The 56,305-nt window shown below is 64.5% G+C and carries 58 protein-coding genes and 2 riboswitches (2 of these 60 only partly in view); of the genes, 18 read left to right on the plus strand and 40 right to left on the minus strand.

The features are described 5' to 3' along the window. A protein-coding gene (gene serC / locus AC1DJB_RS05580) for a phosphoserine transaminase (RefSeq protein WP_284989620.1) crosses the window boundary here: on the plus strand, positions 1-244 show its final stretch. Its footprint begins 887 nt before the window's first position; the window shows 244 of its 1,131 coding nt (coding positions 888-1,131); its start codon lies beyond the left edge, outside the window; its stop codon occupies positions 242-244. A gap of 21 nt (positions 245-265) precedes the next feature. On the opposite strand, the gene AC1DJB_RS05585 is transcribed toward serC, so the two are convergent. Genes AC1DJB_RS05585 through AC1DJB_RS05595 form a run of 3 tightly spaced genes read right to left on the minus strand, consistent with a single transcriptional unit; the run spans position 266 to position 2,530 of the window. Then, positions 266-1,606 (minus strand): MFS transporter, encoded by a 1,341-nt coding sequence (locus AC1DJB_RS05585; RefSeq protein ID WP_441432760.1) that lies wholly within the window; start codon positions 1,604-1,606, stop codon positions 266-268. Between the two features lie 44 nt (positions 1,607-1,650). Beyond that, on the minus strand, positions 1,651-2,139 hold the full coding sequence (locus AC1DJB_RS05590; protein WP_441432759.1) for a DUF3027 domain-containing protein: 489 nt from the start codon (positions 2,137-2,139) through the stop codon (positions 1,651-1,653). Positions 2,140-2,146: 7 nt separating this feature from the next. Continuing rightward, on the minus strand, positions 2,147-2,530 hold the full coding sequence (locus AC1DJB_RS05595) for a cold-shock protein (RefSeq protein ID WP_059388199.1): 384 nt from the start codon (positions 2,528-2,530) through the stop codon (positions 2,147-2,149). Positions 2,531-2,774: 244 nt separating this feature from the next. Here AC1DJB_RS05595 and AC1DJB_RS05600 point away from each other — a divergent pair, with 244 nt between their 5' ends. Genes AC1DJB_RS05600 through AC1DJB_RS05610 form a run of 3 tightly spaced genes read left to right on the plus strand, consistent with a single transcriptional unit; the run spans position 2,775 to position 7,156 of the window. Further along, positions 2,775-2,990: a hypothetical protein gene (locus AC1DJB_RS05600; RefSeq protein WP_059388200.1), complete on the plus strand. Its 216-nt coding sequence runs from the start codon at positions 2,775-2,777 to the stop codon at positions 2,988-2,990. Between the two features lie 49 nt (positions 2,991-3,039). Continuing rightward, a complete protein-coding gene (locus AC1DJB_RS05605) occupies positions 3,040-5,502 on the plus strand; it encodes a helicase-associated domain-containing protein (RefSeq protein ID WP_284989618.1) in 2,463 nt (820 codons plus the stop codon). A gap of 10 nt (positions 5,503-5,512) precedes the next feature. Further along, the gene (locus AC1DJB_RS05610; RefSeq protein WP_059388201.1) at positions 5,513-7,156 is read left to right on the plus strand and encodes a DNA repair helicase XPB; all 1,644 of its coding nucleotides are present in this window, start codon (positions 5,513-5,515) and stop codon (positions 7,154-7,156) included. A gap of 19 nt (positions 7,157-7,175) precedes the next feature. On the opposite strand, the gene AC1DJB_RS05615 is transcribed toward AC1DJB_RS05610, so the two are convergent. Both AC1DJB_RS05615 and AC1DJB_RS05620 read right to left on the minus strand, forming a co-directional pair. Then, positions 7,176-7,403 carry a hypothetical protein gene (locus AC1DJB_RS05615; protein ID WP_059388202.1) on the minus strand — a complete coding sequence of 76 codons (228 nt, stop codon included), beginning with the start codon at positions 7,401-7,403 and terminating at the stop codon, positions 7,176-7,178. A 92-nt stretch (positions 7,404-7,495) separates the two neighbouring features. Continuing rightward, entirely contained in the window at positions 7,496-8,404 is a 909-nt protein-coding gene (locus tag AC1DJB_RS05620) for a LysR family transcriptional regulator ArgP (protein WP_284989617.1), read from the minus strand. 69 nt (positions 8,405-8,473) lie between these two features. Between AC1DJB_RS05620 and AC1DJB_RS05625 the strand changes: the two genes are divergently transcribed. The 4 genes from AC1DJB_RS05625 to AC1DJB_RS05640 all read left to right on the plus strand — a co-directional run bounded on the left by AC1DJB_RS05625 (position 8,474) and on the right by AC1DJB_RS05640 (position 11,828). Then, positions 8,474-9,109 carry a LysE/ArgO family amino acid transporter gene (locus AC1DJB_RS05625; RefSeq protein WP_284989616.1) on the plus strand — a complete coding sequence of 212 codons (636 nt, stop codon included), beginning with the start codon at positions 8,474-8,476 and terminating at the stop codon, positions 9,107-9,109. 84 nt (positions 9,110-9,193) lie between these two features. Continuing rightward, entirely contained in the window at positions 9,194-9,904 is a 711-nt protein-coding gene (locus AC1DJB_RS05630; protein ID WP_059388206.1) for a response regulator transcription factor, read from the plus strand. A 2-nt stretch (positions 9,905-9,906) separates the two neighbouring features. Next, positions 9,907-11,388, plus strand: coding sequence for a sensor histidine kinase (locus AC1DJB_RS05635; protein ID WP_307052762.1), 1,482 nt, complete (start codon positions 9,907-9,909; stop codon positions 11,386-11,388). 149 nt (positions 11,389-11,537) lie between these two features. Further along, positions 11,538-11,828: a WXG100 family type VII secretion target gene (locus tag AC1DJB_RS05640; protein ID WP_059388207.1), complete on the plus strand. Its 291-nt coding sequence runs from the start codon at positions 11,538-11,540 to the stop codon at positions 11,826-11,828. 88 nt (positions 11,829-11,916) lie between these two features. On the opposite strand, the gene AC1DJB_RS05645 is transcribed toward AC1DJB_RS05640, so the two are convergent. The 6 genes from AC1DJB_RS05645 to AC1DJB_RS05670 form a co-directional block, all read right to left on the minus strand. Next, entirely contained in the window at positions 11,917-13,020 is a 1,104-nt protein-coding gene (locus tag AC1DJB_RS05645; RefSeq protein WP_441437418.1) for an RNase H family protein, read from the minus strand. Positions 13,021-13,249: 229 nt separating this feature from the next. Continuing rightward, on the minus strand, positions 13,250-14,878 hold the full coding sequence (gene groL, locus AC1DJB_RS05650) for a chaperonin GroEL (RefSeq protein WP_059388204.1): 1,629 nt from the start codon (positions 14,876-14,878) through the stop codon (positions 13,250-13,252). A 295-nt stretch (positions 14,879-15,173) separates the two neighbouring features. Continuing rightward, complete coding sequence (locus AC1DJB_RS05655) at positions 15,174-16,430, minus strand: ABC transporter substrate-binding protein (RefSeq protein WP_476910019.1); 1,257 nt, start codon at positions 16,428-16,430, stop codon at positions 15,174-15,176. Between the two features lie 95 nt (positions 16,431-16,525). Further along, the gene (locus tag AC1DJB_RS05660; RefSeq protein WP_059388209.1) at positions 16,526-16,729 is read right to left on the minus strand and encodes a cold-shock protein; all 204 of its coding nucleotides are present in this window, start codon (positions 16,727-16,729) and stop codon (positions 16,526-16,528) included. Between the two features lie 139 nt (positions 16,730-16,868). Then, the gene (locus AC1DJB_RS05665) at positions 16,869-17,492 is read right to left on the minus strand and encodes a LytR C-terminal domain-containing protein (RefSeq protein WP_059388210.1); all 624 of its coding nucleotides are present in this window, start codon (positions 17,490-17,492) and stop codon (positions 16,869-16,871) included. Between the two features lie 49 nt (positions 17,493-17,541). Further along, positions 17,542-17,877, minus strand: a complete 336-nt coding sequence (locus tag AC1DJB_RS05670) for a DUF3263 domain-containing protein (RefSeq protein WP_476910020.1) — start codon at positions 17,875-17,877, stop codon at positions 17,542-17,544. A 136-nt stretch (positions 17,878-18,013) separates the two neighbouring features. Here AC1DJB_RS05670 and AC1DJB_RS05675 point away from each other — a divergent pair, with 136 nt between their 5' ends. Both AC1DJB_RS05675 and AC1DJB_RS05680 read left to right on the plus strand, forming a co-directional pair. Then, positions 18,014-18,781, plus strand: a complete 768-nt coding sequence (locus AC1DJB_RS05675; protein WP_284989612.1) for a uracil-DNA glycosylase — start codon at positions 18,014-18,016, stop codon at positions 18,779-18,781. A gap of 15 nt (positions 18,782-18,796) precedes the next feature. Then, positions 18,797-19,636 (plus strand): siderophore-interacting protein, encoded by an 840-nt coding sequence (locus AC1DJB_RS05680; RefSeq protein ID WP_476910021.1) that lies wholly within the window; start codon positions 18,797-18,799, stop codon positions 19,634-19,636. 34 nt (positions 19,637-19,670) lie between these two features. Here the strand turns inward: AC1DJB_RS05680 and AC1DJB_RS05685 are convergent, their stop codons facing one another. From AC1DJB_RS05685 to AC1DJB_RS05720, 8 genes are all read right to left on the minus strand, one after another. Next, on the minus strand, positions 19,671-21,149 hold the full coding sequence (locus AC1DJB_RS05685) for a threonine/serine exporter family protein (RefSeq protein ID WP_476910022.1): 1,479 nt from the start codon (positions 21,147-21,149) through the stop codon (positions 19,671-19,673). Positions 21,150-21,245: 96 nt separating this feature from the next. Then, positions 21,246-22,319 carry a lipid II:glycine glycyltransferase FemX gene (locus AC1DJB_RS05690; RefSeq protein ID WP_284989609.1) on the minus strand — a complete coding sequence of 358 codons (1,074 nt, stop codon included), beginning with the start codon at positions 22,317-22,319 and terminating at the stop codon, positions 21,246-21,248. A gap of 376 nt (positions 22,320-22,695) precedes the next feature. Further along, positions 22,696-24,126 carry an L-serine ammonia-lyase gene (locus AC1DJB_RS05695; RefSeq protein WP_476910023.1) on the minus strand — a complete coding sequence of 477 codons (1,431 nt, stop codon included), beginning with the start codon at positions 24,124-24,126 and terminating at the stop codon, positions 22,696-22,698. A gap of 302 nt (positions 24,127-24,428) precedes the next feature. After that, the gene (gene glyA / locus AC1DJB_RS05700; RefSeq protein ID WP_476910024.1) at positions 24,429-25,766 is read right to left on the minus strand and encodes a serine hydroxymethyltransferase; all 1,338 of its coding nucleotides are present in this window, start codon (positions 25,764-25,766) and stop codon (positions 24,429-24,431) included. Continuing rightward, positions 25,763-26,146, minus strand: a complete 384-nt coding sequence (gcvH, locus tag AC1DJB_RS05705; protein ID WP_059388212.1) for a glycine cleavage system protein GcvH — start codon at positions 26,144-26,146, stop codon at positions 25,763-25,765. Before gcvH ends, glyA begins: the two co-directional genes overlap by 4 nt. Before the next feature lie 531 nt (positions 26,147-26,677). Continuing rightward, positions 26,678-27,811 carry a glycine cleavage system aminomethyltransferase GcvT gene (gcvT, locus tag AC1DJB_RS05710; RefSeq protein WP_332601727.1) on the minus strand — a complete coding sequence of 378 codons (1,134 nt, stop codon included), beginning with the start codon at positions 27,809-27,811 and terminating at the stop codon, positions 26,678-26,680. Between the two features lie 13 nt (positions 27,812-27,824). Then, positions 27,825-30,710: an aminomethyl-transferring glycine dehydrogenase gene (gene gcvP, locus AC1DJB_RS05715; protein ID WP_332601728.1), complete on the minus strand. Its 2,886-nt coding sequence runs from the start codon at positions 30,708-30,710 to the stop codon at positions 27,825-27,827. A 51-nt stretch (positions 30,711-30,761) separates the two neighbouring features. Then, positions 30,762-30,869, minus strand: a riboswitch (glycine riboswitch). A gap of 1 nt (position 30,870) precedes the next feature. Beyond that, a riboswitch (glycine riboswitch) is annotated at positions 30,871-30,968 on the minus strand. Positions 30,969-31,158: 190 nt separating this feature from the next. Next, positions 31,159-31,707: a TetR/AcrR family transcriptional regulator gene (locus AC1DJB_RS05720; protein ID WP_441432750.1), complete on the minus strand. Its 549-nt coding sequence runs from the start codon at positions 31,705-31,707 to the stop codon at positions 31,159-31,161. A gap of 82 nt (positions 31,708-31,789) precedes the next feature. Between AC1DJB_RS05720 and AC1DJB_RS05725 the strand changes: the two genes are divergently transcribed. Continuing rightward, positions 31,790-33,331 (plus strand): MFS transporter, encoded by a 1,542-nt coding sequence (locus tag AC1DJB_RS05725; RefSeq protein ID WP_441432749.1) that lies wholly within the window; start codon positions 31,790-31,792, stop codon positions 33,329-33,331. Between the two features lie 7 nt (positions 33,332-33,338). Here the strand turns inward: AC1DJB_RS05725 and AC1DJB_RS05730 are convergent, their stop codons facing one another. Beyond that, entirely contained in the window at positions 33,339-34,172 is an 834-nt protein-coding gene (locus tag AC1DJB_RS05730; RefSeq protein WP_284989602.1) for a sigma-70 family RNA polymerase sigma factor, read from the minus strand. Positions 34,173-34,348: 176 nt separating this feature from the next. On the opposite strand from AC1DJB_RS05730, the gene AC1DJB_RS05735 reads away from it, so the two are divergent. After that, positions 34,349-34,948, plus strand: coding sequence for a hypothetical protein (locus AC1DJB_RS05735; RefSeq protein WP_441432748.1), 600 nt, complete (start codon positions 34,349-34,351; stop codon positions 34,946-34,948). Positions 34,949-34,955: 7 nt separating this feature from the next. Here AC1DJB_RS05735 and AC1DJB_RS05740 read toward each other — a convergent pair whose 3' ends face one another. Genes AC1DJB_RS05740 through AC1DJB_RS05785 form a run of 10 tightly spaced genes read right to left on the minus strand, consistent with a single transcriptional unit; the run spans position 34,956 to position 43,359 of the window. After that, entirely contained in the window at positions 34,956-35,204 is a 249-nt protein-coding gene (locus AC1DJB_RS05740) for a carbon storage regulator (protein ID WP_284989600.1), read from the minus strand. A gap of 4 nt (positions 35,205-35,208) precedes the next feature. Continuing rightward, positions 35,209-36,210: a hypothetical protein gene (locus tag AC1DJB_RS05745; RefSeq protein WP_441432747.1), complete on the minus strand. Its 1,002-nt coding sequence runs from the start codon at positions 36,208-36,210 to the stop codon at positions 35,209-35,211. After that, positions 36,188-38,233, minus strand: coding sequence for a flagellar biosynthesis protein FlhA (locus AC1DJB_RS05750; protein WP_307052751.1), 2,046 nt, complete (start codon positions 38,231-38,233; stop codon positions 36,188-36,190). The genes AC1DJB_RS05745 and AC1DJB_RS05750 overlap by 23 nt, the downstream gene beginning before the upstream one ends. Then, positions 38,230-39,318 (minus strand): EscU/YscU/HrcU family type III secretion system export apparatus switch protein, encoded by a 1,089-nt coding sequence (locus tag AC1DJB_RS05755; RefSeq protein ID WP_306963032.1) that lies wholly within the window; start codon positions 39,316-39,318, stop codon positions 38,230-38,232. The genes AC1DJB_RS05750 and AC1DJB_RS05755 overlap by 4 nt, the downstream gene beginning before the upstream one ends. Further along, positions 39,318-40,076 carry a flagellar biosynthetic protein FliR gene (locus AC1DJB_RS05760; RefSeq protein WP_307052750.1) on the minus strand — a complete coding sequence of 253 codons (759 nt, stop codon included), beginning with the start codon at positions 40,074-40,076 and terminating at the stop codon, positions 39,318-39,320. Before AC1DJB_RS05760 ends, AC1DJB_RS05755 begins: the two co-directional genes overlap by 1 nt. Before the next feature lies 1 nt (position 40,077). Beyond that, entirely contained in the window at positions 40,078-40,353 is a 276-nt protein-coding gene (gene fliQ, locus AC1DJB_RS05765; protein WP_059388219.1) for a flagellar biosynthesis protein FliQ, read from the minus strand. Further along, the gene (fliP, locus tag AC1DJB_RS05770; protein WP_441432746.1) at positions 40,353-41,171 is read right to left on the minus strand and encodes a flagellar type III secretion system pore protein FliP; all 819 of its coding nucleotides are present in this window, start codon (positions 41,169-41,171) and stop codon (positions 40,353-40,355) included. The genes fliQ and fliP overlap by 1 nt, the downstream gene beginning before the upstream one ends. A gap of 53 nt (positions 41,172-41,224) precedes the next feature. Then, positions 41,225-41,722 (minus strand): flagellar biosynthetic protein FliO, encoded by a 498-nt coding sequence (fliO, locus tag AC1DJB_RS05775; RefSeq protein WP_441432745.1) that lies wholly within the window; start codon positions 41,720-41,722, stop codon positions 41,225-41,227. Next, positions 41,723-42,466, minus strand: a complete 744-nt coding sequence (gene fliN, locus AC1DJB_RS05780) for a flagellar motor switch protein FliN (RefSeq protein WP_332601736.1) — start codon at positions 42,464-42,466, stop codon at positions 41,723-41,725. Further along, positions 42,463-43,359 carry a flagellar motor switch protein FliM gene (locus AC1DJB_RS05785; RefSeq protein WP_284989592.1) on the minus strand — a complete coding sequence of 299 codons (897 nt, stop codon included), beginning with the start codon at positions 43,357-43,359 and terminating at the stop codon, positions 42,463-42,465. The genes fliN and AC1DJB_RS05785 overlap by 4 nt, the downstream gene beginning before the upstream one ends. A 234-nt stretch (positions 43,360-43,593) precedes the next feature. On the opposite strand from AC1DJB_RS05785, the gene AC1DJB_RS05790 reads away from it, so the two are divergent. Next, positions 43,594-43,815, plus strand: coding sequence for a hypothetical protein (locus AC1DJB_RS05790; protein WP_148667462.1), 222 nt, complete (start codon positions 43,594-43,596; stop codon positions 43,813-43,815). Positions 43,816-43,837: 22 nt separating this feature from the next. Here AC1DJB_RS05790 and AC1DJB_RS05795 read toward each other — a convergent pair whose 3' ends face one another. The 10 genes from AC1DJB_RS05795 to AC1DJB_RS05840 all read right to left on the minus strand — a co-directional run bounded on the left by AC1DJB_RS05795 (position 43,838) and on the right by AC1DJB_RS05840 (position 50,442). Then, on the minus strand, positions 43,838-44,551 hold the full coding sequence (locus tag AC1DJB_RS05795) for a GAF and ANTAR domain-containing protein (protein WP_059388224.1): 714 nt from the start codon (positions 44,549-44,551) through the stop codon (positions 43,838-43,840). A gap of 9 nt (positions 44,552-44,560) precedes the next feature. Continuing rightward, positions 44,561-45,235, minus strand: a complete 675-nt coding sequence (locus tag AC1DJB_RS05800; RefSeq protein ID WP_059388225.1) for a GAF and ANTAR domain-containing protein — start codon at positions 45,233-45,235, stop codon at positions 44,561-44,563. Between the two features lie 94 nt (positions 45,236-45,329). Further along, positions 45,330-45,740, minus strand: a complete 411-nt coding sequence (locus tag AC1DJB_RS05805) for a VOC family protein (RefSeq protein WP_059388226.1) — start codon at positions 45,738-45,740, stop codon at positions 45,330-45,332. 66 nt (positions 45,741-45,806) lie between these two features. Continuing rightward, positions 45,807-46,619, minus strand: a complete 813-nt coding sequence (gene modA, locus AC1DJB_RS05810) for a molybdate ABC transporter substrate-binding protein (RefSeq protein WP_307052745.1) — start codon at positions 46,617-46,619, stop codon at positions 45,807-45,809. Further along, on the minus strand, positions 46,616-47,026 hold the full coding sequence (locus tag AC1DJB_RS05815; RefSeq protein ID WP_059388228.1) for a TOBE domain-containing protein: 411 nt from the start codon (positions 47,024-47,026) through the stop codon (positions 46,616-46,618). The genes modA and AC1DJB_RS05815 overlap by 4 nt, the downstream gene beginning before the upstream one ends. Positions 47,027-47,200: 174 nt before the next feature. Then, positions 47,201-47,641, minus strand: coding sequence for a helix-turn-helix transcriptional regulator (locus AC1DJB_RS05820; RefSeq protein ID WP_284989589.1), 441 nt, complete (start codon positions 47,639-47,641; stop codon positions 47,201-47,203). An 82-nt stretch (positions 47,642-47,723) separates the two neighbouring features. Beyond that, positions 47,724-48,521 carry an OmpA/MotB family protein gene (locus AC1DJB_RS05825; RefSeq protein WP_059388229.1) on the minus strand — a complete coding sequence of 266 codons (798 nt, stop codon included), beginning with the start codon at positions 48,519-48,521 and terminating at the stop codon, positions 47,724-47,726. Further along, a complete protein-coding gene (locus tag AC1DJB_RS05830) occupies positions 48,518-49,345 on the minus strand; it encodes a motility protein A (protein WP_307052744.1) in 828 nt (275 codons plus the stop codon). Before AC1DJB_RS05830 ends, AC1DJB_RS05825 begins: the two co-directional genes overlap by 4 nt. Positions 49,346-49,348: 3 nt before the next feature. Next, the gene (locus AC1DJB_RS05835; RefSeq protein ID WP_441432743.1) at positions 49,349-49,603 is read right to left on the minus strand and encodes a flagellar FlbD family protein; all 255 of its coding nucleotides are present in this window, start codon (positions 49,601-49,603) and stop codon (positions 49,349-49,351) included. 89 nt (positions 49,604-49,692) lie between these two features. After that, complete coding sequence (locus AC1DJB_RS05840) at positions 49,693-50,442, minus strand: ABC transporter permease (protein WP_441432742.1); 750 nt, start codon at positions 50,440-50,442, stop codon at positions 49,693-49,695. 217 nt (positions 50,443-50,659) lie between these two features. Here AC1DJB_RS05840 and AC1DJB_RS05845 point away from each other — a divergent pair, with 217 nt between their 5' ends. The 5 genes from AC1DJB_RS05845 to AC1DJB_RS05865 all read left to right on the plus strand — a co-directional run. Further along, entirely contained in the window at positions 50,660-51,718 is a 1,059-nt protein-coding gene (locus AC1DJB_RS05845) for an iron ABC transporter substrate-binding protein (RefSeq protein WP_059388232.1), read from the plus strand. A 4-nt stretch (positions 51,719-51,722) separates the two neighbouring features. Then, positions 51,723-53,333, plus strand: a complete 1,611-nt coding sequence (locus AC1DJB_RS05850; RefSeq protein ID WP_306963052.1) for an ABC transporter permease — start codon at positions 51,723-51,725, stop codon at positions 53,331-53,333. Then, a complete protein-coding gene (locus tag AC1DJB_RS05855) occupies positions 53,330-54,484 on the plus strand; it encodes an ABC transporter ATP-binding protein (RefSeq protein WP_284989585.1) in 1,155 nt (384 codons plus the stop codon). Before AC1DJB_RS05850 ends, AC1DJB_RS05855 begins: the two co-directional genes overlap by 4 nt. A gap of 201 nt (positions 54,485-54,685) precedes the next feature. Then, complete coding sequence (locus AC1DJB_RS05860; RefSeq protein ID WP_441432741.1) at positions 54,686-55,600, plus strand: patatin-like phospholipase family protein; 915 nt, start codon at positions 54,686-54,688, stop codon at positions 55,598-55,600. 378 nt (positions 55,601-55,978) lie between these two features. Beyond that, positions 55,979-56,305: the beginning of a hypothetical protein gene (locus AC1DJB_RS05865; protein WP_441432740.1), read on the plus strand. 555 nt of this gene lie beyond the right edge of the window; only the first 327 of its 882 coding nucleotides appear in the window; its start codon is at positions 55,979-55,981; its stop codon lies beyond the right edge, outside the window.

Genomic DNA, 56,305 nt, shown 5'->3' on the forward strand with positions numbered 1-56,305 from the left:
CACCCCGTTCGTGGCAAAGGCCGAGGACCGCTCCAACGTCATTGCCACGATCGATTTCGATGACTCGATCGACGCCGCGGCCATCGCCAAGGTGCTCCGCGCCAACGGGATCGTGGACACGGAGCCCTACCGCAAGCTGGGCCGCAACCAGCTGCGCATCGCTACCTTCGTTGCCATCGAGCCGGACGACGTCTCCGCATTGCTCGCCAGCATCGACTTCGTGGTGGGCGAACTGAAGAAGTAAGGGCCTGCCGCATTCCCGCGGTCAAGGCTGGTCAGCGTCGTCCGGGTGGGGATCCCGGGCGGCGCTGTCCCTTTTAACGGCGTCCCTATTAGCTGGACCCGCGCTTTGGGACTCAATCCGGAAGAACCGCATCCCGCCGGCGCTGCGGTCGAAGCGGAGCCGCAGCTGGCGCGCGCGGATGATCCACACGATGCCGACGACGGCGGTACTGGCGCCCGCGGCAGCGGCCACTCCCACTGCCCACCGGGGTCCGGCGACGTTGGACACCCAGCCGACGAACGGTGCACCGATGGGCGTTCCACCCATGAAAATGGCCATGTAGAGTGCCATGACCCTGCCGCGCATGACGGGTTCCGTGGTGGACTGCACGTAGCCGTTGGCGCTCGTGATCATGGTCAGGGCAAACAGTCCGCAGGGAATCAATGCCAAGGCGAACATGGTGTAGTTCGGCGCCAGGGCGGCCAGTCCGCTCGCGAGGCCGAACCCGCCCGCCGCCGCGAAGATGAGCCGCATGCGTGGCCTCCCTCGCCGGGCGGAAAGCAATGCTCCTGCGACGGAGCCGATCGCCATGACCGAGTTGAGCAGCCCGAATGCCCCCGCGTCCATGCCGAACTCCGTGCCGACCATGGCCGCGATGAAGAGGACGAAGTTCAGTCCGAACGTGCCCATGATGAAGATCGCGACGAGGACAACCACAATGTCCGGGCGGTTGCGGACGTAGCGAAGCCCTTCACGGATGCGTCCCTTGCCTGCGGCGGCCCGGGGTTGGACGCGCAAGGAGGAAAGCGGAATGGCCCGGATCGCGCCAAGCATCGCGAGGAAGGTCAGGGTATTGATCATGAATACCCAGCCCGGCCCCACGGCCACCGTCAACACGCCGGCCACCGCGGGACCGATCATGCGGGCGACGTTGAAGGATGCGCTGTTCAACGCGACAGCGTTGGAAAGATAGTCGTCCTTGACCAGCTCGGACACGAACGTCTGGCGGACGGGGGCGTCAAGTGCCGAGACGACGCCAAGCAAGAGCGCGAACACGTAGACATGCCACAACTGGGCCGCACCGCTTAGGACCAGGAGTCCCAAGCCCGTGCTCAGGACCGCCATGGCCGATTGCGTCATGACGAGGAGCCTGCGCCGGCTGTAGCGGTCGGCAAGCAGTCCGGCCCACGGCGCCAGGAAAAGCTGTGGACCCAGTTGGAGGGCCAAGGTCACGCCCATCGCACCGGCATCGTGGTTGCTCAGATGGGCGAAGACCAGCCAGTCCTGGGCAGTCCGTTGCATCCACGTGCCGATATTGGAAACGAGCGCACCGATGAACCAAATGCGGTAGTTAAGGACACCGAGCGATTTGAAGGTGGACATCAGTTGCCACCTTCACGAAATTCACTCGCCGGGTCCGCCAAGGGCTAGTCAGCCTCGATGTCGTCGGGGTCGTCGCTCTCTTGTTCGTCACCCGGGGCGGCGACGTCCTCACGGGAAGGGTCGCCGTCGTCGTCCGCGTCAACGGGGACGCCGGCTTCCTCCGCCTCCTCGGCCGCGGTAGCCTCGTCCTCCGGACGGACGCGCTTTGCCCAAGGCACCCATTCAGGAGCGAGGATGGAGTCCTCGGACGGCAGCAAGCCAAGCTCGCTGACGGTGACCACTTTGGAGCGCGAGTTGCGGGTCACGACGGCGTACCACTGCCATCCGCCGTACCCGGCCAGCCGCGATTCGAACAGGTGCGTGACGACGCGTTCGCCTTCCGAGCGCGCGGCAATATGCGGCCCGATTTCTGCCGGCTTGGCAATGGTCTCCACCGCATTGCGGGCGACGTCGACGGCGGCCGCAAGGAAAGCGTCCGGCTTGCCGACGCGCCACACAGGAATGCCGGTGCGGGGTTTCGCCGTTGATGTCATGGCAGGTTTAGGCTTCCAGCTCGTCGGCAACCTTGCGCAGGGCTGCTGCGATGGCTTTGCCCTTGGCGCCTTCAGGGTACTTGCCGGCGGACAACGTGCCGGAGAGGTTGTCCAGTACAGATACGAGATCCTGGACTACCGGAGCGAGCTCGCGGGCGTTCATGCGCTTGGCCTTGGCGATGGAAGGCAACTTGTCCAGGACCCGGAGGCCCAGCGCCTGGGCGCCCCGGCGACCGTCGGCGACGCCGAACTCAACCCGGGTTCCTGCCTTGAGATCCGCTACGCCTTCGGGCAGTGCGGATTTGGGCAGAAACACTTCCTGGCCGTCCTCTGCTGCGAGGAATCCGAAGCCTTTTTCCTTGTCATACCACTTGACCTTGCCGGTGGGCACGTAATCAACCTTCTTCGTTCTTACTTGCGAGACACAGCCGGCACGCCACCGCATCCGCAGGAGACTGCGGGAATAGGGGTGACTGCCTGGACCATGTTGGTCTATTGCTTCAAGGTTATCCTGCCCGGCCACCGATTCGCGCTTTGAGACCCCCGCAGGCAGGTCCCGCCGCCTTTTGCCCGCGGCCAGGCTGCACCCTTGCCTGGAACAGGGGATGCCGCCCGGGACTGTTAGCGTTGCTTCCATGATTCCCCACGACTTCCGCCGCCCGCTCACGATCGTTGCCGCCGTCGTCGCAGTCCTGTCCCTGGCTTCCGTAGCCGCCGTCATGGGGATCGCTTTCGCCAACGGAGTGGCACCGGTGTGGGTCACGTCCACCGCTCTCTACGGGCTGCCGCTCGCCTTTATTTTGATGGCCGCGCTGGTGGTGGACGCTGTGTGGGCGCGGCGTCGGCAATGAGCAGCCGGAAAGCCCGACGGCGGACCCGGCTGGCTGTAACGTTGAATTGATGTCCCTTATTCGCGCGCTCAGCAAGGAACTGGAAGCGCGCAGCGATGATTCGCTGCGGGCCCTGTTTGCCGCGCGGCCGGACCTCATCTCCCCGGTGGTCCCGGACTTCGCTGCGCTCGCGGCGCGGGCAAGCGCCCGCGTCAGCGTGCAGCGCGCCTTGGAACGGCTCAACAAACCGGAGATGCAGGTACTGGAGACACTCCACCTATGCACCAACACGGACACGGGCCACAGCGTGTCGGCGGCGGGACTCAAGAAGTGCATCAATGGCGCCACCCTTGCCGCGCTCGAGCCGATCCTGAACAAGCTCCAGGAACTCGCCCTCATCCACCGGGCCGATCCGCCGGCCACGGTCCACAATCCGGGGCGGCAGCGGTTCTACTTGCCGGTGGGCAGCCTCAAGGACGTCATCGGCATCTATCCGGCCGGTTTGGGCCGCAGCTACACCGAGTTGGTTCGGCTGCAACCGGCCTTCGCCCAGCGCGTGGTGCATCTCGTTGCCGAACTCCACCAGAGCGGCGCCGATATCCTGGCCGCCACGACGCCCATGGATGCTGCGTTGGCGCTGCAACGCTGGACCTCGACGCCGGAGAACCTTCAGCACATCCTGTCCGAGGCACCCGTACGGACGCGTCCCCTTTTGAACAAGTTCGGCAGTTGGGCCATGGGGGCCGTTCCCCAGGCCCAGCGCAAGGCTTCCGTGCTCCATGAAGGCCGCGACGTCGGTCCCGTGGACTGGCTCCTGGCCCGCGGTCTGCTTGTCCCCTTGGACGCCGGCCACGTTGAGCTCCCGCACAGCGTGGGCCTGTCCCTGCGCGGCGGCGCAATCGTGGACCACTTCACCTTGAAGCCTCCCGTTCCTGAACTGGGCCAGACGAGTGCCGCGTTGCGCCGGAACGCCGCCATGGGTGCCATCGCAGAAGCGCTCCGGTTGGTGGGTGAACTCCTCTACGCGGTCCGCGAGCAGCCCGTGGTCACCCTGCGCAGCGGAGGGGTGGGCGTGCGCGAGCTCAAACGCCTTGCCGACAGCCTCCGCCTGGGCTTGTCCGAGACCGCCCTGATCCTCGAGCTCAGTGCCTTGTCAGGATTGCTGCGGCTCGATGTGGACAGTTCCACCTGGGTGCAGCCGCCATCGCTGGAATGGCTCACGCTCCCCCGCCAGGAACAGTGGCTCTGGCTGGTCAACGCCTGGCTCGCGAGCGAGCGCGCACCCTCCCTTGTGGGCCAAACCCTTCCCGGGCCCGCCACCACGGCACCGCGATCCGGCTCTCCGGCAACCCCCATCAATGCCCTGTCCGCAGAGGCCCAACGCCCTGACGCTCCGCTGGTCCGCAAACGGATCCTGGAGATCCTCGAAGAGCTCACCCTCGAGGTGGAAGCACCGGACGGCAAAGCTCCAGTGCTGAACGCCGAGGCCGTCATGGAACGCGCGGAATGGTCCCAGCCCCGGATGTCGCGGCGGTTCAGCTCCCTTGTCCGCGGGATCCTGCACGAAGCCGAACTCCTAGGGCTCATGGGCTCCGGCGCCCTGACCCAGCTTGGTTCGGCGATCGCCACCGAACAGCCCGAGTTGGCCCTCAGCATCCTCGGCGAACATCTGCCCGCCGCCGTCAACCACGTCCTGCTCCAAGCGGACCTGACCGCCGTCGCGCCGGGGTACCTGGCACCTGAACTGAGCGAAAAACTGCTCTTGATCGCCGACGCCGAAGGCCAGGGCCCGGCCACGATCTTCCGCTTCTCCGGAGATTCGATCCGGCGCGCGCTGGACGCCGGCCAGGACGCCGAAACCATCCTCGCGTTCCTGCGCACCCACTCTGCCACTGACGTTCCGCAGCCGCTCCGCTACTTGATCAAGGACATTGCCTCGAGGCACGGCCGGCTGCGGGTCGCGAGCAGCCCCAGTTTCATCCAAAGTGACGACGAGGCCGCCATCGCCGAGCTCGTCCGCGAGCCCGGGGCCGCAAGCCTGGGGCTTGTCCGGATCGCCCCCACGGTACTGACCTCCAGCGCGAGCCCCCGGGAGACCGTGAGGGTGCTGCGCGAGCTGGGACTCTCGCCTGCCGTGCAGGAGGCGGAGACCGCCGTCGTGCGCTATAAGAGGACGGCGTCGGTGGCCGCTGGCGCCCGTCCCGTGTATACGGCGCCCCGCACCGCACCACCGGACGACGACGTCGACGCCCAGCTCGCGGTGTTGAGGCACCATCGGGCGGTCCACGGCGAGGTGACCGGCGAGGCGGCAACGCAACTGGGCCTCGAAACCCTGCAGAGGGCCATCCGGCTGAAGCAAGCGGTCACCATGAACGTGGTTGACGGCTTGGGGAATTCCAACACCGAAACCGTTGTTCCGGTATCGGTGTCCGGAGGGCGCGTCCGGGTGTTCGACGCCGCCAGGGACACCGAAAGGGTCTTGTCCATCCATCGCATCATCGATGTGGAACCTGCGGGCGAGCCGCACAAGTGAGGAAGCAATAGTGAGCGACGGTCCGCTGATCGTACAGAGCGACAAAACCATCCTGCTGGAAGTCGACCACGAGCTCGCCACCGAGGCACGGCATGCGATCGCGGCGTTCGCCGAGCTTGAGCGCGCCCCCGAACACGTCCACAGCTACCGGCTCACCCCTTTGGGCCTGTGGAATGCGCGCGCGGCGGGACTGGACGCCGAAAAAGTCCTCGACACTCTCCTGCGCTATTCCCGTTTCCCGGTGCCGCACTCTTTGCTGATCGACATCGAAGAGACCATGTCCCGCTACGGCCGCTTGCGCCTGGAAAAGGACCCGCAACACGGATTGGTCATGCGGACCACCGACTACCCCGTACTCGAGGAAGTCAGCCGGGCCAAGAAAATCGCGCCGTTGCTGGGGCCCAGGATCGACGGCGAAACCGTCGTGGTGCATTCCTCCCAGCGGGGACAGCTCAAGCAATTGCTGCTCAAGCTCGGATGGCCGGCCGAGGACCTCGCCGGCTACGTGGACGGCACGCCGCATCTGATCGCCTTGAACGAGGACGGTTGGCACCTGCGGCCGTACCAGAAGCTTGCCACGGAGAACTTCTGGGCGGGCGGCAGCGGCGTCGTCGTGCTGCCCTGTGGCGCGGGCAAGACCTTGGTGGGGGCCGCAGCCATGGCTACGAGCTCCACCACCACGCTGATCCTGGTGACCAACACGGTCGCGGCCCGGCAATGGAAGGACGAACTCCTCAAGCGGACGTCGCTGACGGAGGAGGAGATCGGCGAGTATTCGGGCGCGGTCAAGGAAGTCCGGCCCGTCACGATCGCGACCTACCAGGTCCTGACCACCAAGCGCGGAGGCCTTTACCCGCACCTGGAACTCGTGGACGGGCACGATTGGGGACTCATCATCTACGACGAGGTCCATCTCCTCCCGGCTCCGATCTTCCGGATGACCGCGGACCTGCAGGCCCGGCGGCGCCTGGGACTCACGGCGACGCTTGTGCGTGAGGATGGCCGCGAGGGCGAGGTCTTCAGCTTGATCGGTCCCAAACGCTACGACGCACCGTGGAAGGACATCGAAGCCCAGGGCTACATTGCGCCGGCGGACTGCGTGGAGGTCCGGGTAGACCTGCCTAGGGACGAGCGCGTGGCCTACGCGATGGCTGAGGATGCGGACAAGTACCGGCTCTGCGCGACGTCCGAGACCAAGACCCACTTGGTGGAGCAGCTCGTTGCCCTGCACCAAGGCGAGCCGCTGCTGGTGATCGGCCAGTACATCGACCAGTTGGATGAGATCGGCGAGCGTTTGGATGCTCCCGTGATCAAGGGCGATACGACAGTCAAGGTGCGGCAGAAGCTCTTCGACGCCTTCCGGGCCGGTGACATCAAGACCCTCGTGGTATCCAAGGTGGCCAACTTCTCGATCGACCTACCCGAGGCATCCGTGGCGATCCAGGTGTCGGGGTCTTTCGGTTCCCGCCAGGAGGAAGCTCAACGCTTGGGGCGCCTGCTTCGGCCCAAGCAGGACGGCCGCGCGGCACGCTTCTACTCCTTGGTGGCCCGGGACACCCTCGACCAGGATTTTGCGGCCAAACGGCAGCGCTTCCTCGCCGAACAGGGCTACGCCTACCGGATCATGGACGCCAAGGACGTACCCGCCGGGTAAGGCGCGTCATTTTTTCTGGCTAGGCAACCAGCTGTTGTGCGTGTTCCTGGGGCTGCGCTCCTTGCCGCACGACGACGTCGACCACAGCCCAGGACTCCTCGTCCTTGAGCTGCGCATCCGCGAAGCGTTCGGCGGCGCGGCGGTCGCTGAAGTCCTCGTGCTCGATGCGTCCGGAGAGCGTGTCCAGGTAGCTGACATGGAATTCGACGTCTTGAATTTCAACGCGTGATTCTTGTTTGTTTTCCATGGCTCAAGTGTGAATCCGGGGTCCGACAATTTAGGACTGTGCCCGCGGCGTGTTGGCTTTTGGCCGGATTGCCGAGGCCTGCGCAGCACCATTCAGGCCCTGCGCAGCACTTCCGCGGCGGTGCTCCGGACCGCCTCGGTCACAGCGTCCAATATGCGCGACGGTGTCCGCCACCTTTGCCAGTACAGAGGCACGTCCAATGGCCGCTCAGGCGCGAGTTCCGCCAGGGATCCATCGGCTATGTCCCGGCCGCATTGCGGTTCAGGCAGCAATCCCCACCCGAGCCCCAAACGAATGGCCTCGGCAAACTCCTGGCTGGACGGAACAAAGTGGCGCGGGCCTGCAGGCTCCATCCCACGAGCCGCACCGCCCAGGAGTTCCAGGAAGCGGTGCTGGTACTCGTCCTTGCGGTCGAAGTCGACGGCGGGAGCAGCGCAGAGCGAGGCGACATCGACGCCGTCGGGAAGCCACCGTGCCCTGAAGCCCGGAGTGGTGACGGCACGGTATCGCATGCTCCCGAGCGGCTCCACCCGGCATCCCTGCACCGGCTCAGGAGTCGCGGTCACTGCGGCCATGACAGTTCCGGCGCGCAGCATGGACGTGGAATACTGCTCGTCGTCGCGGTGAAGATCGAAGACAGCGTTCAGCTCCGCGGGAACCCTTGTCAGGGCCTTGAGGAACCAGACGGACAAGGAATCCGCGTTGACCACGATCGGAACCGAGACCATCGGGGATTCGCCGGGCAGGCCCAGCTCAAGTTCGGCGTCGGCCTCCAATTGGGCGAGCTGCCGCGCCAATCTGAGCACCACATGTCCCGACTCCGTGGCCTGGACCGGATTGCTGCGCTGCAGCAATACCCTTCCGGACGCTTGTTCAAGCGCCTTGAGACGCTGGGAGACCGCCGACGGCGTGATGTTCAGTGACCGGGCGGCGGCGTCGAGCGTGCCTTCCGTGAGCACGGCGGCGAAGGTGTGCAACTGTTCGGAGGAGAATCTGGCCATAAGATGATCTTACGATGCCTAAGAATAATTAGCTGGACTAATGACGAAGGTGGAACTTAGCCTCGAAGAATGAACTCCCCCGACGTCTTCCACGCCGCCGGCTTGGGCCTCGGCACAGGCCTGGCCCTCATTGTCGCGATTGGCGCCCAAAATGCCTTCGTCCTCCGGCAGGGCATCCGCGGCGAGCATATCGGTGCGGTCGTTGCCGTGTGCGCCATCTCGGACGCCGTGCTCATCGCGGCCGGGGTACTCGGCACAGGCGCCCTGCTCGCCGCGGCGCCTGCCGCCGTCGTCGTTCTYCGCTATGTCGGTGCGGCATTCCTGGTGACATACGGCGTGATGGCGGCACGGCGCATCCTAAGGCCGCAAGCGCTCGTCTCCGCGGAGCCTGGACCGTCGGGGGCCGGCCGAAGCGGACTGGCGTCAGCACTGGCGACTGTCATGGCGCTGACATGGCTCAACCCCCACGTCTACCTGGACACCGTATTGCTCCTGGGATCCGTGGCGAACGCGCAAGGACCCGGGCTGCAGTGGTGGTTCGGCGCCGGAGCCATGCTGGGCAGTATCCTATGGTTCTGTTCCCTCGGCTTCGGCGCGAAACTGCTGCGCGGATTCTTTGCGCGACCGGCGTCCTGGCGAATCCTTGACGGCGGAATTGCTGTCACCATGGTGGGACTCGGCGTCGGGCTGGCTCTCGGCAGTTAGCCCGGGCCCACAACCACGACACCCCGATAATTCTCACAACAAGCGTCCAGTCAACTCCCAGAAACTGGGAGCATCATGAATGGTATGAAAAAGAACGGCCCCGAAGCCAAGCTCCTCGTCGTCGACGACGAACCCAACATCCGTGAGCTGCTCTCCACCTCGCTGCGCTTTGCTGGCTTTGAGGTCGTTGCGGCGTCGAACGGCCGCGAAGCGCTCGCTGCCGCCGATCTTCACGCCCCGGACCTCGCGGTCCTGGATGTCATGCTCCCCGACATGGACGGGTTCACTGTCACCCGCCGCCTTCGCGCCGCCGGTAAGCACTTCCCTGTCCTGTTCCTGACTGCCAAGGACGACACGGAGGACAAGGTCACGGGCCTGACCGTGGGCGGCGACGACTACGTCACCAAGCCTTTCAGCCTGGATGAAGTGGTGGCGCGGATCCGCGCCGTGCTTCGCCGCACGCAGCCGATGGAAGACGACGACGCCGTCATCCGCGTGGATGACCTGGAGCTCGACGACGACGCGCACGAGGTCCGCCGCGGCGGCACCATCATCGAGCTGTCGCCCACCGAGTTCAAGCTGCTCCGCTATCTCATGCTGAACCCCAACCGGGTGCTTTCCAAGGCGCAGATCCTGGACCACGTCTGGGAATACGACTTCAATGGCGACGCCTCGATTGTTGAGTCCTACATTTCCTACCTCCGGCGCAAGGTGGACATTGATCCGGATGCCACTGCCTTGATCCAGACCAAGCGCGGCGTCGGTTACGTATTGCGGACGGCCGAGAAGCGCTGACTTTGTTCAACCGTTGGAAGTCGGCCTCCCTCAGGTCGCAGCTGGTCGCCATCATCATGGGGCTGCTGCTCCTTGCCTTGGCCGCCACTGGCGCCGGGACGCTGACGCTCGTCAAGAGCTACCTCCAAGGGCAAGTGGATGACAAACTCAGGGCTGCCGTCCAGATCGCCCAGCAGCAGCAGTCCTTTGCCAACCTGTCTGAGGCGAGCCCCGCCGTGCCCACGGACTATTCCCTGACGCTCTACGTCCAGGGCCAGCCGCCCTATCCGTTCGGCGGAAGCAAGACGGATCGGCCGAGCATCGCCAACATCACCCCGGGTGAGGCCAAGAACCGCAATTACGCACCCTTCCAGGTGAACGGCACCGCTGGCGGCGATTGGCGTGTGGTGGCGGTCAACGTAGTGGACAACCGGACCGGGCAGAACGCGGTGGTGATCGTAGGCCTGCCGCTGTCCCCCGTGGACCGAGTCATGGAACACGCCACGCTCGTGGTGGTCGGCGTCGGACTCTTGACCCTGGTGCTCGCGTTCTTCATCGCGACATGGACCGTTGCACGTTCCTTCCGCCCCCTCGCCCGCGTTGAGAAGACGGCGGCCGCAATCGCTGCCGGTGATCTCTCGCGTCGCGTGGATATCGAGAATCCGGTCACCGAGGTCGGCCGCCTGGGCGCCTCCCTCAACGCCATGCTCGCGCACATTGAATCGTCCTTTGCGGCGCGTGCCGCCTCCGAGGCAAGGATGCGGCGATTCGCCGCCGACGCCTCCCACGAGCTGCGCACGCCTTTGGTCACCATCCGCGGCTTCTCCGAGCTTTACCGCCACGGCGCCCTTGCCACGCCGGAAGACGTGGGTACCGCCATGGGCAGGATCGAGAGCGAAGCCAAGCGCATGGGATCCATGGTGGAAGACCTGCTGCTGCTGGCCCGCCTGGACGAACAACGGCCTTTGCAGCTCAAGCCGGTGGATCTGCACCTACTGGCGAATGACGCCGTCGTAGACTCACTCGCAACGTCGGGCGAGCGGAAGATTTCGCTCACAGGGCTCGACGGCGGAGCGGCAGCGCCCGCCCCGGTCCAGGGTGACGAGGCCAAGCTTCGTCAGGTCCTGGGGAACCTGGTGGGTAACGCCTTGCGCTACACCCCCGAAGGAACGCCGATTGAGCTCGCCGTCGGGGTCCGGAACACGCCCGCCGGCCCGTTGTCCGTTCTCGAGGTGCGGGACCACGGCAGCGGCATTCCGGCCGAGGAACTGCCCCGGATTTTCGAGCGCTTTTACAGGGCGGACACTTCGCGCACGCGGGAAACGGGCGGCAGCGGGCTCGGTCTCGCGATTGTGGCTGCAATTGTCGGATCCCACCGCGGTACCGTCCGGGTCGAAGAGACCGACGGCGGCGGAGCCACCCTGGTTGTCAGCCTCCCCTTCCAGGACGAGCTGTCCGAGATGCCCGAAGATGCGGGCATCGCCGAGGCGGAGATCTCCGACTAGCAGTTTTCTATGCCTGGCGGCTTGATTGAGCGAGTTGTCCACATAGGGAGATTCGGCACTGTCCGGGCCATGTGACGGCTTCTAGGCTCGTGGTGTGGACCACAAGCCAGCCGCACCTGCGGATCTCTTTGATTGAAAGGCAACGCCCCATGAGCGTCATCTCCGTCGATACCGAACTGCTCCAGCTCAAGTCCGCCAACGTCAAGGCCACCGTGGATCGGATCAGCGCCGACGTCCAAGCGATGAAACGGGGCCTGGACGAGCTCCAAGCTACGTGGAAGGGATCAGCGGCCAACAACTTCCAGGCCCTCGTCTCGGAGTGGACGCTGACCCAGAACAAGGTGGAGGCTTCGCTGGCATCCATCAACCTCGCGCTGTCCTCCGCGGCGGCAAGCTACCTCCAAACCGAGCAGGGCAACACCCAGCGGTTCAGTTACTGACAGCTGGGCCCGGGTTCCCGGCGGTGCAGCCAATCCGCCGTCCCGCCGGGGTCCAGCCGCTTTCCAGGGTCTGGTTGCTTCTGAGCCGCTACTTCTCCGGCGTCGACTGGTGGAAGCGCAACCGCCATCGGCCGTCGTCGAGCAACCAGATCGAGCTCCGCAATGCGGAGCCTGTGCGCCCATAACTTCTATAACTGAGCAGCATGGTGTTACTGGAGAGGCGTTCAGCGGAAATTACTTCTACTTCCGCGCTTTCCCCGGGATCGCCCTCCAACGCCATCATGAGTTCGTCCCGGGACCAGACGCGTCCGGAGCTGCCAATCTCGGTAAAGTCCGGGTGCAGCAGGATCCCTGTGCGCCCGAGGTCTCCCCTCACGTCGGGCCTCAGGAGCTCCCTCTCAAGGAGAATGACCGTTTCCTCGTCCGAGCGTCCGCCGGCCTGGCCAAGGACCCCTTCGTCGTCGCCGGCGAACAAAGTGGGCTCGATGAACGTCTCCTGCTCCGTGAACGCCCCCGCCGCGTTCGGCAAGGACGACCCGGTTGGGAGGTCCTGACCGCCGAACAACGTGAGGTCTTCATCCTCGGCATCCGCGTCGTCGTGGTCGTCGTCGAAAAGCGAGGGCGCCTCCATAGGCGCTGTACGGGCTGACGGCGTGCCGACTGATGGTGTGCCGACTGATGGTGTGCCGACTGACAGCGTGCGGGACAAGGACCGTGCGGCTTCAGCTCCCGGATAGCCCGGCCCGGCAGGCGCGGCTATTCCCTGCTGGAACGCTGTGGCGACCGCACGCGCGCGATCGTCGGCCGCCTCGTTGAGGTCGTGGCCGGCATGGCCTTTGACCCACTCGAACGAGTACTTGCGGCCGACAATAGCCTGGTCGATGTCCTTGAGGAGATCGACGTTCAAGACGGGCTTCCCGTCCGCTTTGCGCCAGCCCTTGCGCTTCCATCCCGGCATCCACTTGGTGATGCAATTGATGACGTACTGGCTGTCGCAGAGAATCTTCAGCTCTTCATCGGGAACATGTGCCGTGGACCGGAAGAGGTCCAGCACCGCCATGAGCTCGCCCTGGTTGTTGGTTCCGTGCGGCCACCCCCCGGCCCTCCAGCAAGAGTCGTTCACGTACCAGGCCCAACCGGCAGGCCCGGGATTGCCGAGGGCAGAACCATCGGCGGCAGCAATAATCGTCATGGTTTCCATCCTGCCAGACCACCCCGACACTCCTTGACCCCAGAACTGAGCGAGCGTCCGCCCAAAACCCGACATACGTGAGCGGGCGTCCGCCCAAAACCCGACATACGTGAGCGAGCGTCCGCCCAAAACCCGACATACGTGAGCGAGCGTCGTTAAACGGCGACGACGGCCCCCACCTGAAGTGGGGACCGCCGTCGTGCGTGTGGCTGGTGGGCTACAGCGGGGGCTAGAAGCCGCCCATGCCGCCCATGTCGTCGCCGCCACCCATAGACGGAGCGTTCTTCTCCGGCTTGTCGGCAACAACGGCCTCGGTGGTCAGGAACAGACCAGCGATGGAGGCAGCGTTCTGGAGAGCCGAGCGGGTGACCTTTACGGGGTCGTTGACGCCGGCAGCCAGCAGGTCCTCGTAAACGCCGGTTGCAGCGTTCAGGCCGTGACCCGACGGCAGGCCGCGGACCTTGTCGATAACAACGCCCGGCTCGAGGCCAGCGTTGTAAGCGATCTGCTTGAGCGGAGCGTCGATGGCAACGCGGACGATGTTGGCGCCCGTTGCTTCGTCGCCTTCGAGCTGCAGGTTGGCGAATGCCTTGGCACCGGCCTGGATGAGAGCAACGCCACCACCGGCGACGATGCCTTCTTCAACGGCAGCCTTCGCGTTGCGGACTGCGTCCTCAATGCGGTGCTTGCGCTCCTTGAGCTCTACCTCGGTTGCGGCACCGGCCTTGATGACTGCAACGCCACCGGCCAGCTTGGCCAGGCGCTCCTGCAGCTTCTCGCGGTCGTAGTCGGAATCGGAGTTCTCGATCTCGGCACGGATCTGCGCCACGCGGCCGGCGATGGCGTCGGCGTCGCCGGCACCTTCGACGATGGTGGTCTCGTCCTTGGTGACAACAACCTTGCGGGCGTTGCCGAGCAGTTCGAGGGTTGCGTTCTCGAGGCTGAGGCCGACCTCCGAGGAGATGACCTGGCCACCGGTGAGGATGGCGATGTCGGCGAGCTGTGCCTTGCGGCGGTCACCGAAGCCCGGAGCCTTGACGGCAACGGACTTGAAGGTGCCACGGATCTTGTTGACGATCAGGGTGGCCAGGGCCTCACCCTCGATGTCTTCGGCGATGATCAGCAGCGGCTTGTTGGACTGCATGACCTTCTCCAGGACCGCAACGAGTTCCTTCACGTTGGAGATCTTGGAGTTGACGATCAGGATATACGGGTCTTCAAGGACCGTTTCCTGGCGCTCTGCGTCGGTGACGAAGTAAGCGGAGATGTAACCCTTGTCGAAGCGCATGCCTTCGGTGAGCTCAAGCTCCAGGCCGAAGGTGTTGGACTCCTCGACCGTGATGACGCCTTCCTTGCCGACCTTGTCCAGGGCTTCAGCAATGAGGTTACCGATTTCGGTGTCGCCGGCAGAGATGGAAGCCGTGGCTGCGATCTCTTCCTTGGTCTCGATCTCCTTGGCGGAGGCGAGCAGCTCGCGGATGACGGCGTCAACAGCCTTCTCGATGCCGCGCTTGAGGGACAGCGGGTCGGCGCCGGCAGCTACGTTGCGCAGGCCTTCCTTGACGAGGGCCTGGGCCAGGACGGTGGCGGTGGTGGTGCCGTCGCCAGCGACGTCGTCCGTCTTCTTGGCAACTTCCTTGACCAGCTCGGCGCCGATCTTCTCGTAAGGATCGTCCAGCTCGATCTCCTTGGCGATGGAAACACCATCGTTGGTGATCGTGGGGGCGCCCCACTTCTTTTCGAGGACGACGTTGCGTCCACGCGGGCCGAGGGTGACCTTGACGGCGTCGGCGAGGATGTTCAGACCCCGCTCGAGACCGCGGCGTGCCTCTTCATCAAATGCAATGATCTTGGCCATAACGGCGGTAGTCCTTTCGGGACAGTCGTTAAGAAGGTGCCTTCACTGCGGTGCCCGCGACGGACGATCCTTCACATTCGGCCTCTGTACGCCGCGTGCTCCGGATCTCACCCCAGCAAGGTTTTCTTTGTTCCCCCAGGCACCGCCACCATTCCACACGGCCGAAGCCGTGAAGGATTAGCAGTCAATGCCTGAGAGTGCTAATCAATAATTAGCACTCACCCGAGGAGAGTGCAAGCAGGAAGAGCCGGAAACTACTCGCCACGCCCAGGGAATTCGCTACGGGCACAAGCCGTCACGGAGTCCGGGAGGCCGTCTCTTTGCCACTCACCCGCGCAGTGTTGTCAGCCCCGTAGGTGAAGACCATGTAATTGGACGAGGTAACGTCCCCGTTGGCGTCGAACCCGATGGTGCCGGACTCGCCGTCGTAATCCGGGAGCTTGGCCCCCTTCAGCACCTCGACGCAGTCCTTGTATGAGGCACAAGACGTACGTTCTTTCGTTGCCGCATCGCCCGACGCCGGACGCACTCCGCCGGACACAGTGGTGAGCCAGGCCGCGATCGAGCCTCCCGCATCGTCGCCCGCCGTTGAGGCGGCAAGCGCCGCGAGGGTGACGGCGTCGTACGTCTCGGCAGCGTACGTCGTGTCCTTGAGCTTGGGGTCGATGCCCGTCAGCTCGGCTTGGAACTCCGCATTCGGGAAGACGCCCGGAAGAATTCCCCGCGCGCCGTCGAGGCCACCTGCACCGAGCGCGGTTCCGTATTGGCGGATCGCGCCGTCGCTCAAGATCAGGCTCTTGCCGCTCAGCCCCGCATTCAGGAGCTCAGCCAGGGCGCCTTGGGCGCCATCACGGGCAACCACGACGACGGCGTCCGGCGTACCGGACTTGATGCCCGCCGCGGCGGGAGCTGCTTTGCCTGCCGCGAATTCCTCGTTGGACACGGCGTCCATTCCGAGGCCGCGGGCAGCGTCCAGGACCGCTCCCGAGACGCGCGTACCGTAATCCCCGGCTTCGTGGAGGACCGAAATGCGCTTGGCGCCGGCGTCGCGGGCAAGCTTCGCCAGGACGCTGCCCTGTGCGGCATCAGCGGCAGACGTGCGGAAGTAGAAGCCGCCATTCTTGTAGCTGCTCAGCCCCGACGCCGTGTTCGCCGGCGAGATGAGCGGAATCCGGGCGGGAGAGAGCACATCGATCGCGGCGGGCGCATGGCTCGAATCGCTCGGCCCCACGACGACGTCTGCGTGGGCGGACATCAACGCCTTGGCTTGTGCAGCCGTGTCGGCGGTGAAGGCCGCCGCGCCGGCCCCTTGGCTAGCGCCACTGCCTTCACCGGCCGCCGTCGCCGGAAGCAACTCGACGGGACGGCCCTTGTATCCGCCGGCGTCGTTGATTTGTTTGACAGCCAACTTGGCGGCAGCCAGCTCGGACTCGTTGAGGAATGCGGAACCACCGGTATTGTCCAGGATCACGCCGATGCGCAGGACGCCGTCACCGCTCGGCGTAACCGAGGCAAGCCTGGCGTTGCCGACGGGGGCGGAACATCCGGCCACTCCAAGGGCCAAGGCTGCCGAAGCTGCAAGAAGAGAAACTACCCGGGACCGGCGCGCTCCGAGGGGCCAGGACAGCTCTGTTGCCGCAACACCCACTAGATAAGCCGCACGCTTTCTGCCTGCGGGCCCTTCTGGCCCTCGCCCAGTTCGAAGTCGACGCGTTGTCCTTCTTCGAGCGCACGGAAGCCATCCATCTGGATGGCGGACCAATGCACAAAGATGTCGTCACCGGACTCATCCACGGTGATGAATCCGTAGCCCTTTTCGGCATTGAACCATTTGACGGTTCCCAAAGCCATGATCCCCACACTTTCAACTAGCAGTGGCCGGCTTCCGGGATCTCCGGGCCAGCTCACAACTACTGTAACCACAGTCACGTTGCCGTAGCGCAACCTTGGGTGCGGGTGGCCGCAATGTTATTGAGGCGTAACCGAGTTGCTATTTGTAACCGGGGCCCAGAACCACAACCACGGGCTGCTGGAACTCCGCGCTGTCCACGAGGTTGGAAATGCCCAGCAATTTGCCGAGGGCTTCGGCATTGCCCTTCTGCGCCGCGCCTTTGTAGAAGACCGACGACGTCTGCTGGGGCATGCCGCCCCAATTTGCGACAGTGGACAACGGCCATCCTCCGCCTTGCACCATGCCGGCCACACGCGCAGCCAGGCCACCGGTGGTGGTGCCGTTGTAGACCGCTACTGCCGCCGTCTTGTCCAATGGCGCCGTGGTCGGCGTCGGCGTCGGCGTGCTGGACGGAGTGTCGCCCGGGCTCGGCTGGGTGGACGGCTGGCTGGATGCCTGCGCAGAGCTGTTCGCCGAAGGTGGCGCCGCGGCGCTTTGCTTGGAAGTGTCAGCGGTGACGACGGCTTGCGGCGTCGTCGACGAGGTGAAGCCAAGCTTCGGAAGGATCAGGAAGGCAACGAGTCCTACGGCAAGTGCGATGCCGCCCAGCAGCAGCACCGGCCACAGGGCCGGCCGGGAAGCAGACGCGACGAGCCTGTGGACACCTTGCCGCGATGAGCTCTGCGGGACACGGTCGAATTCATCCCGGGCAAATTTGGTCATGGTGAAGCCTTGTCCTTGCTGCTTGCTGGCTGGGGGATCAGCGGGTGCTCTATGCGTCGGAACCGAGACGGCGCGCTGTGCGGGCCCTCTGACGTGACATACGTAGTCTACGCAATCTCTTGACCAGCATAGGATCGTGCGCCAATGCTTCCTCGGTGTCTATGAGGGCATTGAGCAGCTGATAGTAGTGGGTCGCGGAGAGATCGAAGAGTTCCCGGACGGCCTGTTCCTTGGCCCCGGCGTACTTCCACCATTGCCTCTCCAGGGCGAGCATCTGCTGTTCACGCTCGCCGAGCGGCGAATCACTGCGGAGTCCGGCGGACAGGTCTTCGAGCACCAATCCAGTTGCTTCGGACGCCATGGGTTCCCGTGCGGGTGCTGCCACGACACACTCCTTCGACGCATTGACTGAAAAATGTCCCCCGCCCATGGTAACGGGCGAATAACACCGATGTCATTTGCCCCGCCGCCTTGAGGGCCGGCGCTTTCCCCCGGACCGCGAGGACAGGGACAATGGCTGGGTGGCAGGCGAAGAAGCGTTATTTGAGCTTGAATCCGAAGATCACTCCGCCGGGTTCGAGGCACTACCCGGAATGGCCTTGGAGGATCTCATGGCGCCGGACTGGGCGGGCGCGCTCTCCGGCATCGAGGACGAGTTGCGCTCGGTGCTCGCCTTCGTGGCGGCCGAGGCCGGCCGCGGAGCGCACGTGCTGCCTGCGGCGTCCAACATACTTCGTGCCTTCCGGCAGCCGCTGGCCGACGTGAAGGTGCTGATCCTGGGCCAGGACCCCTACCCGACGCCGGGACACGCCGTCGGGCTCTCTTTCGCGGTTTCCGGACAAACACGGCCCATCCCCCGCAGCCTCTCGAACATCTACCGGGAGATGGAAACCGATCTCGGGCTCCCGCCGCGGGTCCACGGCGATCTTTCGGCCTGGACGGGCCAAGGAGTACTCCTCCTGAACAGGGTGCTCAGCGTCGCGGCCGGTGCTGCCGGCTCGCACCGGGGCAAAGGCTGGGAGGCCATCACGACGGCGGCGGTCACCGCCGTCGCCCGCCGACGAAATGCTGCCGGGCAGCAGAGTCCGCTCGTCGCGATCCTGTGGGGCAAGGACGCTGAAGCCGTACAGCCGCTGCTTGAAGGCGCCCCCGTGATCTCCTCCGCCCATCCCAGCCCGCTCTCCGCGTCGCGGGGCTTCTTCGGCTCTCGCCCGTTCAGCCGCGCCAACGCCCTGCTCCGGATGCAAGGCGCGGATCCCGTCATCTGGGAGCTTCCACCGCTGCCCTAGCTTAGGCTTGCCTACATGACATCTTTGCCCGCCACGTCGTCTGCATCCCGCAATACCCGCCCCCAAGTGAACCTGACTGTGCTGCGCACGGAACAGCTTTCGCCCCACATGGTGCGGATCATTGCTGGTGGACCCGGATTTGCCGGTTATGCGAACAACGGCTTCGTGGACCGATATGTGAAGATCGTGTTCCCGCAGCCCGGCGTCGAGTATGAGTTGCCGCTGGATCTGTGGGCCATCCGCGACACCATGCCGCGCGAACAATGGCCGTACACCCGCACCTACACCGTCCGTTGGGTGGACGAAGCTGCGCAGGAACTGGCAATCGACTTCGTAGTCCACGGCGACGAAGGCCTTGCAGGCCCATGGGCCATGGCGGCCCAGCCCGGCGACACACTTGTCTTCACGGGCCCCGGCGGCGCCTACAACCCGGCGCCCGACGCCGACTGGTACCTTTTCGCCGGCGACGACGCCGCGCTCCCGGCGATTGCCGCCGCGATCGAATCCCTGCCGGCCGACGCGAAGGGCCTTGCTTTCCTCGAAGTCGATAGCGACGCGGACATCCTTGATATCGCCGCTCCCGAGGGCGTGGAGCTGCGCTGGCTCCTTCGCTCCGGAGTCCCGGCCGGATCAAGCTCGATCCTGCTCGATGCCTTGGGCGAAGCCGAGTGGCTGCCCGGACGCGTAGACGTGTTTGCGCACGGTGAACGCGGCTACATGAAGGGCCTGCGCGACATCTTCTTCACGCAGCGTGGGCTCGAGCGGTCCCAGGTATCGCTTTCCGGATACTGGGCCCAGGGGCGTGTGGAGGACGATTTCCAGGCGGAGAAGAAACTCCCTATCGGGCAGATCTAGCGGCCCTTACCGCTTGGCGGCCCAGCGGACGCGGCTAGCGCCGGCGTACGCGGCGGCGCTCGTTGCTGGCCAGTCCCTTGGTCAGTGGCCGGGCAAGGTTGTCCCCCAGCACGATTCCCGCGGCCACACCCAGCACGATTGCTCCGGCGTTGAGCATGCCTCCCGAACCCACCAGTACATCTGCTTCTTGCACCGTCAATACATACATGGAACGGAATATCTTCAGGCCCGGGAGCAGGATGAGGGCTGCCGGGACGGCGACCACGAGCTGCGGGGCTCCGAGCCTGAGCGCCACCATCCGCGCGAGCAGGCCGATGACCACGGCGGAAATCGCCGGCGAGAGCCGGTCTCCGAAACCAAGGCTGGAAGCCCCCCACAAGACGAAGTAACCCACCAAACCCACTGCCGCCGTCGGGAGCAGAAGTTTGAGCAGGGTCTGTTCGGTGATGCCGATGGCAATCACGGCTACGGCTATCAGGATGGCCTGGCCCCACAATGGATACGCCTCGGGGAATGTTTGCGTGACGTCGATCGCGACGCTGCCGATGAGGTCACCCACAACTACCGCGACGGCGATGCCCGCAACGATCGCGCCGAAGGTCAGGATCGTGGACAGGAATCGTCCGGCCGCAGTCACGGGGAATCCGTTGATGGCGTCTTGCACGGAAGAGACGAGCCGCCCGGTTGGCAACAGCAGGAGAATGCCGCCCGCCACGACGATGGACGGCGGGATGTCCGCCCCGGTCCAGTGGAGCATGAGCGCGATGAACGTGACCAGGAAGGAGCAGGCCGCTGTCACGAAGAAGTCGGGCGTGCGCCACTTGCCCAATTGCCGGGCCACGAGATTGACAAGCATGTTGGAGACGAAAGCCAGGGCGGAAGCGCCAAGTCCCCCGCCCAGGACTCCGACGAAGACAGCAGAGAAGACGCCGAACGCCATGGTGACCATCCACCGTGGGAAGGGCTTGCTGCTGCGGATAATGTCATCCAGCCGGTTCACCGCTTCCGACCTGCCTACACCGCCAGCCACGATATCCGTGACGAGTTGGTGCACCTGGGCCAGGCCTGCGTAGTTGTTGGTCCAGGAGCGAACAACCCGGAGCAGTGTGATGGGGGTCTGGTCCTTGGGCGCATAGTTGAGCGCGACCGACTGGTTGGTGATGTCCACTTCGATGTTCTTCAAGCCGAGCGCAGCCGTGACCGCGATGATGCTGGTCTCCACTTCCAGGGCACCTGCCCCGTAGCGGAACATCGTTTCGGCCATATGCAGGGCGAAGTCGATGGTCTTGCGGGCCGATGCGTCAACACCGCCCACATGGATGATGGGGTTGGCGTAGGGACTACCCGCCAGGCGGTCGACGATGCTCATGGGGGCAGTGGGAGGGTTCTCCCCCTGCACCAGCCTGCGAAGCATGCGCTTGGCGTTGACATTCTGGCGCACCTGGGATGGCTTGAGCGGCTGCGTCTTGGGCACGCCATCCGTGTTGGGCCTGTTGTCGGGGCGGTCAGTCACGCGGGTGTTCCTCCAAAGGGCGTGGTTCCTCCATATACGGGGTCGTGCAACATGCGGTAGGCGGGGTGGCGCTGCGAGCCTTCTGGAACTGCTGGCCTAGTAGAACTGTTGACCCGTGCGACGGGTGTAGATCTGCCGTGCGATACGTTCGCCCGCAGCAGTCCAGAGCTTGTACTTCAGCGGGCTGATGACTTGGTCATAGCAGCCGACGAAGTCGGTGACGGTCTTGCTGAAGCTGGTCTTGAACAGGCCAAGTCCGTGGAACGGGTGCGAGGTGTCTTTGAGCCGGTCCGCGGGCGGAGTGCCGCAGAAATCGTACTCCGTGCAACCCAGTTCCTTGACCTGGTTGATGGCCGTCCACTGGACCAAGTGCGAATCGCCGTACTGCGCGCGCTTCTGCAGCGATCCGCCGTCCTTGTAGGTGCCTTTCCGGCCATAGTTGATGACGAAGGCTCCGACCGATGGCACACCGTTTTCAAAGACAAAGAGGAGCCTGCCCTGGCCACGCTCGATGAAGTTGGTCCAGAACTGGCGATAGTACCCGAATTCACGGACCCGCACTTGGGACTTCGCCTCAACCGTGTTAGTCATCAGCGCATACATCGAACGGAAGTTCTCTTCCGTGGGTTCCATGGTGTGCACTTCAACGCCTTCGCGGATGGCCCGGCGAACGGCGTTGCGGCCGCGGGAATGCAGGTTGCGCAGCAACTGGTTCTCCTCGGGAGAGATGTCCAGCAGGGCTGTGGAGTCGTTCGGCTGCAGGTTGGGGGTCTTGACCACTCCGGTGGCCTCGATCGCGTCCCGGGCTTCGCCACTGAGGACAATGTCCGGCTCGATCTTAACGGCGAAAACCCCGAGCTTGTCCCGCTTCACGAATTCCCGGTTGGCCTTGATGATCCCCGGAATGTCCTCGACGCCGGCAACGTCGGGGCCCTTGATGAGGTACCAGAGCTTGCCGAGCAGTGGAAAGCTCTTCTCCAGGACCAGGTTGTAGCTGCTGTAGTCCGCGGTCTCGTAGACGAGATGCAAGGGCTTCCAGCCAAAGTGTTGCTTCACGTCCGCGAAGGCCTCGGATTGGAGGAGGTTGCCGCCGTTGGGGTTGGCCGTGACGTGTTTGTCCCAGTGTTCGATTTCCTCGGCGGTGGCAAAGCGTGCGGTAAATTCTCGCAAGGGGGCCGTGTCCAATCAGTTGCGTACGTGAGGCAGCAGGCACCGGTGTGCGGCGCAGGCGTTCAGCTCCAAGTCTATCGGCCCTCACAGCGAGCCACCGCCTGATCCGTTTCCAACGCCTTGGGCTGGGCCCCTTTCGATTTCTCACAGCCGCGGCAAAGGTTCCCCAAAGTCCGCAGCTATCCGGGCAACGGAAAGTGGTTACAACGAAAGCCGAACCAGGAGGATCCGTTGATCGTCTACCGCCCCATTCCGCCGCTCACCACCGGCCGCAGCAACAGCTGGTGGTCGGTATTCGCCGCCATGGCATCCGCAGCATTGCTGGGCCCCGCTTGGCCATCGGGTGGCCGCCGCCTCGAATATCAAGAAGCGGCGGTCAGCACTCCACGACGTTGACGGCGAGGCCGCCCATGGCGGTTTCCTTGTATTTGGAGGACATGTCCTTGCCGGTCTCGCGCATGGTCACGATGACCTCGTCCAAGGAGACGCGATGGGTGCCGTCCCCCCAGAGCGCCATCTTCGCCGCGTTGATGGCCTTCGCCGCTGCGATCGCGTTGCGTTCGATGCACGGGATCTGCACGAGTCCGCCGATCGGGTCGCAGGTTAGTCCGAGGTTGTGTTCCATTGCGATCTCGGCAGCGTTTTCCACCTGTCCCGGGGAGCCGCCCATGACTTCGGCCAATCCGGCGGCGGCCATCGAGGAAGCGGAGCCGACCTCGCCCTGGCAGCCCACTTCGGCGCCGGAGATCGATGCCTGCTCCTTGTAGAGCACCCCGACGGCGCCCGCGGCGAGCAGGAACTTCACCACGACGTCGTCGCGGTCCTGTTGCGTGGCCTTGTCCATGCCGGGGGCGAAATGCAGGGCGTAGTACAGCACGGCAGGAATAATCCCGGCGGCGCCGTTGGTGGGCGCGGTGACCACGCGGCCGCCCGAGGCGTTTTCCTCGTTCACGGCCAACGCGATCAGGTTCACCCATTCCTGCCAGTACTTCGGATCCCGGTAGTCAGGATCCTGGTCTTTGGTTTCCTTCAGGAGACGCTCGTGCCAGTCCGGGGCCCGACGGCGGACCTTCAGTCCGCCGGGCAGCACGCCTTCGCGCTTGAGGGACGTTTCAACACAGGCCTCCATGACGGACCAGATGTGCAGCAGGCCTTCACGGATTTCCTCTTCGGTGCGGGAGGCGCGTTCGTTGATAAACATGATGTCCGAGATGCCAAGCCCCTTGGAGGAGCAACGGCCCATGAGTTCAGCGGCAGTACGGAAGGGCAACGGGAGTTCCTTCTTGGACTCCTCCAGTTCCTTCTGGGCCGCGTCCTCTTCACCCTCCCGGACGATGAAACCACCGCCCACGGAAAAGAACGTGGCCTCGTGCAGCACCTCGCCGTCGGCGTCGGACACGGAGAACTTCATCCCGTTCGTATGCCGGGGAAGAACTGTGAGCGGGTGCAGGATCATGTCCGCTTCCCCGTACGGCAGCGACACCCCCGATTCGGGATCGACGGCGCCGCAAAGGTTCAGTGTGCCGGTTTCGGCGATTGACGCGAGCCGTTCCTCCACTTCCTCGGGGAGGATCTCCTCGGGGTGGTAACCCTCCAGGCCCAGCAGCACCGCAGTCATGGTGCCGTGCCCCCGGCCCGTGGCAGCCAAGGAACCATACAGATCAACGCGCAGCGACGCCACCCGTTCCAGGGCACCGGAATCCTTCAGCTCACCCGCAAAGACCGCAGCAGCCCGCATCGGCCCCACGGTATGCGAACTCGAAGGACCAATCCCAATAGAGAAAAGATCGAAGACGCCAACAGCCATTGTCGGTTCCTAACTAGATGGTGGGTGGTTGGGGATGGGTGGCGGGTGACCGCATTCCTCCGCGTGCTGCTCCTTCGTCGCTTTGACGCACGCTTCCGGAATACGCTCACCCGCTGTCTAGCCGTCACCAGAGCGAACGGTCAATGTTCTCGCGCTTCAAAGGAGGCGACCAGAGGGCCCCTTCGGGCCCGGCCTCCGGCAGCATGCGTCTAAGGGAGCGTCACGTCCGCTCAGCGGGCGTCTACGCGACCGAGCATGCCGAGGAGGTCGGACCCGACGGGCGTTGCCGATCCGATCTCTGACTACGCGAGGTTCGCGACGCCCGGGTAGAGCGGGTGCGCGGCGGCGAGTGCCTCCACGCGGTGACGCAGGCCGGAGAGGTCCGCGCCGGCGTCGGCGATCAGTGCCTCAGCGATGATGTCCGCAACTTCACGGAACGCCGCTTCACCGAAACCGCGTGTTGCCAATGCCGGGGTGCCGATCCGCAGACCGGAGGTCACCATCGGCGGGCGCGGGTCGAACGGAACCGCGTTGCGGTTGACGGTGATGTCGATCGCGGCGAGGCGGTCCTCGGCCTGCTGGCCGTCGAGTTCGCAGTTGCGCAGGTCCACGAGCACCAGGTGCACGTCCGTGCCGCCGGAAATCACGGAGATCCCCCTGGCGGTGACGTCGGGCTGGACGAGGCGCTCGGCCAGGATCCGGGCACCGGCCAGCACGCGTTCCTGGCGTTCCTTGAACTCTTCCGAACCGGCGATCTTGAAGGCCACGGCCTTGCCGGCGATCACGTGCTCCAACGGGCCGCCCTGCTGGCCCGGGAAGACCGCGGAGTTGATCTTCTTGGCGATGTCGGCGTCGTTGCTCAGGATGATGCCGCCGCGCGGACCGGCGAGGGTCTTGTGCGTCGTCGACGTCGTGACGTGCGCGTGCGGGACCGGGGACGGGTGCAGGCCGGCGGCCACGAGGCCGGCGAAGTGCGCCATGTCCACCATGAGGTACGCGCCCACCAGGTCGGCGATGCGGCGGAACTCGGCGAAGTCCAGCTGGCGGGCATAGGCGGACCAGCCGGCCACGATCAGCGCCGGCTTGTGCTCGAGTGCCAGGCGCTCCACCTCGGCCATGTCGATCCGGTGGTCCTCTTCGCGGACCTGGTACGGGATCACGTTGTACAGGCGGCCGGAGAAGTTGATCCGCATGCCGTGCGTCAGGTGCCCGCCGTGGGCCAGGTTCAGGCCCATGATGGTGTCGCCCGGCTTGATGAGGGCGTGCATCACCGAGGCGTTGGCCTGGGCACCGGAGTGCGGCTGCACGTTCGCGTACTCTGCGCCGAAGAGTGCCTTCACGCGGTCGATCGCGAGCTGCTCGATGACGTCCACGTGCTCGCAGCCACCGTAGTAGCGCTTGCCCGGGTAGCCCTCGGCATACTTGTTGGTCAGGACCGAGCCCTGCGCCTGCATGACGGCCACGGCGGTGTGGTTCTCGGACGCGATCATTTCCAGGCCCGAACGCTGGCGGTTCAGCTCGTCGTCGATCTTTGCCGCGATCTCCGGATCCAGCACGGACAAGACAGTGTCCAGGCTCGGCGAAACTACCTGCTCGAACAGGGTGTTATCGGTACCTGCGGCCCCGGTTGCGGCGCTCACAGCTCGCCACCGTTCTTGGAAGCGTATTCCTCCGCGGAAAGCAGCGGACCGTCGGACTCGGCGGCCACCTTGAAGAGCCACCCCGCACCATACGGATCGTTGTTGATCAGTGCGGGATCGTCGACGACGGCGGAGTTCACTTCCGTGACCTCGCCCGTCACCGGGGAGTACAGGTCCGAGACGGACTTGGTGGACTCAACCTCGCCGCAGGTCTCCCCCGCAGTCACAGCGGCACCGACCTCGGGCAAGTCAACGTACACAATGTCGCCGAGGGCGTCGGTGGCCACGGCGGAAATGCCGACAGACACAAGGTTGCCGGCTTCGCGGGCAACCCACTCGTGCTCGTCGGAGTACTGGAGTTCAGGTGCAACTTTTGCCATGTTTTTTCCTTTGCGTTGGTCTAAGAAAACAGTTGTGGTCAGGTTACGCGGCGGGGGCCGCCATCCTCTGCGTGCTGCTCCTTCGTCGCTTTGACGCACGCTGCCGGATGCCGCTCCCCCACCGCTAGAGGCTTGTTCAGTTTTCGGGGCCAACAGTTCCGGAAAAGAACGCTGGCCCTTTCGGGTTTAGTAGGTGACCCGTGGTTCCAGTAGGCCGATTCAGTTCCAGTGGGCCAACCTGCGGGAGGTAGCCCACCTTCCAAAAACCTAGGGCGATCGAACGCGACAGGTGCAGGTTCGCAACAGAGGCACCAAGGGTGAGCCGAGGTCCATACCGTTCGCCCTTCTGTTCGATAACCACCCATCAGTTCGATAACCAAAGGTGACGAGGACGGCCCCATCGGGACCGGCATCCGGCAGCGGGCGTCTAAGGGAGCGTCACGTCCGCTCAGCGGGCGTCTTTCGCGACCGAGCCCGCAGAGGATGTCGGTCCCGACGGGCTAAACGCAACCACGGTCACCCATCCGAAACTTATTTGGTCCGCTTATAGAACGGCAAGGCGACAACCTCAAACGGCTCGGACTTGCCGCGCAAGTCCACGTCCAGGGCCGTGCCCGGTTCGGCGTGTTCGACGTCGACGTAGGCCAACGCTACGGGGTAGCCGAGGGTGGGGCTGGGCTGGCCGGAGGTGACTTCGCCGACAACTGCGCCGTCCTTGAGGACCGGGTAATGGCTGCGGCCGGCGCGGCGGCCCAAGCCCTTGAGGCCAACCAGCTTGCGGCCGCTGGTGGAACCGGCGCCCTCAGCCTTCAGGGCTTCCAGGGCAGCGCGGCCTACGAAGTCGCTTTCCTTGGCGAGCGAGACAACAGGGCCCAGGCCTGCCGAGAAGGGGTTGTCTTCGCGGGAGAGCTCGTTGCCGTACAGCGGCATCCCGGCTTCGAGGCGCAGGGAGTCGCGTGAGGCCAGGCCGGCGGGGATCAGCTCGCCGTCCTCGGCAACGTCCGCGATTGCTTGCCACAGGGCGGCAGCGGCGTCGTTGTCCACGAAGATTTCGAAGCCGTCCTCGCCCGTGTAACCGGTGCGGGCGAGCAGCAGATCCGTGGTGTTCCCGGCAAAGGTGAAGGGCACCTCAACGGCGGCGTAGTACTTGAGCCCGGTGACGAGGGAGTGCTGTTCGGCCGGGACCAAGCGGAGGAGGATTGCTTCCGCTTTGGGACCCTGGACGGCGATCAGCGAGGTTGCCGCGGAGGCGTCCTCGACGACGACGTCGAAGTTGGCTGCCCGCTGCGCCAGCGCCTCGGCGACAACCTTGGCGTTGCCGGCGTTCGGAACCACCAGGAACTTGGCGTCGCCGCGGCGGTACGTGATGAGGTCGTCGATGATGCCGCCGTCTTCCTGGCAGATCAGTGAGTACTTGGCCTTGCCAACCGACATGGCGGAGATCTTGCCCACCAAGGCGTAGTCCAGGAAAGCCGCGGCTTCCGGACCGGTGACCCAGACTTCGCCCATGTGGGAAAGGTCGAACAAGCCGGCGGCGTTACGTACTGCGTGGTGTTCGGCCAGTTCGGAGGAGTATTTCAGGGGCATCTGCCAGCCACCGAAATCGGTGAAGGAAGCGCCGAGCTTCTTGTGCTCTTCGTAGAGCGCAGTGTAGTTCTCAGTCATCGTGAGGAGTCCTTTAGTTCTCGAAGGCTTCGATCGGCGGGCAGGAGCAGACCAGGTTGCGGTCGCCTGCGGCGCCGTCGATGCGGCCGACGGGCGGGAAGTACTTGTCCTGCTTGAGGTGGTGGACCGGGAAGACGGCCTGCTCGCGGGAGTACTCACGGTTCCAGTCCGAGGAGACGACGGCGGCCGCGGTGTGCGGTGCGTGGCGCAGCGGGCTGTTCTCCACCGTGAAGTCGCCGTGGGCAACCTGGTCGATTTCCTTGCGGATGGTGATCATGGCTTCGATGAAGCGGTCGATCTCCCCAAGGTCCTCGGACTCCGTGGGCTCCACCATCAGTGTGCCCGCTACCGGGAACGCCAGGGTGGGTGCGTGGAAGCCGTAGTCGATGAGGCGCTTGGCCACATCCTCGGCGGTGACGCCGGTCTTGGCCGTCAGTTCGCGCAGGTCAAGGATGCACTCGTGGGCCACGAGTCCGCCTTCACCGGTGTAGAGGACCGGGAAGTACTCGTTCAGGCGCGAGGCGATGTAGTTCGCAGCGAGCAGCGCGGACTTCGTGGCCTCGGTGAGGCCTTCGCCGCCCATGAGCTTCACGTAGGCCCAGGAAATCGGCAACACACCCGCGGAGCCGTAACGCGAAGCGGAAATCGCAACGCCAGTCCCTGGCAAAGAAGCGCCGTCTTCGTGCGCCGCCTTGTTGGCATCGCCCGGCATGAAGGGTGCGAGGTGTGCCTTGGCCGCGACCGGGCCGACGCCGGGTCCGCCGCCGCCGTGCGGGATGCAGAAGGTCTTGTGCAGGTTCAGGTGGGACACGTCGCCGCCGAACTTGCCCGGCTGGGCCAGGCCAACCAGGGCGTTCAGGTTCGCGCCGTCAACGTACACCTGGCCGCCGGCCGCGTGCACCGAGTCGCAGATTTCGCGGACGTCGGCGTCGTACACTCCGTGCGTGGACGGGTACGTGATCATGATCGCCGAAAGGACATCCTTGTTAGCGTCGATCTTGGCCTGCAGGTCCGCGTGGTCGATCGTGCCATCGGCAGCCGTGGCCACCACGACCACTTTCATGCCGGCCAGCACCGCCGAGGCGGCGTTGGTGCCGTGTGCGGATGCCGGGATGAGGCAGACGTTGCGCTGAAGGTCCCCGCGGGAGTGGTGGTAGCCGCGGATGGCCAGCAGGCCCGCGAGCTCGCCCTGGGAACCGGCGTTGGGCTGGATGGAGACCTGGTCGTAACCGGTGATCTCCGTCAGGTCAGCTTCCAGATCTTCGATCAGTTCGCGCCAGCCCTCGGTCTGGGAATCCGGGGCGAAGGGGTGGATCGAGGCGAATTCCGGCCAGGAGATGGCTTCCATCTCGGCGGTGGCGTTCAGCTTCATGGTGCACGAACCCAGCGGGATCATGGTGCGGTCCAGCGCTAGGTCACGGTCCGACAGCTTGCGGATGTAGCGCAGCAGCTGGGTCTCGGATCGGTGCGTGTTGAACACCGGGTGCTGCAGGTAGTCCGAAGAACGCTCGACGGCGGCCTCCAGCGCGAAACCCTCACCGGACTCAAGTAGCTCAGCACCAAACACCGCGACGACACCAAAAGCATCAAGGACGCCGCCGACGATTTCCTTTGTTGTCGTCTCGTCAACCGAGACGCCAACAGTGTCGGCGTCGATGCCGCGCAGGTTGATGCCCTTGGCCTCGGCGGCTTCAACGATCTCGGCAGCCTTGCCCGGGACCCGGACGGTGACGGTGTCGAAGAAGCTGCCGTGCAGGACCTCAAGGCCCGCGGCCTTGAGGGACGCTGCCAGGGTGCGGGCGTGGTTGTGGGCGGTCTCGGCAATCGCCTTCAGGCCGTCGGGGCCGTGGTAGACGGCGTACATCGAGGACACGATGGCCAACAGTGCCTGCGCGGTGCAGATGTTGGACGTCGCCTTCTCGCGGCGGATGTGCTGCTCACGGGTCTGCAGCGCCAGGCGGTAGGCGGGAGTGCCGGCGTCGTCCTTGGAAACGCCCACCAAGCGGCCCGGCATGGAACGCTCGAGGCCCTTCTGGACGGCCATGTACGCGGCGTGCGGGCCGCCGAAGAACAGCGGCACGCCGAAGCGCTGGGTGGAGCCGACCGCGATGTCGGCACCCTGCTCGCCCGGAGGTGTGATCAAGGTGAGGGCGAGGAGGTCCGCGGCGACGGTAACCAGGGCGCCGCGTTCCTTGGCGGCGGCAATCACGGCGGAGTGGTCGAACACCCGGCCGGAAACGCCCGGCTGCTGCAGCACGATGCCGTTGATGTCGCCCTCGGGCAGGCCCCTGGACAGGTCAGCGATCTCCACCTCAAAGCCCAGCGCCTCGGCGCGGCCCTTCACGATGGCAATCGTCTGCGGGAGGCAATCGGCGTCGAGCACGGTCTTGCCGTCGTGGGCGGTCTTGTTCTTGTTGGCGCGTCGCATCATGAGGACCGCTTCGGCGACGGCGGTGGCTTCGTCCAGGAGGGAAGCGTTGGCGATGGGCAGGCCCACGAGGTCCTGGACCATGGTCTGGAAGTTCAGCAGCGCCTCGAGGCGGCCCTGGGAAATTTCCGGCTGGTACGGGGTGTACGCCGTGTACCAGGCCGGGGATTCGAGGATGTTGCGGCGGATCACCGGCGGAGTGACAGTGTCGTAATAGCCCTGGCCGATCATCTGCACGGCCGTCTTGTTCTTGGCCGCCAGCTTGCGCAGCTCGGCCAGGACCTCGACCTCGCTGAGGGCGTTCTGGAGCGTCAATGCGACATCCTGGCGGATGTCATTGGGAACCGCGGTGTCTACGAGCGAATCGACACTGTCGTAGCCAACAGACTTGAGCATGATGTCAATGTCGGCCTGGCGGCGGGCGCCGATATGCCGGTCAACGAACGTAGTGGAGGTTGAACTAACCGTCACGAAGGAACTCCATTAATAAGGCGGCGTGGGTACGCCACAGCTAATCGGGTTCCTCCCCGCTCTGTATTGGACCTGAGAGTTTCCGCGAAACCGTGCTTGTGGCACTTTTCCGCTTGCACCGTCGGTGAGCACGCGTCAGCGCGCTGCTTTCCAGAGTTGCCTTGCCGCGGCGGTGCGTGGGCCTGAGAGATTCCTGGGGAGGATTTGCTCCTACGGCGCCTGCATCACATGCCTGCAGGACTCTCCCGCCGCAGATCAAAGGCGTATTCAGTTGTATGAATCGGATTGTGGTTGCCGGTGACGGCTGCCACAACTCCCAATTGTCCTATGGACTGCCCGCGTCCGCAAATATGGTCACCGAGCCGACTGACTTTCCCAGCTGACTCGCACTAGATGTCGTTTTGGAGCCTCTAAACGACAACAACTGCGAGCCAGTTGGGCCGCGCCATTAGGCACGGAGGCGTTCGACGGCGGCCAACAGCGCACCGACGTCGGCGCTCCTTGCGCTGGCCTTGACTTCCGTATCGCCGGCACCGCCTTCGAGCATTGCGTTGAAGTAAAGTCCATCGCCCATGTACCGGACAGCTTTGGCCATCTCGGGCCCCACTTCCTCCGCGAGCACATCGAGCCATTGTTGCTGGATCCCCGCGAAGCGCCTTCGGGTTTCTTCATGGGCTACTTCCGCGAGCCGCGTGGCTGCCACGAACACCCGGTCCAAGGGGGTGTCCGCCCACAGGGAAGACTTGATGAAGAACGCGGCCGCACCTTCGGGGGCCGCCTTCATTGCCGCGATGTCCAGCGCAGCCAGCCCGTCCATGCGTTCGAGCAAGGAGCTGATCATGGCTTCTTTGTTGGGGAAATGGTAGAGCAAACCGCCCTTGGAAACGCCGGCGCGCTTGGCGACGGCATCCAGGGTGGCAGCCCGCTCCCCCACCTCGATCAGCAGGGCTTCAAAGGCATCCAGGACAGCGTCCCGGGCAATAGGTTTTCGCGGCATGGTGTCAATCATCCCTTAGTTCGATGCGGCAGGTCGTTGAGTCAGATTGAAACTATACCGTCCAGACGGTACAGTTATCTTCATGTTCACGCCGTCCACTACCCAGCACCCCCGTACCTCTTCGATCCAATCCGCCCCGTGGCGCGATTGGGCTGCCTTGGCACTCCTGATGTTCCCGGTGCTGCTGGTGGCTGTGGACAATACGGCGCTGACGTTTGCCCTGCCGGAAATCGCCCGGTCGCTGGAAGTCGGGGGCGTGCAGCTGCTGTGGGTCGTGGATGCCTATCCGCTGGTGCTCGCAGCGCTTTTGGTGTCCATGGGAAACCTGGGAGACAGGATCGGCCGCCGCCGCTTGCTGTTGATCGGCAGCACAGGCTTCGCCGCGGTTTCCGCGGCCACCGCGTTCGCGCCGTCGGCTGAGTGGCTCATTGCAGGACGCGCCAGCATGGGCATCTTCGGAGCCATGCTCATGCCGTCCACGCTGTCCTTGATCCGCAACATCTTCCCGGACCCGAACCGCCGCCGGCTCGCCGTGGCCGTGTGGGCAGCGGGATTCTCCGGCGGCGCCGCGCTCGGGCCGATCTTCGGTGGTTGGCTCGTGGAGCATTTCTGGTGGGGAGCCGTGTTCCTGGTTGCAGTGCCACTTTTGCTGCCGCTACTCGCCTTCGGCCCCTTCCTCATCCCCGAGTCCAAGGACCGCAATCCGGGAAAGCCCGACGTTCCCAGCATCGTGCTCTCCATCTTCACCATGGCCCCGGTGGTTTATGGCATCAAGGAGGCCGCCGTGCACGGTTTTGGCCCCGGACCCGCGGCCTTCATGGCGTTCGGCCTGGCCATGGGAATTGTCTTCGTCCGCAGGCAGCGCTCATTGGCATCGCCTATGTTGGACGTTCGGCTTTTCCGGAACAAGGTCTTCAGCACGGCCATCACGGCCAACGTCTTGTCCTTGTTCTCCATGACCGGCTTCATCTACTTCTTCGCGCAGCACTTGCAGCTCGTGGAAGGCCAATCCCCCATGCAGGCGGGGATCGCGATGGTTCCGGCCCTGCTTGCCACCATCGTTGCGGGCCTGGTGGTGGTTCCGCTGGTCAAGCGGATCCGCCCGGGCCTGGTGGTGGCATCGGGCCTGGCACTGAGCGCAGTGGGATACCTGGTGGCCGCCCTGGGCAACCACAGCCAGGGGCCAGGGTACCTTTTGACGGCACTCCTGCTGCTGGCCATCGGGGTCGGCTCAGCGGAGACCATCTCCAATGACCTGATCCTCGGCGCGGTTCCCGCCGATAAAGCGGGTGCTGCATCGGCGATCTCCGAAACGGGTTACGAACTCGGATCATTGCTGGGCACAGCCGTGCTTGGCTCCATCCTGACCGCGTCCTACCAACACCACTTGTTGCTTCCTGGCGAATTGTCCGGCCACGCGGGCGAACGCTCGAGGGAGACGCTCGCCGGAGCCGTGGACGCGGCGGCCACGCTGCCCCAACCATTGGGCGATGCCCTCACCGCGGCGGCACGTGCCGCCTTTGAATCGGGGGTCCACATCACAGCGGCGATCGGGCTCGTCCTGATGGCGGGAGCGGCAGTCCTTGCCGCCGTCGTGCTCCGCCGCGTGCCGACCGCAAAGTAGGCGGAGGCTAGACGGCCCGGTTCAACGCAGCATCAGGCGAGCTGAAACTCCGGGTGATTCCGCCCAGGGTGGCGGTGGCGAGGGTGGAGAGGTAGTCGTGCCGGCGTCGGGCGGTAATGCGCGATTGGGGCTCGAAGGATTGCCCGGGATCGTCCGCGTAATGCGCGGACAGCCCGTCGCGCATGAGGCGGATACCCTCGGCGCGCTGTTGGGAGACCGCGGCGTGGGTGGACCCGAGTTCCTCGGCGAGTTCCTTGACGGTCCGCCCGCCGAAGTAGATCTCCTCGACGACGTAACGCATCTTCTCCGGCAGGGCCTCGACGGCGGCGCGAAGGTACTTGAGTCGCTCATCAGCAAGGACCGAATGCTCCGGGGAGATGGTCTCCGCCGCGACGGTGTCCACGACGACGTCGTCCAGCGGCGACAGGGTCCGCGCGGCATCGGCCAGGGCGGCTTCCACCACGCTTCGTTCGACACCCAGGGCCGATGCGGTCTCGGCGACCGAAGGCGTGCGGCCAAGGACCCCGGAGAGCGTCTCCTGGACCGACATGGTTTCCTTGATGCGTTTGCGCGCTGACCGGGTGGCCCAGTCGCTGGCCCGCATCTCGTCCGCGAAGGCTCCGACGATCCGGCGGCGCGCAAACGCGCCGAAGGGGACTCCGAGGTTCGGATCGAAGGAATCGGCAGACGTTATCAACGCCACGGAACCCACCGACGCGAAATCGTCGCGCGACAAATGAGAAGCTCTCGCGCAGAGCTCCGACACCAAATAGCCAACGAGCGGCAAGTGCTGCAGCACCAACTCGTTGCGTTCTTCGCGATTCAAAATTAGTCCCCCCATGAGACCTGTTTATTGAGTTGCCAAGCCTGGTTCCAGGGGCTTCATGGGCAAGCTGCTGAGACGGTGCAACGTGCCGAAGATTACATGGAACAGACATGTATTCAGTGAACATACCATCTGGAAAATAACAATGCGTGTACGCTCATGAAAAAGATAGAAAAACAGGACTCGGAACCATGTTCCGAGTCCAAACCGGGGAATGGGGAACCGTGGGGGCGGATGAGCTTTCGGCGACGCTGTGGCGTGAGCGGAGACAGCTGGAACTGCTGTTGTACCGGCTTGAAACACAGCTGCTGCACGTTCGGGCAGGCAACTGGCATTGGTTGAAGTTCGCTGCCGCTGACGTGGAAAAGGTCCTGGAAAACCTTCGTTTCGACACGCTTGCCCGGAACATCGAATCGTCGGCCGTGGCTATTGAATGGCGGCTGTCGGCCAACGCCACGCTGCCGATGATCGCTTCAGTGGCCCCGCCCGGAGTCTGGCCGGAACTGCTGCAAGAACACCACCGTGAGCTGGTCCTGGTGCTCAAGCAAGTCGAAACAACCGCGGCGGCCAACGTCGAGGCTCTCCAGATGGGGCTGCAAGGGGCCGGGAACCCGCCGCTTGGCTCCGTTCAGCCCGGCGACGCAGCCCTGGCAGCGCCGGGAGCGGTCGCGTGTGCGGACACCGTGGATGACGTGATGCTGCTTGCGGAAAGCGCCAATATCGAACGGGCCCTGGCCGTGACCAGGGATTGCTCGCTGCCGCTCCTCAGGGAGTTCCTGGGGTTGGAGTAGTACGCGCCTAGTCCTTGCCCGGTTTCCGGACAGGCGGGCGCAGCCCGGCAACGAGCTCCTCGGCTTCGGGGCCGGCCTGGGCAGCGGCGAGGTTGGCAGCGGCGATCGCCTCGACCACTTCGCGACGCTGGATGGACACCCCTCGGGGTGCCTCGATCCCGATCCGCACGCCGTCGCCGCGGCCTTCCATGACGGTGATGACAATGTCCTCACCAATCATGATCTGTTCGCCCGGCTTACGTGTCAGTACCAGCATGCTCTCAATCTACCTTTCCGAGCACGGCAACGCGGGCGGGCTTGCCGTCCACCCACCCGATGGGGAGACCCAGCCCGTTGACCGTCTCGGGACTTCCAGTCTCCGACGCGCCGAAAACAGCAAGGGCGTCAAGCGTGACTCCCTCGGCGGCAAGGGCTGCGGAGAGCGCCCGGACCCAGGCCGCCGTGTCTTCAGCCTTCCGCCCGGCGTCAACAACCAGCCACACCTGGTCTGCGGCGAGCGCCGCGATGTCCGCCGCATGCGTCACGGTTTCGCCCTGCCGGCCGAGACCGTACGCCACCAGCACGGTTTGGCCGGTGAGCACCGCTTGGGCGCGCGCCGCCGTCGCGCCCTGGCGCCCCGCCACGTGGAGGTGCCCGAAAGCTGTCAACGCTCCGGCTGTCCGGACGTCGGAACCGCCCTCGGCGATGGACACTTCCAGCGCCGGTCCCAAGGCGTCGTCGCCGAGGCCAAGCAGGATGATCAGGTTGCCGCTGCCGGTAAGCGGCACGGGTACGGCCACAGGAACGCCGTGCCCGACGGCGGCCGCCGGCAACGCGGTCAGCAACCCTTGCGGTCCGGAAACCGGCGCCTGGAACTCCTTTCCTAACTGCTCCAACATCCCGGCAAAATCCGGGGAGGCCGTTGAAACGGCTGCCTCGGGCCGGTGCAGGTCCATCTCGGCGGCGTCGGCTTGCTCCAGGAGCGCGGCGATCGCGGGCCCCTGCAACGCATGCGCCTCCCCGCCCGCAGGGCCCTCCCAACTAACTCGCAGTTGTTGTCGTTCTGGGCCGTCAGAACGACAACTATTGCTAGCTAGTGGGGATGAACCCGCTGCCGGAACTTCGATCGTGGCCTCGTAGCGATTGGCCGCGAAGAGCCCTGCGATTCCGGGGTTGGTGACCTTCTCGGCGGCGACGATCCGAGCCCCGGGCCCGTACTGCTGCTCGGCTTTTTGGCGGATGGCGTCCAGGGATGCGCCCTTAAGCTTGTATTGCTTCGGCATGGCGGACCACCCCCACGGTTTCGATCTGGATGTTTGCGGACGTCACTTCGCGGTAGGACAACACGGGAACACCGCCGTCGGGAGCTGCCACGAGCCGCCGGACGGCGGGCCGCAGCGCCGGGGCGCACACCAGGACAGCTTGCCGTCCGGCATTTGCCGCGGCCTCCACCGAAGACTGCACAGAGGCCAGGACGGCATCCAGCCGGGCTTGGCTCATCACGATCTGGGTACCCCCTTCGGCCGGACGCATGTCCTCAAGCATGGACTGCTCCAGGAGCGGATCGATCATGATCACGTTAAGCACCGTGCCGTCTAGGAACTTGGCCGCGAGCGCCGGGCCGAGGGATTGCCGGGCGGTTTCGACCAGGGCCTCGGGCTCGGTGGAAACCTTGGCACGGAGGGCAAGGGCCTCGTAAATGCGCGGAAGATCGTTGATGGGGACCTGTTCTTCGAGGAGGCCCTGCAGCACCCGCTGCACCTCCGCCAGGGACATCAGTCCCGGAATGAGCTCCTCGACGGCGGCCGGGCTCTGCTTGCGCACGCCTTCCGTCAGCACCCTGACGTCCTCGCGGGTCAGGAGCCTTGCGGCGTTGGCGGACACGATCGACGACAAATGGGTCACCAGCACGGAAACCCGGTCGATCACCGTTGCTCCGGTCATTTCCGCGCTGTGGCGCATCTCGCTGGGAATCCACTTGCCGGCCAGCCCGAAGACAGGTTCCACGGTGGAGGTACCCGGCAAGGCGTCAAGGTAATCGCCGAGGGCCAGCAACTTGCCCGACGGCGCCGTGCCGCGTCCGGCTTCCACTCCGGCAATGCGGATGGCATAGGTGGACGGCGGCAGCTCGACGTTGTCGCGCGTGCGGACGGGTGGAATCACGATCCCCAACTCCATGGCGATCTTGTGGCGCAAGGAACGGACGCGGGCCAGGAGGTCGTCCGAGGCGCCGGAGACCATGTCAACAAGGTCCGGAGCCAGCAGGATCTCGACCGGGTGGACACGCATGTCCTGCATGAGCCGCTCGTTGGGGTCTTCTTCGGAGCTTAAGGTGGCCGCTTCCTTGGCGTCCTCCGCCTCGTTGTGCTTCTTCTGCTGCGCCTCGAGGCGCCTCGAGCCGAACAGCAGGGCAGCGCCCACCAGCAGGAAGGGCACGACTGGCATGCCGGGGATGAGCGCCATGGCGACGGCGGCCAGCCCCGCGATGAGCAAGGCGTTGGGCGACTGCATAAGCTGCGAGGAGGCCGTGCGGCCCATGTCTTCCTCGGCATTGGACCGGGTGACGATCATGCCCGTGGACACGGCCATGAGGAGGGCCGGAATCTGGGTGACCAGCCCGTCGCCCATGGTCAAGAGGCCGTAGGAATTCAGCGCGTCGCCGACATTCATGCCGCGCTGCAGCACGCCGATGGCAATGCCACCGACAAAGTTGATGATGATAATGATGATGCCCGCGATCGCATCGCCCTTGACGAATTTCGAGGCACCGTCCATCGCGCCGTAGAAGTCGGCCTCGGCGGAAACCTCGGCACGGCGTTTGCGGGCCTGGGCGTCAGTGATAAGGCCGGCGTTGAGGTCCGCGTCGATGGCCATCTGCTTGCCGGGCATTGCGTCGAGGGTGAACCTGGCTCCCACCTCGGCCACGCGCTCGGCGCCCTTGGTGACCACGACGAACTGGATGACCACCAGGATCAGGAACACCACGGCGCCGATGATCATGGAGCCGCCCACGGTGACCTTGCCGAAAGCGTCGATCACTTGCCCGGCGAATCCTTGTCCCAGCACCAGCCGGGTGGACGCGACGTTGAGCCCCAGCCGGAACAGCGTGGCCACGAGCAGCAACGACGGGAAGACGGAGAAGTCCAAGGGCTTCTTGACGAACATGCTCGTGAGCAGGATCAACAAGGCGAGCAGGATGTTGCAGACGATCAGGAAGTCCAGCAGCGGCGCGGGTACCGGAACAACTAGGAGCAGTACGATGCCCACGATTCCCACCGGCACGGTGAGCCTGGCGAATCTGTTCATGGCTGTGTCCTTTCTTGCGGCAAACGGTGCATTCCGCGTGCCGCTCCCCTGGCCTTGAGTGACATGACGAACGCCAGGACTCCCGCCACGGCCCGGTACAGCTCCACGGGGATTTCCTGGCCCAGCTCGCAGGCCGAGTGCAGTGCCCTCGCCAGCGGGATGTCTTGGACCATCGGAACCGATGTCGCCTCCGCCTCTTCCCTGATGCGGGCAGCGATCACCCCCGCTCCCTTGGCCACGACGCGCGGTGCCGCTTTGCCGGCGTCGTACTTCAGCGCGACGGCGACGTGCGTCGGGTTGACGATCACGACGTCGGCGTCCGCGATCGCGCCGATCATGCGGTTCCGGCTCATGCTCAATTGGCGCGAACGCCGCTGGGACTTGATCAGGGGATCGCCGTCGCTGTTCTTGTTTTCGTCCTTGATTTCTTTCTTGGACATGCGCGTCTTCTTGCGGTTGCGGCGCATGACCACGAAGATGTCCGCGGCAGCTAGGACCAGGCCCGCCAGCACGGCGAACTGGATCAACGAACCGATGCCCCCGACTGCTGCCGAAAGGATGCCGGACACCGGCAGTCCCCCGGCAGTGAGCAGCACCGGGATGAGCCCCTGCACAACGGCGTAAAGGACAAGTCCGACGACGGCGGTCTTGAGGAGCGCTTTCAGGCCGCCCCACAGTGCCTGGGTGCCGAAGATCCGCTTGAGGCCACTGAGGAGGTTGAAGTGCTCGAACTCGGCGCGGAACTTCTTGAAGTGGATGCCGCCCTGCAACGCGGATCCGGCGAGCACCACCACCATGACCACCCCGAACAGGGGCCCCAGCACTTGGGCCAGGGAACCGAACCCGGCGTCGAGCGCCGCGACGGCTTTGCCGGGCTCGGGGTTCGCGATGACTCCGCGGACGGTGAACAGTTGGTCAGCCGCAGCGTTGGAGGCACGCTCGATGGTGGACGGAATCATGGCCGCGGCGGATCCGACGGCGAGCCAGGCGGTGAGGTCCTGCGAGCGGGAAAGCTGCCCTTTGGACCGGACTTCCCGCATCCGTTTGTCCGTGGCTTGCTCGGTTTTCTCTTGTGAATCCGACATCAGCCCACCCCCATCAGTGTGTTCGCCGCTTGCTCGGCGAGCATGGCAACGAGGCGCGGCAGTGCCAGGAACAGGAACCCTGCAAGCCCGAGGGTGATGAGGACCTTGAGCGGGAAGCCCAGGGCAAAAGCATTCAGGGCGGGCGCTACACGGGTGAGGAGCCCCAGCCCGATATCGGCGAGTACCAACACCACAAGGAGCGGCCCGGCGATTTGCACCGCGGAGAGGAACATCCCGGTGACAGCCGAAATCATCGCGTGCACCGGCTGTGCCAAATCCAGTCCTCCAGCCAGCGGCAAGGCCGTGAAACTCCCGGTCAAGCCGCCGATCACCAGCTGGTAGCCGTCCGAGGCGAAAAGCAGGGCCAGGGCGGCCATCTGCATCAACCGGGTGAATTGGGCCCCGTTGATCATCATCTGGGGATCGAAGCCCTGGGCCATCTGGAAGCCGCTGAAGAGGTCTATCAGGCTGCCGGCCGATTGGATGGCCGCGAAGACGAGCAGAACGAGGAAGCCAAGGACCAACCCGGTCACGAGCTCAAGGACCACGGCCGTGATGAAGCCGGCGGTGTCCTTGGAGGTGTAGCCGGCGGAGAGACGTTGGGAAACGGCCAGCCCCAATCCGATGCCGAGCATCCCTTTGATCCGCAGCGGAATAGTTTGGTGCGAGAAGGGCGGGGCCACCACCAGGAACGCCGTCATCCGGACGGAGGCCAACAAGAGGACCTCAAGCCAGGACTGGTTGAAGGGCAGCTCCACTTCACGCTCCGCCGATCAGCGCGGGTATCCGGGCAAAGAGCTCGTTGGTGAAGGAGACGGCCTCGGTGATCATCCAGTGCCCGCACACCACCAGGGCCACGGCCACGGCGACTGCCTTGGGCACGAAGGAGAGAGTGGCTTCCTGAAGCTGGGTGATGGATTGCAGGAGGGAAATGGCGAGGCCCACCACTAGCGCGGTCACCAAGGCGGGCGCGGCCAGCTTGGCCGCAAGAATCAGGGCCTGGAGGCAAATGTCCAGGACTGCGTTGGTATCCATCAGCCGCTCGAATAGCTCTGGATCAGGGCGGTGATCACCAATCCCCAGCCGTCCACCAGGATGAACAGCAGGATTTTGAAGGGCAACGAGATCATCACCGGCGGAAGCATCATCATGCCCATGGACATCAGCGCGGCCGAGACCACCAGGTCGATCACCAGGAACGGGATGAAAATGACGAAACCGATGATGAACGCTGCCCTGAGCTCGGAGATCATGAACGCGGGGATAAGGGTTTGTAGCGGGACCGATTGCGGGTTGGCCGGGTTATCCAGTTTGGCCGCCCGGGTCATGAGGGCAATGTCTTCTTGGCGGGTGTGGGCCACCATGAAGTGCTGGAGCGGCGCGGACCCCGCCGAAACGGCTCCGTTGAAGTCCAGTGTCCCGTTCAGGTAGGGCTGGATGCCGACGTTGTTGATCTCCGAGATCACGGGCCACATCACGAACAGGGACAGGAAGAGCGCCAGTCCGGCCAGCACCTGGTTGGGCGGGATGGACGGGAGGGACAAGGCGTTGCGGGTCATCGCGAGCACCACGAAGATCTTGGTGAACGAGGTCATCATGAGCAGCAGGGCAGGCGCGACCGAGAGTAGCGTGATCCCGATCAGAGTCACCACCGCCGTGGATGGCTTTCCATCGAGGCCATTGATATTGATGCTGACGTTGCCGTTCGACGGCTGCGCCGGCGCGGTGGGAACTGCGGGCGCGGTGGGTGGCGTCGGGCTGACCGGTGCCGCATGTCCAATTGACGCGCCCAGCCACAGGAAGAGGGCTGTCAGCAACAGGACACAGAGCACCGCGGGAAGTGTCCTGCGCACGGCCAGCAATATCCTGCCGGTGCGTGGGGCACCGGCAGGCCCAAGAGTCAGGATCAATTCCGGCGTCCCCTGATGGCCTCGGCGGCCTGCCGCCAGGTGGAACCGGCAAGGATGGAGCCGTGCATGGGCTGTGTTTTGTCCGGTTCGCTGCGGCGGTGGATCCCGCTGCGGCGCGTGAGTGCGCTGCCTTGAAATGCAGCGGCTTGGGGCCCCTTGTCCGCACGTGCCGCGCTACCGGCGTCGCGGAAGATGTCGGCAAAGCTCTCGGGTGCGGGAGCGGTCTCCAGAACCTCCACGGGGACGTCGCTGCTATGCAGGACGTTGATGGCGTGCTCGGTGACACCCAAAAGGAAGCGTTTGTCGCCGGCGTCGACCACCACTACGGAGGCCTTCTGTCCGACACTCTGCCGGCTGACCACCGTCAGCGTGGTGTTGGCCCGGCGTCGGCCCTTGGCCTTTCCTTTGAGAAGGCGGCGCTGCAGGACCCAAATGAGCCCCAGCACCGCGCCCAAGGCCACGAGCACGCGCAGCCCGAGGATGAGCGAATCCATCTAGTAGATTCCCTCGGCGACGTCCAGGATGCGGGTAATGCGCACGGCATAGTCCTGGTCCACGACGACCACTTCACCGTGGGCAATCAGCCGTCCGTTGAGGAGGACGTCCGCGGGTGCGCCGGCCGAGCGGTCCAGTTCGATCACTTTGCCCGGTTCCAGGGCGAGGGCGTCGCGCACGGACATGCGGGTGCGGCCGATTTCCACGGTGAGGGCCATTTCGACGTTGCTGATCAGTCCAAGGCGTGACGAAACGGCACCCACCTGGGCGTTCCGTGCGGCGGCCGCGTCCTGGACGGTCCCGTGTTCGCGGACCCGCACGGCGAACCAGCCGAATGCCTGCCCGCCGTCGGACACGGGAGATTGACGCAATTCAAAAACAGCGGTTTCGGAGTCGGACAGCAGTCCGGCGGCGTCTTCTTCACGCAACTCCCCCAGCACGCCGGCGTCGAACGCGTCAGCCGCGTGTTCAATCGCGGGGCGCAGTACGTCAACGACGGACACGACTCCGCCCGAGACGACGCCGTTCAACCCGCCGGCAGCGGCAAGGAAGGAACGGTCGGTGAGGATGAGTGCGAAGTCCGCAGTCACGGCGCCCACGAACGTGGCGGTGATCGCAAGGGGTGCATATGGCGCAGCGGCCTGGGGCGGGACAATGCCGGAGACGCGCAGCGTGGCAGGGGTCGGCAGCTGCATCGCCAAACGCTCGGCCGCGGACTCGTGCAGGGTCAGGGTGATGCTCATCGCTGGTTCTCCTCGATTGTGACGATGACGGCGGCTGCACGGGAGCCGTTACGGGCCGGTGCCGCGGTGGCCAGGCGGGTGCCGTTGATGGCGACGTCGAACGGCCGGTTCTCCAGGTGCGGCAGCGGAATGACATCCCCGACGGCGAGGCCCAGGATCTGCGCCGGCGTCACCGGAGTGGGGCTCAACTGGATGGCGACGTCCACCGGCACCTGGGTGACCTGGGCGCGGACAAGCGCCTCGGCGTCGCGGCTGTGGACAGTGGGATTCACGTCGCCAAGACCGGAAAGGAGGATGTCGGCGGGAATCGCGAGGCTGGCTGCGGCAAGGCTTTCGCCCACCTTCACGGTGAAGGAGGCCACGATCATGAGCTCTGCCGGAGCCGCGGCCTGGGCGAACTGGGAGTTGTACTGGATAACGTCCATGCGCACAGGGGTGGTCAGCAGGGCGCCAAGGGAATAGCTCAGGTCCTCGAGTCCGTCTTCCACCATGCGGCTGATGAGGGACTGCTCGATCTGGGTGAACTTACGATCCGGGACCGCCGTCTCGCTGGCCCCGCCCAGCATGCGGGTGACCCAGGACAATGCCGCCGTGGCAGGAAACTGCATGACCAGCCGCGATTCGCTGCCCTCAATGCGGCACAGCACCATCGCCGTGACCGAAGGGAGGGATGCGGCGTATTCGTCGTAGCTCTGCATGATGAGCTGTTCAAGGGTCGCGGTGGACTTCACGCGGACCTTGGCCGTCAGCTGTGTTCCCCATTGGCGGGCGAACGTCTCGAAGGCGACTTCCAGGACGCGGCTGTGCTGTCGCGGCAAGGTGGTGGGCCTGCGGAAGTCATAGACGTCCACGGTGCGCTGCCGTCCCGCCGATTGATCTTCCTGTTCACTCACGGTTGCCACTATCGGCAAGGAAAGTGCAGGGGTAAGGGACTATTTATCAGAGCCTTTCCGCGTGATGGCATGTCGGATAGGCTAGGTGTGTTGCCCTGGACCCTGGCAGCGCCAATCGTCGGCGCACGCTCCAGGAGGACATCACACATCATGCCAGGCGACCCCAGCACCCGCACCTCCCACGCCCGGCGTCCCGCGGCCACAGCAGAGTCCGAAGCTTGGCGGGATTACCCGTTGGCGGAGATCGACGAACTCATCGCGGAGCTAAAAATAAAAGTGGCGCGCTTTACGTTCTTCCGGTCGATTCAATTCGGCGATGAGAATTCGGAACCCGGAAACGGGGCTGCCTTCGAATCGATGATGGATGCTCTCGAGGACATTTCGGCGGCAGCACTGGGCATCGAATTAGCGTCCCACCAGGAATTTCTCCGGATTCGCCCGGTTACCAGACCCTAGCTCGGCGGACGGTCTTTGCCGCCTATAGAGTCAGGGTCCGGTTGATGACACGCGCTGCCGTGTCATGCAGATTCTGGTTGTTGGCGCGTGCAAATGAGCGCAAGCGCCCGAACGCCTCTTCCATGTTGACTCCGGCAGTGTAGGCAATGACCCCCTTGGCCTGTTCGATGAGGACCCGGCTGTTCAGGGCGCGCTGAAGCTGTTCGTTGACAACCGCCGATTCGCGGATGGTGCGTTCCTGCAGGATGCCGATCGTCGCAACGTCCGCCAGCGCTTGGCCGATGGCAACGTCCTCGGGCGTCAGGGCGCCGGACCGTTCGCCGAATAGACCCATGGCTCCGATGGTTCTTCCTTGAACGCGCATCGGTACCGCGTGGACGGAACGGAATCCCTGCGAAAGGGCGGCCGCCCGGAATTCGTCCCATTGGCCGGTCAAGGACGCTATGTCCTCCACGACCACCGGCGTTCCTGTCCGGTAGCACTCAACACAAGGACCGGAGCCCGCCTGCAGCTGGAGTATTTCAACCAGCTGGCTTCGCTCGCTGGTGGAGGCCAGGACTTGCAGCTCGCCGTGAGGATCTGCAAGCAGCAACCCGGCGGCGGCGGCATCGAGCAGATCCACGGATGCCTCGACGAGCGCATGGAGCAAGTCCAGCACGTCGTAGTCAGCGACCAACGTGTTCGTGATCTTTACGAAGGCCGCGCTGACGCGCTCGGCGCGGCTTGTCGTCACCATGTCGCCATATTACTGCAGACCGCCGCTGCCGTGCGCGTCATTCCCCGGGGCAAAACTCAGGCGTCCCTGCAGCACTGCCTCGGCTGTTTCGCGCAATGTCAGCGCATGCGCGAACGCGTGTGCACGCATCAACAAAAGTGCATCGGCAGCGGAACTCCCTGATTGTGCCAGGACCATTCCCGTGGCCTGGTGGATCTCCCGCCGGGACATCAACGCCGCTTCCACGGCGGGGTTTGTGTCGGGCGAGTTCACCGACAGAACCCCTCGCAACAAATGCCATGCCGTTTGGCCGGCAAGGACCGATGCTGTCGCATAATCGGCGTAACTCAGGCTCCCCGGTTTCGTATTGTGGAGCTCCACAACCCCGAGCTCCAAAGCGCCCAGGGTCACCGGGAATACAAACAGCGCCGCAGCTTCGGTCTCCAGGACTGCTTTGCTGAAAACCGGCCACGAGTACGGATGCGAATTTCGCACATCGGGGACAAGAACCGGGAGCTTGGTGCGCAAGGCTTCCCACCTTGGACCTTCCCCCAAATCAAACTGCAGCTCATCAAGCTTGGCCGCCAGTTTGTCGCTAGCGCACACGAGGGTCTCCGACGCGGCCCCGCCGAACATGGACACGGCTGCACCGCTTACTGGTAGCTGGGTCAGAAACGGCGTGCAGAGCTCAGCGCCAGCATCCATGGTGAGCCTCAGATCCCCGAATCTTCCTTTGCGGCAGAACCCGGTTGAACGCGGAACCGGAACAGCTGCTCTTCACCGCTAAGAATAGACCAAGCTACGCGGCCGGAGCCTGCGAAATCCTCACCATGTTGCCCGAAGGATCGCGGAAGGCGCAGTCACGGGGACCCCACGGCTGGTCGATCGGCTCCTGCATGACCTCCGCGCCGGACGCCCTGACCTTCTCGAAGAGCGTGTCGACGTCGTCGGAGCGGAAGACGATCGGCCCCAGGACACCCTTGGTGAGCAGCTCCTGGAGGGAGTCGCCGTCGGCCTTGGACCGGCCCGCATGCGGTTCGGATAGCACGATTTCAACACCCGGCTGGTCCTTGCTGCCGAGAGTCACCCACCGGAATCCGCCTTGCGCGACGTCGTTGAGCACCTCAAGGCCGAGGGCGTCCCGGTAGAAGGTGAGCGCTTCGTCGGGATCGTTGACAGTGATATGTGAGTACTGCAATGAAATAGTCATGGCAACGACGTTAGTCCGGGGCGTTGACGAGCGCTTCTTGAATCCTGCTCGCTTCTTTCCGGAGGGTCACGGCGTTCCGAAGCCGGCGTCGCCGAGCACCTTCTTGCCTTCGCTTCCCGTCACCAAGGCGATGAACGCGGCAGCCAGGTCCTTGTTCTTGCTGGTGCCAACGGTGCCGATCGGGTAGGTGTTGACGGCCTTGTCCGACTCCGGGAAAGTGATGCCCTTGACCTTGTCCCCTGCGCCCTTGACGTCGGTGACGTAGACGAGTCCGGCGTCGGCCTCCCCTGAGGCGACCTTGCCCAGGACGTCAGTCACGGAAGACTCTTCACTGACGGGCTTCAGGGTTGTGCCGGTGGCCTTTTCGATGGTTTGGGCCGCGGAGCCGCAGGGTACCTGGCTGGCGCAGAGCACCACCTTGACGCCCGGCTTGGCGAGGTCCTCGAAGGAACTGATCGACGCCGGGTTGGACGGCGGGACGGCAATGGTCAGGACGTTGGTGGCGAAGTTCTTGGCCGTTCCGTCGAGCAGCTTGGCGTCGGAAAGCTTGCCCATGTTCTTCGTGTCAGCCGAGGCAAAGACGTCCGCCGGAGCGCCTTGGGTGATCTGGGTGACGAGGTCAGAAGACCCGGCGAAGCTCAGGGCCACTTTTGTACCCGGGTTCGCAGCTTCGAATTCGCTGGCCAGCTTGGTGAACGTTGCCTTCAGCGAGGCAGCCGCGTAGACCGTCACCGTGCCGGAGAGCTTTGGTGTTTCGCTTGCGCTGGCGGATCCGCCGTTTGCGGTGCCTGCGGGAGTGCTTGAACCGCAGCCTGTCATGCCGGCCGCGAGGGCGCCGGCGACGAGCACCGCGGCGAAAGGTTTGGGGATGATCCTCATATGGTGCTCTTTCCTTGGGGAGTTTCGATGATGACCGTGGTGGCCTTGACCACGGCTGTGGCGACCGAGCCGAGTTCGAGCCCGAGCTCGCGGACCGCTTCGCTGCTCATGAGGGAGACGACACGGAAGGGACCGCACTGCAGTTCCACTTGTGCCATGACCTTGTCGGCCGTGATGCCGGTGACCAGGCCGACGAAACGGTTGCGCGCCGAGCGGCCCACCCGGGTGGGATCCTCGGGCAGCTGGGCCTGGTCCCGCGCGACGTGGGCAAGTTCCAGCCCATCCACGGCCAGCCGGCCTGAATCATCCTTGACCGGAGTCAGGATGCCGTTCTCGGTCCAACGCCGGACGGTGTCGTCGCTGACGCCGAGGAACCGGGCCGCTTCAGATACTCGAATATTTGGCACGGCTTCAGAATAATCCTCAAATGCGGTGGTGACGCTATGAAACTTCCGCAAATCAAATGTGACCCGTATTTCCGGCGGCGCTCTGCCCGGGTTAGTGGACGTCCCGGACGCAGCAGAGGTCCCGCCCCATCGGGGCGGAACCTCTGCTGAAGTCGTGGCCGGCTACGGCCTGAGTCAGTCTGCGCCGACCGCCAGCGCTTCCAGACGCTTGCTGGCTTCGTTTCGGCTGGGCCGCGTACGTATCTTCGCGACGCACGCGGGCATGGCAGCCACGGCCAGGTGCTCGCGGGCGCGGTATGTGCTCGGCGGCACGCCGACGAGTTCAGTGAACCGCGAGCTGAAGGAGCCAAGTGACGTACAACCGACCTCCATGCACGCGTCGGTGACGCTCATTCCGCCGCGCAGGAGCGCCATCGCGCGCTCGATCCGGCGGGTCATGAGGTAGTTGTAAGGGGTCTCGCCATAGGCGGCGCGGAACTGCCGCGAAAAGTGCGCCGGTGACATGAACGCATGGCTGGCCATGGTGGGTACGTCGAGAGGCTTGGCGTACTCGCGGTCGATCAGGTCACGGGCCTTGCGCAAGTACGTGAGCCGGGCGATGTCTTCCGGGGTCATGCCACGAGCGTACCTCGGCACGCCCGTCACTTCCATGGTGCCCGACGCCGTCCCGTCACCGCCGCGACAAGCGCACCGGCCGCTATTGGCCGCCGGCCCTCGCCTTGAGCGCCTCGGGGATCAGGGCGCGGACCACTTCGGGCCGGTCCGAGAGGACGACGACGTCGACCCTGCGGTTGAGTTCCATCAGCGCCTCGGTGGAATCATCGTTGACCTGCCTGGCGGATCCGAAGGCAACGGCGCCGATGTGCCCTGGAGAAATTCCTCCATGGTCGACGAGGTACCGGAGGACGTTGACGGAGCGGGCGGAAGAAAGCTCCCACGTAGAGGGGTATGAGGTGACCCCGTTGGCCGCGTGGCCTTCCACCATGATTTCAAGGGCCGCCTTCGCCATGGTCGGGGCGATCATTCCAAGGACCTGGCTCGCGCGGGGCGTCAGTTCCGGTCGGTCGGGTTCGAAGAAGGTCTGCGATCCTACGAGTTTCACGGTGAGTCCGCGTTCGTTGATCTGGAACTGCACATTGGCTCCCAGCCCCGCGGCGTCGAGCTTGGACTTCATGTCGTCGCGCAAAGCGGTGAGCCGGGCCGCTTCCTTGAGTGCGAGGTCCAAGTTGGAGAATCCCTGTGCGTCGGCGCTGGTGTATTCCGGCGGAACGACCGTCCCGCTGGCGGTGTCCACCTTCTGGCTGGCCACCGTGCCGAACCCCGTGGCGAGAGAATTGCGGAGTTTGTCGAATTTGGCCTGGTCCACGGTGGACATTGCGAAGAGCACGATGAACATGCACATGAGCACCGTGACCATGTCCATATAGGAAGCCATCCAGCGTTCGTCGACGTGTTCTTCCGCCGGAGGTGAACCGCGGCGGCGCCGCGACCTCATGCGGCCTTGGACGAAGCGAATTTGCCGGGGCGGGCTTCGTCGTCGTCGCCCTTCTTTGCGGATTTCGCCTTGCCGAGGCGGTCCGGGGGAACCATGGCGCGGAGCCGTTCGGCGAGCAGGAGGGGCTGGGTCCCGTTCTGTACCGCCAGCATGCCCTCCATCAGGAGGGTCATGCGTTCGATTTCGAGCTCGGACAGTCGCTTGAGCCGCGAACTGAACGGCAGCCAAATGAAGTTCGCGGACAACAAACCCCAGAGCGTGGCCACGAAAGCGGAGGCGATCATTGGTCCCAGATGATCGGGTGAGGAGAGGTTTTCAAGGACGTGGGTCAGCGATACCACGGTGCCGATAATGCCGATGGTCGGCGCGTAGCCGCCCAGGCTCGCGAAGAACTTGGCGGAGACGTGGTCGCTGCGCATCTTGGAATCGATCTCGTCCTCCATGAGGATGCGCAATTCTTCGGCATCGGTGCCGTCGGCGATGTTCTGGAGGGCCCGGGCCACGAACGGATCCTTCTCGTCCGCGGCCGCCTCTTCGAGGGAGAGAAGCCCCTCGCTCCGCGCCTTCTCGGCAAGGCTGATCAGCTGGTCGATACTGTCCTGCGGCTTGTCGGTCTTTCCTTTGAACGCTTTGGGGAGGTCCTTGAACGCCCGCACGGTATCGCGGAACGTGTTCCCGGCAAGACCTACGGCCAGGGTGGCACCGAAAACCAGGACCATGGGCGCGGGAAGCAGGAGGGCCATGAGATTGGCGTCTTCGAGGGTCACCATGGCGACCACCGAGCCGAAGGCCAGGAACAGGCCGATTATTGTTGAAGGATCCATGGCTTACCTTCCGTCCGGGTCCGGTGTGCGCACGAGGCTCAAGGGATAACCCGTGACGGTGGGGAGGTCCTGTGCCCGCCGAAGAATATAGGCGCGGTAGTTCGCAATTAGTTCCACGACCTCCGCAAGGCTTTCGCGCACAACATAGGTAGCGCCGTCGAGGGTCACCAGATGGGTGTCCGGGCTTTCGTAGATCCGTTCAATGATGTCCGGATTCACGGCAAAGCTGGTGCCGTTCAGGCGGGTGACAACGATCATGGGCCGTTTCTGCTTTAGGTAGGGAGGCGCTTGTAGGAGTGCGGTTCAGTTCCTACTGTCGGCCGGAGGCTCGCTCCCGTTAGGCAGTGTCAGCGCAGCGTCGCTGGGCGCACGCGTACCGGTGCGAGGATTCCGATGATCATGACGGCGGTGATGGAACCTGCCGCCATGATCGCCGCGAGCACCACGATCTGGAAGCGACCTGCCTCAAAGGGAGAAACCCCGCCAAAAATCGCCCCGACGAACGCGCCGGGCAGGGTGACAAGTCCCGTCGTCTTGGTTTGATCGGTTGACGGGATCAGGGCCGAATAGACGCTCCGCCGGGCAAGATCAAGGGTTGCCTGCCTCGGGGTGGCGCCGAGCGCGAGCCAACCCTCAACTTCCTCCCAGTGCTCGTAAACGGATTCCTTGAAGCGCCGGCCGGCCAGGACTGCGATGGTCATGCCGTTGCCAATGACGATCCCGCCGATCGCGAGCGCATAGCGGGGAGTGAACGCGATGGCTCCCGTCGCGAAAATGACGGCGAGCGTCATTCCGATGCCAGCGGCCATGGAGCCGCTGACCAAGCCCAAATGATGAAGGCTCCAGCCAATGCGTCGCGTGGCACTCATCGCGGCCACGGCAAACATCACCAGCAGGGCTACTGCCACCCATAGCGGGCTGGTGATCACACCACCCAGAACAAAACTGATCGCGGCCAGTTGCACGGCTCCGCGAAGGATGGCCAGTGCGGGAGCGAAAGGGTGAGGGGTGCGGAACGCCAAGAGCAGTGCCAACGTGGCCGCCATCAGGACGCCGACGCCGAGGAAGGTCGGCAGGAATTCGGCGAGACCGGGCATGGAGCCAGCTTATCGACTGCCGCAAGGCACTCGCTCAACCGACGACACACCACCTCCATGCATTAGGTCATGTAAATCTTGCGCAATACATGTGATTCCCGTCACAATAGGGCATTCTGGATGGAAGTTTAGGTATGGCTAACCTAAAGTTTCAAGCTGTGAGCCCGCACCCACTTCCCCCGGGCTCCCTTGGATTTGCTCGCAGAAAGAAGCCCTCATGAAGATCCGCGCACATGCGCTGGCCGGCATCGCACTCGCCGCCACTGCAGCCCTGAGCCTGGCCGCTTGCGGCAACGGCACCGCCTCCTCCGCAGCCCCCGAGTCCGCTGCTACTTCCACTAAAGTGGGTGGCGAAATCACCGTCTACAACGCCCAGCACGACACCCTGACCAAGGAATGGGTGGACGCGTTCACCAAGCAGACCGGCGTCAAGGTCACCATCCGCCAGGGTTCCGACACCGAGCTCTCCAACCAGATCATCCAGGAAGGCGCGGCATCCCCGGCCGACGTCTTCCTCACGGAGAACTCCCCAGCCATGGCCCAGGTTGAGAACGCCGGCCTCTTCGCGGACATCGACAAGGCCACTGTGGACCAGGTCCCGGCCGCGTACCGCCCGTCCACCAACAAGTGGACCGGCATCGCCGCCCGCTCCACCGTCCTGGTGTACGACAAGACCAAGATCAGCGACGACAAGCTGCCCAAGTCCATGCTGGACCTGGCCAAGCCGGAGTGGAAGGGCAAGTGGGCTGCTTCGCCGTCCGGCGCTGACTTCCAGGCAATCGTTGCCGCCCTGCTCGAACAAAAGGGCGAAGCAGCCACCACTGAGTGGCTCAAGGGCATGAAGGACAACTTCAAGGCATACAAGGGCAACAGCACCGCCATGAAAGCCGTCAACGCCGGCGAAATCGACGCCGCCTTGATCTACCACTACTACTACTATGGCGACCAGGCGAAGACCGGCGAGAACTCCAAGAACGTCACCCCGTACTTCTTCAAGAACCAGGACCCCGGCGCCTTCCTGTCCGTCTCCGGCGGCGGCGTGCTGAAATCCTCCAAGAACTCCGCAGCTGCCCAGGCCTTCATCAAGTTCGTCACCGGCAAGCAGGGCCAGGAAGTCCTCAAGAACGGGACCTCCTACGAATACGCGATCGCTTCCAACGTCGACTCGAACGCTAAACTCGTTCCCATCAAGGATCTGCAAGCTCCCACGGTGGATCCGGCCAAATTGAACTCCGCAAAGGTCACCGACCTGATGACCAAGGCAGGACTGCTGTAATTCTGTGACCACTGATCTATCGGCTCGCCTCTCCCCGGAAGTTCCCGAGGCTTCGGCGAGCGCGACGACGGCGGGCAGGGGCAAGCGCCCCCGCCCGCCTTTCGGCGTTTCTGCAATATCCCTCCTGGCCGTGCTGATCGCACTGTTTTCGCTCATCCCGCTGGGGTACGTCGCTTACATGACGGCCGCGACCGGGTGGGACACCGCCGTCGCACTCATCTTCCGGCCGCGCGTTGGCGAGCTGCTCCTGAACACCGTCATGCTGGTGGTCTTCACGGTGCCGATCTCCCTGGTATTGGGAGTCGGTGGCGCGTGGCTCGTGGAGCGGACCAGGCTGCGAGGCCACCGCTGGTGGGCCGTGGCCCTGGCGGCTCCGCTGGCCATCCCGGCGTTCGTCAACAGCTATGCGTGGGTGACCGCCGTGCCCTCGCTGGAGGGCATCTGGTCCGGCGTACTCATCGCCACACTGTCGTATTTCCCGCTTGTCTACATTCCCGCGGCTGCGACCCTGGGGCGTCTCGACCCTGCGATTGAGCAGTCCGCGGCCTCCCTTGGCTTGGGACCGTGGGCCATCTTCTTCCGGGTTGTCCTGCCTCAACTCCGGATCGCGATGACCGGTGGCGCACTCCTGGTGTCGCTGCACCTGCTGGCCGAATACGGCGCGTTCGCGATGATCCGCTTCGACACGTTCACCACCGCGATCATGACCCAGTTCCAATCCACGTTCAACGGCACTGCCGGGAACATGTTGGCAAGCGTCCTGGTGTTCTTCTGCCTCATCCTGCTCCTGGCCGAAGTCAGGAGCCGCGGTAACGCACGCTATGCCCGTATCGGTTCCGGCGCGCAGGCCAAGCCGACCAGGCTTCCCTTGCACCACTACCAGCTTCCCTCCCAGCTCGCCCTGCTTGCGCTCACCGTTTTGGCCTTCGGATTGCCGATCTTTTTTGTCCTGCGCTGGGTAGTGGCCGGTGGCGCCCGCGTCTGGTCGGCCGACGAATTCCTTCCGGCTCTCCTCCAGACCCTCGCTTATGGCACGGTAGGCGCAGCGGCGACTATCGTCGTCGGCTTCCCCATGGCCTATCTGGCCGTGCGGCACCCCAGCTGGTTCAGCAAGATGCTTGAGCTCTCGAATTACGTCACCAGTTCCCTGCCCGGCATCGTGGTGGGCCTTGCCTTCGTCACCGTGAGCATCCGAATGGTCCCGGGCGTGTACCAGACCTCCGGGGTCCTGATTGCAGCCTATGTGCTGCTGTTCCTGCCGCGGGCCCTGGTAAACATCCGCTCCGGGCTGTCCCAGGCTCCCAAGGAGCTCGACGAAGCCGCACAATCGCTCGGCAAGGCCCCCCTGGTGTCCTTCCTGAAAGTGACGCTGCGCCTCACAGCTCCGGCCGCCGCCGGCGGGGCCGCGCTGGTGTTCCTCGCCATCGTCAACGAGCTGACCGCCACGCTGCTGCTGTCCCCCAATGGCACGCACACCCTGGCCACCGAGTTTTGGAGCAAGAGCAGCGAGATCGACTATTCAGGCGCGGCGCCGTATGCCCTGCTCATGATCCTCTTGTCTGCCCCCATGACGTACTTGCTTTTCCAACAGTCCAAGAAAGTAGCCGGACAGTGACCGAACAATCCCCCTCAAGGCTTCCGTCACCCCGCGTGGCGGCTTCGGTGGCCCCCACCACCAACACGCATCTGGACATCGCCGAGGTCACCAAGAACTTCGGCTCCCAGGCTGTGCTGAAGGGCGTGAACCTCTCCGTGGCCAAGGGCGGGACCACCGCTATCGTCGGGCCATCCGGATCCGGCAAGACCACCCTGCTGCGCTTGATCGCCGGCTTTGAACACCCGGACACCGGCTCCATCAGCCTCAACGGAAACAAGGTGGCCGGGGACGGGATCTGGGTACCGGCCCACAAGCGGCATGTTGGCTATGTGGCCCAGGACGGCGCGCTCTTCCCGCACCTTACGGTGGGGCAGAACATCGCGTTCGGACTGGACAAATCAGCGCTCGACGGCGGCCGCCGCGCCGTGAAGGCCCGTGTCCAGGAACTGCTCGACATGGTTTCCCTCGATGCGGACATGGCAAAGAGGCGCCCCCACCAGCTTTCGGGAGGCCAGCAGCAACGGGTGGCGCTTGCCCGCGCACTGGCCCGCGAACCGCAGCTCATGCTGCTCGACGAGCCGTTCTCAGCGCTCGACGCCGGCCTCCGCGTGGCCACACGGCGCGCCGTGGCGAAGGTGCTGAACGAAGCCGGAGTCACCACCATCCTGGTGACGCACGATCAAGCCGAGGCCCTGTCCTTCGCGGATCAGGTGGCGATCATGCGCGGCGGGAAACTGGCGCAGATCGGCAACCCGTTCGTTGTGTACACCCGTCCCGCGGACCGGGCAACGGCCGAATTCCTCGGCGACGCAGTCATCCTGGACGCGTGGATGGAAGGCTCCCTGGCCACGTGTTCGCTGGGCGGCATACCCGTACGCCGTCCCCCGGCACAGGGCCTCGTGCAGTTGATGCTCCGCCCCGAACAAATCCGGATTGCTCCCGACGGTCCCATCCGCGGAGTCGTGGTCGACACTGACTACTTCGGCCCCGAGACAACCGTGCGGATCAAGCTCGCCCCGCGCGTTGCCGCCGCCGGCGCATCCTTGGCCTACCCGGGAGGTGGCGAAATCATCACCATCCGGCACTGGAACGCTTCCATCACCAAGCCCGGCACGGAACTCTGCCTCCGCGTGGTGGGCGAAGGCGTGGCGTTCCCTGTGGAGGATTAGGGGCGACGGCCGGCGCAGTGCCGGACCGTTGCGCTCCGCATTGCGGGCGTGCTAGCGTTGCGGCGGTCGTGATCAATCAGCAGGAGGTGAGTCCCATGAATGCAGTATCCGCAATGGGTGCTCCCCTGCAGTCCACGATCGCGCGACTGAACTAGTCGCCACCGGGAGCGCCAAACAGGCAATTCGCGAAAGGCGACTCCCATGAACACAACACCTTCTTTTCCTTTGCACTCCCGCGATCGGGCGCTGGTCCTAGGTGGCGGCGGATCGACAGGCAATGCCTGGCTGATCGGCGTCATCGCCGGCCTCTTCGATGCCGGGCTGGATGTGACCGACGCCGATCTGACCATCGGCACCTCGGCCGGATCAACGGCCGCGGCCCAGATTGCCGGCGCGACACCAACTCAACTGTTCGCCAACATCCTTGACGCCGTCCCCCCGCAACGGCCCGCTCCGGTCGGGTCCGGGCCTGGACGCGCGCCGGCCAGGCCAGTGGTGAACCACCTCGAGCGGATCAACAAGATCATCGCCGATGCCCAGGATGTGGCTGACATGCGCCGGCGACTCGGCGCAGCAGCGCTCGACATGGATGCGGCGTCGGATGGCGCCTGGTCAACGCAATGGCGCACCACTGTCGCCACCCGGCTACCCAGCCAGCACTGGCCTGAACGGACAGTGCTCATCACGGCGGTCGATGCCCGTGACGGTGAACCGGTCGCGTTCGACCGCCATAGCGGCGTCGACTTGGTGGATGCAATCGCCGCCAGCTGTTCCAGCGGCTTGCCTTACAGGATCGGAGACAAGCGGTACCTCGACGGCGGCTATCGATCCAACGCCGAGAATGCCGATCTGGCAGCCGGATACGGACGGGTCCTGGTGCTCTCACCCTTCGGTGGCAGATCATTGCAACCGCAGGAGTGGGGCACGCATCTCGCGACGCAGGTCGACGAACTCCGCGCAGGCGGCAGCAGAGTCGAGACGATCTTCCCGGACAGCAACTCGGAGCACATGTTCGGCGCCAATGCCATGGATCTGTCGCTGCGTCCGCCCGCGGCCCAGGCGGGTTACGAGCAAGGCAGAGCCCTTGCCGGGCAGCTCACGGAATTTTGGGGCTGAGCGCCCGGGGTTCCTGAGCCTGCAGGCGTGACGACACCGGTTCACGCATAGGAGGCGACCGAGGCGGTCAAGGGCCGCCTCGGTCACCTTCGCGGCTCAGCCCCGGCTACCTCATCGATCATAAGAGTCGCATTAATGTCAAGAGTTTTTGCTCCTATTGAGTGACGTATACCTGAAATTGAGTGGTCGAAAGTCATAAATTGAGTAGCGACGGACGGTGGATTGAGTATTGAGACATGCGAGAGGAATGCAATCCGTGATTCCCATTTTGGAATTTGAAAATAATTCCCTCGACCTGTTTCATAAAACTCTTGCCCTCATTTGCCTCATATGCATAATTTGATCGTGAAGCGCCTGTCTCTCTCTGAAAGGTGATCCATGTCAAACAGATCTAAGCTAGGTTCAATCGGAAGTCTTCTACTTGTCGCGCTTGTCGCCAGTGGGGTCGTGGTGTCGAGCGCGGGGGTTGCACAGGCATCGCCAGTTTCTTTAGGTGAAGGGGTTCATTCGCCAAGCAAAGTCAGTACTGTTACGGTCCCCGGAACGAACATCGTTGTTTCTGGCGCCGGCGCTTGGTCCGCAAGCATCACTCTTCCGGGCACGGCTTCATCCGAAGCTCTCGCAAAACCGGGCAAGATCCCGGACGGCCTTTTCGCCGGGCAAGGTGAGCCGGTTCTGAGCACCAAACTCAACAGTGCCGTGATT

Source organism: Arthrobacter sp. 01T428, from assembly GCF_056398685.1.

Coding starts and splice junctions, on each gene's coding strand:
- AC1DJB_RS05585 (WP_441432760.1), bottom strand. CDS start 1,606: ATGTCCACCTTCAAATCGCTCGGTGTCCTTAACTACCGCATTTGGTTC.
- AC1DJB_RS05590 (WP_441432759.1), bottom strand. CDS start 2,139: ATGACATCAACGGCGAAACCCCGCACCGGCATTCCTGTGTGGCGCGTC.
- AC1DJB_RS05600 (WP_059388200.1), top strand. CDS start 2,775: ATGATTCCCCACGACTTCCGCCGCCCGCTCACGATCGTTGCCGCCGTC.
- AC1DJB_RS05605 (WP_284989618.1), top strand. CDS start 3,040: ATGTCCCTTATTCGCGCGCTCAGCAAGGAACTGGAAGCGCGCAGCGAT.
- AC1DJB_RS05615 (WP_059388202.1), bottom strand. CDS start 7,403: ATGGAAAACAAACAAGAATCACGCGTTGAAATTCAAGACGTCGAATTC.
- AC1DJB_RS05620 (WP_284989617.1), bottom strand. CDS start 8,404: ATGGCCAGATTCTCCTCCGAACAGTTGCACACCTTCGCCGCCGTGCTC.
- AC1DJB_RS05630 (WP_059388206.1), top strand. CDS start 9,194: ATGAAAAAGAACGGCCCCGAAGCCAAGCTCCTCGTCGTCGACGACGAA.
- AC1DJB_RS05640 (WP_059388207.1), top strand. CDS start 11,538: ATGAGCGTCATCTCCGTCGATACCGAACTGCTCCAGCTCAAGTCCGCC.
- AC1DJB_RS05645 (WP_441437418.1), bottom strand. CDS start 13,020: ATGACGATTATTGCTGCCGCCGATGGTTCTGCCCTCGGCAATCCCGGG.
- groL (WP_059388204.1), bottom strand. CDS start 14,878: ATGGCCAAGATCATTGCATTTGATGAAGAGGCACGCCGCGGTCTCGAG.
- AC1DJB_RS05660 (WP_059388209.1), bottom strand. CDS start 16,729: ATGGCTTTGGGAACCGTCAAATGGTTCAATGCCGAAAAGGGCTACGGA.
- AC1DJB_RS05665 (WP_059388210.1), bottom strand. CDS start 17,492: ATGACCAAATTTGCCCGGGATGAATTCGACCGTGTCCCGCAGAGCTCA.
- AC1DJB_RS05680 (WP_476910021.1), top strand. CDS start 18,797: ATGACATCTTTGCCCGCCACGTCGTCTGCATCCCGCAATACCCGCCCC.
- AC1DJB_RS05695 (WP_476910023.1), bottom strand. CDS start 24,126: ATGGCTGTTGGCGTCTTCGATCTTTTCTCTATTGGGATTGGTCCTTCG.
- gcvH (WP_059388212.1), bottom strand. CDS start 26,146: ATGGCAAAAGTTGCACCTGAACTCCAGTACTCCGACGAGCACGAGTGG.
- gcvT (WP_332601727.1), bottom strand. CDS start 27,811: ATGACTGAGAACTACACTGCGCTCTACGAAGAGCACAAGAAGCTCGGC.
- AC1DJB_RS05720 (WP_441432750.1), bottom strand. CDS start 31,707: ATGCCGCGAAAACCTATTGCCCGGGACGCTGTCCTGGATGCCTTTGAA.
- AC1DJB_RS05725 (WP_441432749.1), top strand. CDS start 31,790: ATGTTCACGCCGTCCACTACCCAGCACCCCCGTACCTCTTCGATCCAA.
- AC1DJB_RS05730 (WP_284989602.1), bottom strand. CDS start 34,172: ATGGGGGGACTAATTTTGAATCGCGAAGAACGCAACGAGTTGGTGCTG.
- AC1DJB_RS05735 (WP_441432748.1), top strand. CDS start 34,349: ATGTTCCGAGTCCAAACCGGGGAATGGGGAACCGTGGGGGCGGATGAG.
- AC1DJB_RS05740 (WP_284989600.1), bottom strand. CDS start 35,204: ATGCTGGTACTGACACGTAAGCCGGGCGAACAGATCATGATTGGTGAG.
- AC1DJB_RS05745 (WP_441432747.1), bottom strand. CDS start 36,210: ATGCCGAAGCAATACAAGCTTAAGGGCGCATCCCTGGACGCCATCCGC.
- AC1DJB_RS05750 (WP_307052751.1), bottom strand. CDS start 38,233: ATGAACAGATTCGCCAGGCTCACCGTGCCGGTGGGAATCGTGGGCATC.
- AC1DJB_RS05755 (WP_306963032.1), bottom strand. CDS start 39,318: ATGTCGGATTCACAAGAGAAAACCGAGCAAGCCACGGACAAACGGATG.
- fliQ (WP_059388219.1), bottom strand. CDS start 40,353: ATGGATACCAACGCAGTCCTGGACATTTGCCTCCAGGCCCTGATTCTT.
- fliO (WP_441432745.1), bottom strand. CDS start 41,722: ATGGATTCGCTCATCCTCGGGCTGCGCGTGCTCGTGGCCTTGGGCGCG.
- fliN (WP_332601736.1), bottom strand. CDS start 42,466: ATGAGCATCACCCTGACCCTGCACGAGTCCGCGGCCGAGCGTTTGGCG.
- AC1DJB_RS05795 (WP_059388224.1), bottom strand. CDS start 44,551: ATGGTGACGACAAGCCGCGCCGAGCGCGTCAGCGCGGCCTTCGTAAAG.
- AC1DJB_RS05800 (WP_059388225.1), bottom strand. CDS start 45,235: ATGGATGCTGGCGCTGAGCTCTGCACGCCGTTTCTGACCCAGCTACCA.
- AC1DJB_RS05805 (WP_059388226.1), bottom strand. CDS start 45,740: ATGACTATTTCATTGCAGTACTCACATATCACTGTCAACGATCCCGAC.
- modA (WP_307052745.1), bottom strand. CDS start 46,619: ATGAGGATCATCCCCAAACCTTTCGCCGCGGTGCTCGTCGCCGGCGCC.
- AC1DJB_RS05820 (WP_284989589.1), bottom strand. CDS start 47,641: ATGACCCCGGAAGACATCGCCCGGCTCACGTACTTGCGCAAGGCCCGT.
- AC1DJB_RS05825 (WP_059388229.1), bottom strand. CDS start 48,521: ATGAGGTCGCGGCGCCGCCGCGGTTCACCTCCGGCGGAAGAACACGTC.
- AC1DJB_RS05830 (WP_307052744.1), bottom strand. CDS start 49,345: ATGGATCCTTCAACAATAATCGGCCTGTTCCTGGCCTTCGGCTCGGTG.
- AC1DJB_RS05835 (WP_441432743.1), bottom strand. CDS start 49,603: ATGATCGTTGTCACCCGCCTGAACGGCACCAGCTTTGCCGTGAATCCG.
- AC1DJB_RS05840 (WP_441432742.1), bottom strand. CDS start 50,442: ATGCCCGGTCTCGCCGAATTCCTGCCGACCTTCCTCGGCGTCGGCGTC.
- AC1DJB_RS05845 (WP_059388232.1), top strand. CDS start 50,660: ATGAAGATCCGCGCACATGCGCTGGCCGGCATCGCACTCGCCGCCACT.
- AC1DJB_RS05860 (WP_441432741.1), top strand. CDS start 54,686: ATGAACACAACACCTTCTTTTCCTTTGCACTCCCGCGATCGGGCGCTG.